Here is a 55,493-nt window from a genome sequence, read left to right on the forward strand (position 1 = left end):
ACATCATGATGACCGTCGAGGCCCCGAACTACCGTTCGCGCTGACCCGCACGGCGGGTCCGGGGGAGCCCCGGACGGGGCGGCGCCGACGACACGGTCGGCGCCGCCCCCGTGGCGCCTGGGCTAGGCTGGCCCGGTGACGAACCAGATTGAGATCGGCCGCGGCAAGCGCGGCCGCCGGGCCTTCTCCCTCGACGACGTGTCCGTGGTGCCCGCGCGGCGCACCCGGGATCCCCAGGACGTCAGCCTCACGTGGCGCATCGACGCCTACACGTTCGACATGCCCGTGATCGGTGCACCCATGGACTCCGTGATGAGCCCGGAGACCGCCATCGCGATGGGGCGGCTGGGCGGTCTCGGCGTCCTCAACCTCGAGGGCCTGTGGACCCGCCACGAGGACCCGCGCCCGCTGCTCGAGGAGATCGCCGCCCTCGAGGCCGGCCCGGCCGGGACCGAGGCCACCCGCAAGCTGCAGGAGGCCTACGCGGCCCCCATCCGCCCCGATCTGATCACCGAGCGCCTCGCGCAGATCCGCGAGGCCGGCGTCGTCGTCGCGGGCTCGCTGACCCCGCAGAACACGCAGGAGTTCTACCGCACCGTCGTGGCGGCGGGCGTGGACCTGTTCGTCATCCGCGGCACCACCGTCTCGGCCGAGCACGTCTCCTCCACCCAGGAGCCGCTGGACCTGAAGCAGTTCATCTACGAGCTGGACGTGCCCGTGATCGTGGGTGGGGCGGCCGGCTACACGCCGGCCCTGCACCTGATGCGCACCGGCGCGGCCGGCGTGCTCGTCGGCTTCGGCGGCGGCGCGTCCACCACCACGCGCCGCGCCATGGGCATCCGTGTGCCGATGGCCACGGCCATCTCGGACATCGCCGAGGCGCGCCGCGACTACATGGACGAGTCCGGCGGCCGCTACGTGCACGTGATCGCCGACGGCGGCGTCTCCACCTCGGGGGAGATCGTCAAGGCGATCGCCATGGGCGCGGACGCGGTCGTCCTGGGCGCCGCCCTGGCCCGCGCCACCGACGCCCCCGGCGGCGGCTGGCACTGGGGCCTCGAGGCCGCCCACCCGGAGCTGCCGCGCGGGCACCGCACCCACGTGGGCCAGGTGGCTCCGCTCGAGGAGGTCCTGTGGGGGCCCGGCCGCCACGCGGACGGCACGTCCAACCTGATGGGCGGCCTGAAGCGCGCCATGGCCACCTGCGGCTACACCGAGCTCAAGGACTTCCAGAAGGTGGAGGTCCTCGTGACCCCCACCCAGACCGTCTGATCCCCGCCGCCGCCTGGCGGCACCCCGACCGGAAGAGTTGATACGGCGTGCTGCGCACCGCCCTCAAGCCCGTCTGGCTGGCCACCCTGGTGCTGGCCCTCGTGGCGGCCGCGGTCTTCGTGGGGCTGTCCAAGTGGCAGTTCGAGTCCGCGGAGACGAACGCGCCGCCGCCGCGCACCCAGACCGAGAACGCCGTGCCGTTCCTGGAGCACGTGCGCCCCTACGAGGCCCTGCTGGGCTCGCAGGCCGACCAGGTCGTCACGGTCGAGGGGGAGTTCGTGCCCGGCACGGACGTCCTGGTCGGCCCGCGCCTGCTGAACGGCCGCGACGGCTACTGGACGGTCACGGCCCTGCGGGTGGCCGGCGCCCCGGACGGCGAGGTCGTCCCGGTGGTCCGCGGCTGGTCGGCCGACGCCGACGTCGTGGACCCCGCGCCCACCGGGCAGGTCACCGTCACCGGGCGCCTGCTGCCCCCGGACGGGCCCCTGCCGCGCGAGGCTGCGGCCGAGGACACCGCCGACCGGCTCCTGTACCGCAGCCTGGCCCCGGCCCAGCTGGTGAACGTGTGGGACGAGCCGTCCTACGCGGCGTTCGTCGCGGCGTTCGAGATGGTCGACGCCGCGGGCGCCGAGACGGGCGCGGCCGGCCCCGGCGGGCTCGAGCCGGTGTGGGTGGCCCCGCAGCCCGAGGAGACCCAGATCATCTGGCTCAACGTCTTCTACGCCGTGGAGTGGATGCTCTTCGCCGGCTTCGCCCTGTTCCTGTGGTGGCGGTTCGTCCGCGACGACCACGTCCGGGACGAGCACGAGCGCCGGCTCGACGAGGAGTGGGCCGCGCAGTGGCGCGCCGAGGAGCTCGAGCGGCGCCGGGCGGCCGCGCGCGAGGCCAAGGAGCGGGCCGTCGCGGCACAGTCCGCGGCGCACCCACGCCAGGACCACGACGACGACGGGGCCGCGCGCCCCGACCCCCGCGACCCGGGCCCCCGTGGGCCCCGAGAGGAGCAGAGCCGATGAGCACCCAGCACCCCGGCCCCCAGCCGGTGGACCCGGCGAGCCTGCCGGATCCCGAGGACATCACGGAGGCCGACCTGCCCGAGCCGCCCCCGCGGCCAGGCCGGGAGCATCGCCGTTTCGCCGGCACCCAGCAGCAGATCCGCTCCGCCACCCGCCTCTACGTGGTGTGCGCGTGGATCACCGGCATCATGCTCCTGCTGCTCGTGGCGGAGATGGTGCTGAAGTACGGCATGCACGTGGAGCTCTACGCGGGCGGCACCACCCTGGACGGAGAGGCCAACGGCCTGGGGCTGCACCCCACGGACAGCGTGACCGGGGGAGTGAACCTGTCCCTGTTCATCCTCATCGCCCACGGCTGGATGTACGTGGTGTACCTGCTCGCCTCGTTCCGCCTGTGGTCCCTGATGCGCTGGGAGCCGCTGCGCCTGCTGGCGATGGCCGGCGGCGGCGTCGTGCCGTTCCTGTCCTTCGTGGTGGAGAAGCGCATGACCCGCGTGGTCCGGGACGAGCTGCACCGCTTCCCGGACGCCGCGCGGCGCTACTGAGCGCCTCGACTATCCTGGACGGGTGACGCAGAATGCCCCCCACCCCGACACCCCCGCCCCGCTCAGCGACGTGATGCCCACGGTGCTGGTGCTGGACTTCGGCGCCCAGTACGCACAGCTCATCGCGCGTCGTGTGCGCGAGGCCAACGTCTACTCCGAGGTCGTGCCCGCCTCCACCCCGGCGGCGCAGATCCTGGAGCGCAAGCCCGCGGCGCTGATCCTCTCGGGCGGGCCGTCGTCGGTGTACGAGCCCGGCGCCCCGCAGCTGGATCCGGCGCTGCTCGAGGCCGGGGTGCCCGTGCTGGGCCTGTGCTACGGCTTCCAGTCGATTGCGCACGCCCTCGGCGGCACCGTGGCCAAGACCGGCACCCGGGAGTACGGCTCCACCTGCCTGGACTCGGTGGACGCCGACTCCGTGCTGTTCGCGGGCCAGGACCTCGAGCAGGTCGTGTGGATGTCCCACGGGGACGCCGTGACGCAGGCGCCCGAGGGCTTCGCCGTGACGGCCTCCACCGCGGGCGCCCCCGTCGCCGCGTTCGAGGACCGCGAGCGCCGCATCTTCGGCGTGCAGTGGCATCCCGAGGTGGGCCACTCCTCCCACGGTCAGCGGGTGCTCGAGCAGTTCCTGCACGTGGGTGCGGGCCTGGGCGCGGACTGGACGGCCAGCGGCGTGATCGAGGAGCAGGTCGAGCGCATCCGCGAGCAGATCGGGGACAAGCGGGCCATCTGCGGCCTGTCCGGCGGCGTGGACTCCGCCGTGGCCGCGGCCCTCGTGCAGCGCGCCATCGGCGACCGCCTCACCTGCGTCTACGTGGACCACGGCCTCATGCGCGAGGGCGAGTCCGCCGAGATCGAGCAGGCGTTCGGCGAGGCCCACGGCGGCGCCCGCCTCGTGATGGTGGACGCGCGCGAGGACTTCCTGTCCGCGCTGGCCGGCGTCACCGACCCCGAGGCCAAGCGCAAGATCATCGGCGAGCGGTTCATCCGCACCTTCGAGAAGGCGCAGGCGGACATCGTCCTCGAGTCCGAGCACGACCCGGACGCCACCGAGGTCCGCTTCCTCGTGCAGGGCACGCTCTACCCGGACGTCGTCGAGTCCGGCGGCGGGGACGGGGCGGCCAACATCAAGTCCCACCACAACGTGGGCGGCCTGCCGGACGACATCGAGTTCGAGCTGTGCGAGCCGCTGCGCGAGCTGTTCAAGGACGAGGTCCGCGCCGTGGGCGCCGAGCTCGGCCTGCCCGAGGGCATCGTGCACCGCCAGCCGTTCCCGGGCCCGGGTCTGGGCATCCGCATCATCGGCGAGGTCACCCAGGAGCGCCTGGATCTGCTGCGCCGCGCGGACGCGATCGTGCGCGCCGAGCTCACCGCGGCCGGGCTGGACCGCCAGATCTGGCAGTGCCCGGTGGTGCTGCTCGCGGACGTGCGCTCCGTGGGCGTGCAGGGTGACGGCCGCACCTACGGCCACCCGGTCGTCCTGCGCCCCGTCACCAGCGAGGACGCCATGACGGCGGACTGGGCGCGGATCCCGGACGACGTCCTGTCCCGCATCTCGAACCGCATCACCAACGAGGTCGACGGTGTCAACCGCGTCGTGCTCGACGTGACCAGCAAGCCGCCGGGCACCATCGAGTGGGAGTGAGCGGCGCGTCCGGCGCCGCATCCGGCCGCCCCTGACCGGGGCGGCCGTCCGCACGAAGACCGCCTGGACCCAGGCGACGGAGGAAGGACCGCACGCACGTGACCGAGCAGGAGTTCCCGCGCCTGGCCCGCGCCCGCGCCGCCGCACGCCCCGACGAGGGGCAGACCCGCCCCGACCCGGCCGCCTGGGTGTCCTCCCTGGGCTCGGGCGCCGAGAACGACACGATGCTGCGGTTCGCGCCCTCGGCGGCCAACAGCATCGACCTCACGGAGGCGAACTCCTCCGGCGTCTCGCAGCTGCTGCTGGGGCGGCGCACCCGCCTGTCCACCCTGCTGCCGGCCGGCCCGGAGCTGGACGCGGCGCACGAGGTCTCCCTCGGCCTGCGCGCCAAGGTCCGCGAGCTGGCGGAGGAACGCGGCATCGACGTCGGCGCGCTCGCCGTGGGCGTGGCCACGTGGACGGCCGAGGAGGACGGTCGGCGGGAGCGCCGCTCCGCCCCCGTGCTGCTGGCCCGCGTGGCCCTGACGGTGCGCCGCGGCGCCCGGGGCCGGGACGAGCTGGAGGTCCAGATCACCGAGCCGGCCCGCCTGAACCCGGCGCTCGTGCGGAACCTGCGCCGGCACCACGGCATCGCCCTGGACCCCGAGGCGTACCAGCAGGCCGCCTACGCCACGGCGCGCCTCGAGCCCGCCCCCGCGTTCGCCCGCCTGCGCGAGGAGACCGCCGCGATCGCGGACCTGCACATCCAGGATTGCCTGCTCGTCTCCACGTTCGCGGACCTCGGCGAGACCGCCTCCCTGCCCGCCTCCCTCGAGGATCTGCCGGTCGTGCAGGCCCTGTACGACGCCGGGACCGGCATGGTGCCCCGCCCGGCGGCGCTGCAGCCCACGGGCGCGCCCGCGGAGGATGACGTCGCCCCGGCGGACGAGCGCCTCGTCGTCGACGTCGACGCCGCCCAGGCACGCGTGCTCGAGCACGCCGCGGCGGGGGAGTCCCTCGTGGTGGCGGCCGCCCCCGGCACCGGGCAGACCCAGACCGCCGCCGCCCTGGCCGCGCGCCTGGCCTGGGAGGGTCGGCGCGTGCTGGTCGTGGCCGAGCGCTCCGCCGCCCTGGCCGACGTGCTCGACCGCCTCGAGGAGGCGGACCTGCGCTCGATCGCGCTGGACGTGCCCGCCAACGCGGACCCCGAGCTGCTCCGCCGCCAGCTCGTGCAGGCCGTCCTGCGCTCCGAGCGGGCCGTGGACCCCGACACCGCCCGGGACGAGGCCGCCCTGACCGAACGACGGCGCCGGCTGCAGGAGCACGTCGGCTCACTGCACCACGTCCGCCCCCGCTGGGGCTGCTCGCCGTTCCAGGCGATGCAGGCCCTGGCCGCCCTGACCGGGCTCGAGACGCCGCCGGCCACCACCGTGCGCCTCAAGCGCTCCGTGCTGGACTCCACCGTGAACCGGCAGGCCGTGGGCGAGCAGCTCGTGCGCGCCGGGGAGCTCGGCGCGTTCTCGGCCGCCGCCACCGAGAGCCGCTGGTTCGGCGCCCGCGTGCGCAACGTGCAGGAGACCGAGGCCGCCTCGGAGCTGGCCGACGAGCTGGCGGCCGCCCTGCACACCACCCGGCGCGCCGTGGACACCGCCGCCGCCCAGGCCGGCCTGCGCCCCGAGCGCACGGTGGCCGGCTGGGCGGAGCAGGCGGACCTCTACCGCCGTGTGGCCCGCACCCTCACCGAGTTCACCCCCGAGGTGTTCTCCCTCGACGTGCCCCAGCTGGTCGCGGCGACCGCCACCAGCTCGTGGCGGCGCCTCCACCTGGTCGAGATGTCCTCGGTGACCCGGTCCCGCCTGCGCCGCGCGGCGAAGGACGCGGTCCGCCCGGGCGTGCAGCCCACGGACCTGCACGGCGCCCTCGTGGACGCCGCCGCCGTCCTGGAGGACTGGAACCGCCACGCCGCCGAGCCGGGCACGCCCCCGCAGGTGCCGGACCAGGGCGAGCACGTGATGGGCCAGGTCGGCCAGGTGCGCGAGCGCCTGCGCCGGCTCGAGGGCGTCCTCGCCCCGGAGGCCGTGGCCGAGGCGCCCTTGGAGGAGCGGGACGTGGACGACCTCGTGGCCGCCGTCGACGGGCTCGTGGCGGACCGCGACACCCTGGCCACGCTGCCCGAGCGCACCCTCGTGCTGGACAGCCTGCGCGACCACGGCCTGGCGGAGCTGCTCGAGGACCTGCGCGACCGCGAGGTGCCCACCGAGGCCCTGACCGCCGAGCTCGAGTTGGCGTGGTGGCAGTCCGCGCTCGAGGCGATGATCTCCGGGGACGACTTCCTGGCCATGATGAGCGGCACGGACCTGGCGGAGGTCGAGCGCGGGTTCCGCGACCTGGACCGCGCCCATCTCGAGCGCGGCGGCGCCCGGCTCTCCGCCGCGCTGGCCGCGCGCTGGCGGGAGGCGCTGCGCACCTATCGCGCGGACGCGGCCGTGCTGCGCACCCTGCTCAAGCAGGGCAGCCCCACGGTCGAGTCCCTGGCCACGATCACCCCCGAGCTCCTGCAGCCGCTCGTGCCGGTGGTCACCACCTCGCCCATGGCCCTGTCCGAGTTCCCCCCGGAGTGGCGCGCCGACGTCGTCGTGCTGCTGGAGGCCGACGCGACCGCCCTGGCCACCGCGATGGGCGCGCTCACCCGCGCCCCCCAGGTGGTGGCCCTCGGCGACCCGGTCATCGGGCGCCCGCAGTCGTTCCAGGTGTCCGTGGACCCGACGGCGACCGCCGGGCCCCTGCGCCCGCTGCGCTCGGCCCACGACGCGCTGGACGAGGTGCTGCCCACCCTGCCGCTGCGCACCGTGCACCGCCCCCTCGAGCGGCGCCTCGTGCGCCTGCTCTCCGCGCTCGCCTATGACGGCGCCCTGGACGCGCTGCCCACCGCGGGCGAGGCCACCGGCCGGGATCGTGCCGTCACGGCCGAGTACCTGCCCGAGGGCACCGGCATCCCGATGACCGGCGGCGACGTGGTCGAGTCCACGAACGCCGAGGTCGCCCGCACCGTGGAGCGCGTGTTCGAGCACATCCGCGACCGGCCCGAGCAGTCCCTGGCCGTGGTCACGGTGTCCGAGCAGCACGCCCGCAGGGTGGCCGCCGCCGTGCAGGCCACGGCCGCGCAGGCGCCGTGGGCCCACGAGTTCCTCGCCCGCGGCCGCGGCGAGGACGCCGCCGACGCCGAGCCGTTCGTGATCGTGCCGGTCGTGCGCGCCGCCTCCGTGGTGCGTGACGCCGTGATCCTCACCCCCGGCTACGGCCGCACCCCGCACGGCCGCGTGGTGCACCACTTCGGCGCCTTCTCCGACCCGGACGGCGAGCGCATGGTCACGGTCGCGCTCACCCGGGCACGCCGCCGCCTGCACCTCATCTCCGCGCTGCGCGCCGCGGACCTGGACGAGGACCGGCTCGACGGCGGCGCCCTCTGGTTCCTGCGGCTGCTCGAGGCCTACCTCGGCGAGGACGCCGCGGATCCGGTGGGCATGGTGGGCGACCCGCTGCTGGCCGATCTGCGCGACCGTCTCGAGGAGCACGGCGCCCGCGTCCTGCCCCGCTACGCCGGCGTCATGGACCTGGCCGTGCTCGATCCGCGCGCGGACCGGGACGAGGCGCCCCGTCCGCTGGCCCTGGCCGGCGACGGCGGCGAGGTGTACCGCGCCCTCACGGTGCGGCAGCGCTCGCGGACCCTGCCCGAGGGGCTCGAGGCCCGCGGCTGGGAGCCCCGGACCCTGTGGGCGATCGACGTGTTCGCGGACCCGGAGTCCGTGGCCCGGGAGCTGGCCGACCGGCTGGGCGTGGAGCCGGCGGACGAGACGGACGAGACCGACGACGATGTCCGCTGACGGCGCGCCGCGCCGCCGCGGCCCGCGCCGGGCGGACGCCCCGGGCACCGGCCCGGCAGCCGCCGACGGCCGCGAGCCGCGCCTGCCGGGGATGCCCCGGCTGACCGGGCAGGCCGGGACGTCGCCGGCGACCGCGCCGACCGGACATGAGGCCGGGGTCGAGATCGGCGCGGCCGAGGCCGAGCACGACCGCTGGCTGCGCGAGCAGCGCCCGCCCCACTGGGGCTGAGCCGGCCCGATCCGGCCGGGTCAGTCCGCGGGGGCGGAGGACGAGGACGACGTCGAGGACGTCGAGGACCCGGCGGCCGAGTCCGAGGTCGATCCGCCGGCCGAGCCGGTGCCCCCGGTGCCGGAGCGCGAGTCGGTCCGGTAGAACCCGGAGCCCTTGAAGCTCACGCCGACCGAGCCGTACTGCTTGCGCAGGACGCCGCCGCACGCGGGGCACTCGGTGAGGGCGTCGTCGGTGAAGGCCTGGACGACGTCGAAGGCGTGGCCGCAGTCCTTGCAGCGGTAGGCGTAGGTGGGCATGCTCAGCTCCAGCTCGCTCGGGGCGCGCCGGGGCGCGCGGTTCTGGGGGGATCCGACCCCCGATGCTACTCCGCGCCGCGGGCCGGGCTCAGACCCAGCGCAGCCCGGCCGCGGTGACGACGCCGTCCACGGGCCGGTCCGTGGGCTCGGCAGGGATGGCGCCCGCCGGCAGCAGCTCGTCCTCGAACACGAGGGCCACGGTCGACACGCTCCGCGGCAGCTCGGCGAGGAAGCGGTCGTAGTAGCCCCCGCCCTGGCCCAGGCGCATCCCGTCCTCGGCCACCGCGAGCGCCGGCATGACCACCGCGGTCGCCGCCGCCAGCGCGTCGGTCCCGAGCCGTTCGCCCACGGGCTCGTCCACGGGGGCGTTCGCCGCGCGCGCCGTCGCGACGCCCGGGTGCCAGGAGGCCCAGCTCAGGCGTCGTTCCGGCTCGATCACGGGGACGAGCACCCGCGCCCCCGCGGCCAGCAGGCGGGTGCGCAGCCCACCGGTGTCCGGCTCGGTGGCCATCGGCAGCACGGTGGCCACCACCGGGGCGGTCCCGTCCGCGGTCGCCGCGGCCACGCGCGGACCCAGCCACGCCCACAGGTGCTCGACGGCGGCCGCGGACTCGGCGGCGCGGCGCGCGGGGGAGCGGTCGCGGCGGGCGGTGCGCAGGCGCGCACGCAGGGTGGCCTTGGCGTCCACGACGTCGTCGACGCCGGCGACGGGGCCCGTGGCGGCGGGCTCGGGCACGGGAGGGGGAGTGCGCATGTCCCCATGATGCCCGCCGCACCGGTGCCGCGCCCGGCCGCGCATAGGATCGACGCCATGTCCTGGCAGCGTTCCCCCTGGCCCGTGACCCTGCGGCACAGCACCCTCGCCCTGCGGCCGCTGCGGCGGCGGGACCGGGAGGCGTGGGAGGAGCAGCGGGCGCACAACCGGGAGTGGCTGACGCCGTGGGACGCCACGAGCCCCGTGCCGGGCGCGGGCCCGGCGTCGTTCGGGCAGATGGTCCGCTGGCACGGCCGCCAGGGCCGGGACGGCAGCGCCTACACGTGGGGCATGGCCCTCGACGACGACCGCCCGGACCGGGACCGCCTGGTGGGGCTGCTGTCCCTGGGCGGGATCCAGTACGGCTCGGTGCTCTCCGGCTCGATCGGCTACTGGATCGACCGTCGCGAGGCGGGTCGGGGGCTGACGCCGACGGCCGTGGCCATGGCGACGGACTGGGCGTTCCGCAGCGCCGGTCTGCACCGGGTCGAGGTCAACATCCGCCCGGAGAACGCGGCCAGCCTGCGGGTCGTGGCGAAGCTCGGCCTGCGCGACGAGGGCCTGCGGCGCGCGTACCTGCACGTGGACGGCGCCTGGCGGGACCACCGGACGTTCGCGGTGACCGCCGAGGAGGTCCCCGACGGCCTGCTGGCCCGGTGGCTGGCCTCGCGGCCGCGCCCCTGAGGGGCCGACGGGACACGCCGCGTGCGGACACGCCGCGATGGCCGGACCGGTCCGCCCCCGGCGCTAGGCTGACCGCATGGACGAGACCACCGCGCCGACGAGGGCCGTGCAGGCCGCGCTCGACGCGCTGGCCGACGCCCGGGTGAGCGCGTCGCTGGTCATCGTGGCCCTCGTGGCCTTCTTGGCCTGGCGGCTCGTGCTGCGCCGCCATCGTCTCGCGTCCGCCCCCGCCCGCCCGTCGATGCCGAGGTCCTTCATGCACCGTCTGCAGAGCTCGCCCGCCGTCCGTGCCCTGACCGCCCGGTTCTCGGGCCGCCTGAGCGCCGCCGCCGACGCGGCGCGCGCCGCCCGCGGCCGGACCGGCCTGCACATCCGGTGGGGGCGCACGGCGCTGTTCCTCGCCGCCCTCGTGGCCCTGCTCGTGTTCCTCGTGGCCGGTCTCGCCGCGGCGTTCGGCGCGGGCACGCTCGCCCTGGCCGGCTGGTCGCTCCTGTTCGCCGTGGCCGGGCTGGCCGGCCTGCGGGCCCTCGCGGTCCGCGACCGCACCCGTCGTGCCCGGCCCGCCGCCGTCGTCGTCCCGGAGCGCCCCGCCGCCCCGGCGGCCGAGGAGCGGCAGGCCCCGCCCGCGGACCCCGAGCGGGACCGCCGCGTGCTGGAGACCGTGCTGGCCTTCGAGACCGAGGCGCCGCGCCCGGCCGCCGCGCCCGCCGCACCCCGGGTCGAGCCCGTGGTGGTGACCGCCTCCGCCGCCGCCCCCGCAGCGGACCGCGCCGTGACCATCCCCGCGGTGCCGCGCCCCACCTACCTGGACGCCCCGGAGATGGCCCGCCCCCTGCCGGCGCCGCTCGAGACCCCCGCCCCCACCGGCGCGGACACCCGGCCCCAGGACGCCGCGCGCACGGCGGACGATCAGATCAGCGCCGCTGCCGAGCAGGACATCGCCGCCCTGGACCTGGACAACGTCCTGGCGCGGCGCCGGGCCTGCTGAGCCCCGCCGGGCGGCCGCGCCCGTGAGCATCGACCGAGCCGCCGCGCGCCAGGCCGTCCGCGCGTCGGGCGAGCGCTGGCTGCGCACCCGAGCCGACGCCCTGCACCTGCAGCGGGGGCGTCGGCTCGCGCGCGTCCTGGACCTGGACGTGATGACCGGACGCGCGGGCGACGCCCGCGTCCGCTCCCGCACCCTCGTCCTCGCCCGCGACCCCCGGCACCCCGCCGCCCCCGCCACGGCGTGCCCACCCGTCCCGGACGAGCGCGGGATCCTGGAGGACGGTACCCTGTGGTGGTGGGCCCCCGCCGACCCCGTCCTGCCGGGCCTCACGCTGACCGCCGACCCGGACGCGCTCGCGGCCCTGCTCGGCACGGCGCCGGGCCGGGCCCGCCTCACGTGGCGCGGCTACCGGCCGCGGGACCGGGCGGTCCTGGCCGTCGAGGCGACCGGCGACGACGGCGTCCTGGCCCGCACGTTCCTGAAGGTGCTCCCGCCCGCGCGCGCCGCACGGGTCGCCCGGCGGCAGGCCGCCGCGGGGGCGGCCGGGGTGCCGGTGCCCGCCGTCCGCGCGGCGCCGGAGCGCGGGGTGCTCCTGCTCGCGAGCGTGCCGGGCCTGCCCTGGCGGGCGCTGCTGGCCGGGCCCGAGGCCGCCGCGCTCGACCCCGCGCGGGTCGCCGCGCTGCTGGACCGGCTGCCGCCGGTGCCCGAGGAGCCTCCCGGCCCGGCGGGCCCCACGGCCGGGGCGGCCGGGGGCGCCGACGCGGACGACGGCGGACCCGCCGTCCTGCTCGAGCACGCCACGTGGGCCGCCGTCGTGCTGGACCCCGAGGCCCAGGACGAGGCCGCCGCCCGGGCGGACCGGATCCGCGCGGCGCTCGCGGCCGGGGACCCCGGCCCGCGCGTGCCCGTGCACGGCGACCTGCACCCGGGGAACCTGCACGTGGACGCCGCGGGGGAGCGGATCACCGGCGTGCTGGACGCCGACGACCTGGGCATGGGGCACCGCGTGGACGACTGGGCCGTCCTGATCGCCCATCTCGAGGCGGGCACCGTGGACCTCGGTGCCGGCGGCGCCGCGCTGCGCGCCGTGGCCGCACGGTTCCGGCGCCACGCCCGCAGCGAGGTCGACGAGGTGGCGCTGGCGGCCCGCGTCGCGACCGTGCTCGCCGCCCTCGCGGCGCAGCCGACCGCGCCCCGCGCCGTGCGGTCCGCCCGCCGGGCCGCCGCCGACGCCGCCCTGGCCCGCGTCGGCCTCTGACCCGCGACGGCGGCCACCACAGTCGGGCCGGGCCACCACCTCGAGCGGCGGTCAGTCCGCGCCGAGCCCCTCCCGGAGCGCGTCGAGCTCGTCCCGGACGCGCGCGGCGCCGTCGTGGTCCCCGAGGGTGGACAGGCACTGGTGCAGGCCCGTGAGCGCGCCGAGGCGCACGAGCGTGGAATCGGTGGAGTCGCACACCAGGCGGAAGAGCGTCGCGGCCTGCTCGGGGCTGCCGTCCTCGGCCACCACGTAGGCGGCGAAGAGCTCGGCCTGCGCGGCGCCCTCGCGGTCCCCGGCGGCGGTGAACAGGTCGGCGGCCTGCAGCGCGGTGGCGATCGCCTCCGGCCCCCGCTCGAGCGACCACAGGGCCCGGGCGCGGGTGTCCGTGTAGTCGGCCACCTGCCAGTCGGCGTCGGCGTCCCGCACGAGGGCGAGCGCCTCCTCGAGGAGGTCGAGGCCCTCCGCCTGGCCGGACTCGCACAGCAGGTACCCGTGCGCGTGCAGCGCGGCCGGCAGCACCGCCGGGTCCTCGTCCACCGCCTGGCGCGCGGCCGCGACCGCCCGCTCGAACAGGTCGAGGGCGGAGGGCCGGGTGCGTTCGTCGCGCTCGCGGTTCACGAGGGCGCCGGCGGCCAGGAGCGTGCGCGCGGCGTCCTCCCACTGGCCGTGGGCCTCGAACAGGCCGGCCGCCTCCCGCCACAGGGGCAGCGCGTTCTCGGCGCGGTCCTGGTCGTGGTGGGCGTGACCGAGGTCCACGAGGGCACGGGCCTGCTCGACGTCCCGGCCGTGGGTGGCCTCGCGGCGCACCAGCCGGGCGAGCAGGGGCTCGGCCTCGTCGGCGCGGCCGGCGAGCACGAGCTGGTGCGCCCACCAGTAGCTCAGGCTCGAGGCCTCCGGCGCCTCGGCCTTCTCCGCGTGCACGGAGGCCAGCTCCCACGCGGCCACGGCGACCTCCTCGTACCCGTCGAGGTCGCCGGCCACGCGCCCGGCCAGGGCCGCCGCGGAGGCGGCGCCGCGCCGCAGACCGACCGAGGCCATCCGCTCCGCCGCCTCGAGTGCCAGGTCGAGGGCGGCCGTCGGACGGTCCAGCTCGTGGGCGGCGATCGCCCGCACCGTGGTGGCGGAGGCCAGGACGGCCCGGGCGGCGGGCAGCGCGGTGACGACGGCGGCCGCCGCGTCCGCCTCGGCGTGCTCGCCCCGCCACAGGTGCAGGCGGGCGAGCAGCAGGTGCGCGCTGGACCACGAGCCGGTGGGCAGCAGGGCACCGGCCGCGCGCAGCCCGCCCAGGACGGCGATGACGCGGCGGGCCAGCTCGAGCGCGGCGTCCAGGTCCCCGGTGTGCACGCGGTGCACGGCCAGGGCCAGGGCGGCCTCGGGCAGGACGGTGTCCCCGGGGTCCTCGCCGGGAGCGCCCGGCTCGTCCTCCACGACGCCGGCCAGCACCGCCGCCTCGACCGTGTCCGGATCACGCACGAGGGCGGCACCGAGCTGGGATTCGAGCCCGGCCTGCCGGGGCCGGCCGAGGTGGCGCAGCAGCGCCGCCCGGGCCTCCACCCAGCGGGTCAGGGCGGCCTCGTCCCCGACCTGGCCCGCGGCGACCGCGAGCGCCCGCAGCAGGGCGAGGCGGACGTCGTCCTGGCCGGGCACGAGCGCGGCGAGGCCGGAGTCGGCGAGGCGGGCGGACTCCCGGGGCTCGTCGCGCAGCGCGGCCTCGAGGGAGAGCTCCCACCAGCCGCGGGCGTCCAGGGCGGTCGGGGCGTCGGGCGCCGCGGTGACGCGGGCCTGCCGGAGCAGGGCGTGCACCCGGTCCAGGGCGGCGTCGACGGCTGGCTCCACGGGGCCGCCGGAGGGGTCGTCCCGGCGGGGCGGGTCCTGCGGGGTGTCCACGGGCGCTGCTCCTTCCGGGGGTGGGACGGGTGGTCCTCCAGCCTAGGGCGCGGGTCGGTGGACCGTGCCGCTGTTCGCGGTGGGCGGTGCTCGTAGACTGGCCGGGCCCCGGCGTCGCCCGCCGCGGGCCGTCCCACTGCCGCCAGGAGTCCGCAGCCATGAGCACCACCCCCGCCGCCCCGGACGCCGCCGGAGCGCACCCCGCCGGCCCGTTCCAGACGCGCGCCGGCGCATACGCCCTGATCGTGGACGGCGGCCGCGTCCTGCTCAGCTCGTGGCAGGGGCCCGAGTTCCTGCAGTGGACGCTGCCCGGCGGCGGCATCGAGCTCGGCGAGAGCCCGGAGGAGGCGTGCCTGCGCGAGGTCTGGGAGGAGACCGGCCACACCGCCGAGCTCACGGGCCTGCTGGGCGTCACGACCGGGACGATCCCGGTGGAGAAGCGCCTGCGGGGCGAGCCGCTGCCCCTGCTCACCGTGCAGGTCCTCTACACCGCCCGCATCACGGGCGGCGTCCTGCGCCCTGAGGTCGGCGGATCCTCGACGGACGCGCGCTGGTTCGACCTCGCGGAGCTCAGCGAGCTGCGCACCGCCTCCTGGGTCACCGAGGCGCTCGCCCGTGCCGGGGTGGACACGTGAGCCGCCCCGCCCACCGCCGCCCGACGGCCCTCGCCGCCTCCGCCCTCGTGCTGTCGCTGGCCCTGGGGGCGTGCGCGCGGCAGGCGGACGCCCCGCCGACGCCCTCCGCGTCAGGCACACCGATCACGGTCGTGCACGGCGGCGAGGGCCTGGAGGGCGCCGTCGCGGCGGTCCTGGCCCGTCACCTGCGCCTGCACGGCCACGCCGTGGCGGACGAGGACGGCGTCGCCGTGGAGCAGCCGGCGTGGTCCGCCGCCGGCGGGGACACGGTCGCCGTCGTGGACACCCTGGCCCTGGCCGTCGCCGCCGACCCCGCAGTGGCGCTGCCGTCCCCGCCGCCGCCGACGTCGACGCCGTCGTCGACGCCGACCGGGACGGAGGCCGGCCCGTCCGCGGACGCCGTGCCCACCCCCTCGGCCACCGCCTCGACCGCCGCCCCGAGCCCCACCGCGCTGCCCGCCGGGGATCCCGCGGCCGACGCCCAGGCGGCCGGGCGCGTCCTGGAGACGCTGCTTGCCGAGGAGACGGCCGCAGCGGGGACACCGCAGGACGAGGCCCCGGCTGTGCTGTCCTCGTCGGCGGGCGTGCTGCGCCTGACCGCGGTCGTCACCCAGACCACCGCGGCCCGGCTCGAGCTCGAGTCGATCACGGACCTCAACGGCCGGTGCGAGTCGCTCACCGCCGTCGCACCCCCGCCCCTGACCGCCGCGGCGGATCCGGACGCGGCCACGGCCCTGCGCGCCCGCCTGGACCGGCTCGCCGGCTGTCGACCCGAGACCTGGCTGGCCGACACCGAGGACCCGAGCGCCGCCGTCGTCGCGGATGAGGCCCAGGTCGCGCTGCTGACCCGCACGGATCCGGAGATCGACGCGAACTCGCTCGTCCCGCTCGAGGACGACGGCCGCGTGCTCCCGGAGGGGCGGCTGACCGCCGTCGGCTCCGCCGCGACGCTGGATGACGACGCCGAGCGGCGCATCGCCGAGGTGATGTCCGCCCTCGACGGCGACGGTCTGCGGGAGCTCGAACGGCTCACCACGGGCGCCGACCCGCTTCCCCTCGCCGAGGCCGCGCAGTACTGGCTGGTGGACCATGGCCTGGAGGACGCGCCTGAGGACTGGTTCGTGCCCCGCGGCTCCTGGTTCTGAGCCCGCACGGATGCGGGGCGCCGGCCCGCGTCGCACGAGCGCGACTGTGATGCACACCGCCCGGGGGTGCCATGATGGAGGGCATGCCGACCCCGCGTCCCCGCCAGATCCGCCAGTCCGCCAAGCTGCTGAACGTCCGCTACGACGTGCGCGGCCCCATCCTGGAGGAGGCGCAGCGGATGGAGGCCGCGGGCCACCGGATCATGAAGCTGAACATCGGCAACCCGGCCCCGTTCGGCTTCGAGGCGCCGGACGCCGTCCTGGCGGCGATGCACCAGCACCTGCCGCACGCGCAGGGCTACTCGGACTCCAAGGGCATCTACTCGGCGCGCATCGCCGTCTCGCAGTACTACGAGTCCCGGGGCATCCGGGACATCGGCGTGGACGACGTGTTCATCGGCAACGGCGTCTCCGAGATGATCACCATGGTCCTCACGGCCCTGGTCGACGACGGCGACGAGATCCTCGTCCCCTCGCCCGACTACCCGCTGTGGACCGGCGCCACCACCCTGGCCGGGGGCCGAGCGGTGCACTACCGCTGCGTCGAGGAGGAGGGCTGGGAGCCCGACCTCGAGCACATCGAGTCCCTCGTCACGGAGCGCACCAAGGGCATCGTCCTGATCAACCCGAACAACCCCACCGGCGCGGTCTACTCCCGCGCCGTGCTGCAGGGCATCGTGGACGTCGCCCGCCGCCACAACCTCGTCCTCATGGCGGACGAGATCTACGAGAAGATCACCTACGACGGCGCCCGCCACATCAACGCCGCCGGCCTGTCCGACGACGTGCTCACCCTGACGTTCTCCGGCCTGTCCAAGGCGTACCGGGTGGCGGGCTACCGCTCCGGCTGGGTGGCCGTGTCCGGGCCGAAGCACCGGGCCGCCGACTTCCTCGAGGGCCTGACCCTGCTGGCCAACATGCGGATGTGCGCCAACGTGCCCGCGCAGCACGCCATCCAGGTGGCACTGGGCGGCTACCAGTCCATCGACGACCTCGTCCTGCCCGGCGGTCGGCTGCTCGAGCAGCGCAACCTCGCCCAGGACCGCCTGAACGCCATCCCCGGCGTGTCCGTGCAGCCGGCCCACGGCGCCCTCTACCTGTTCCCGCGGCTGGACCCGGAGGTCTACGCGATCGACGACGACGAGGCGTTCGTCATCGAGCTGCTGCGGGCGAAGAAGATCCTCGTCTCGCACGGCGGGGCGTTCAACTACCCGCACAGCGACCACTTCCGGCTCGTCACGCTGCCCAGCGTGAAGGACCTGGACGTGGCCCTGGACCGCCTCGAGGACTTCCTCGAGGACTGGAGGGAGCGCCATGGCTGACACCCCGGCCGCCGAGGCGGGCCGTCCCGCCCGTGCCACCGACGACGGCGTCTTCGACGGCCCCGCGCGGGAGCTGTTCGCCGCCCGCCGCGGGGACGAGGTCCGGGGCCCGGCCGACGTCGACGCCGCCGCGACGCCCGGCTACGGCGGGGACAAGGCGAAGGGCAAGAAGGACCTGGCCGCGCGCGGCGGGGCGCTCGCCGACCTGCAGGAACTGCTGTTCGCTCAGTCGGTGCGCCACGCGCCCGAGGGGGAGGCGCCGTCCCTGCTGGTCGTCCTGCAGGGCATGGACACCGCCGGCAAGGGCGGGATCATGCGCCACGTGATCGGGGCGATGGACCCGCAGGGCGTCCACGTGCACGCGTTCAAGGCGCCGACAGCGGAGGAGCGCGCCCACGACTTCCTGTGGCGCATCCGCCCGCACCTGCCCCGGCCCGGCCTCGTCTCCGCGTTCGACCGCTCGCACTACGAGGACGTGCTCGTGCATCGCGTGCGCGGGCTCTCCCCGCTGGCCGAGGTGGAGGAGCGATACGGGGCGATCTGCGAGTTCGAGGCGGCCGTGCGCGCCGCTGGGACGCGGATCGTCAAGGTGATGCTGCGGATCTCGCCGGAGGAGCAGGCCGAGCGCCTGCTGGCCCGCCTGGACGACCCCACGAAGCACTGGAAGTTCAGCGAGAGCGACCTCGACGACCGCGCGTACTGGGACCAGTACATGGACGCGTACCGGATCGCGATCGAGCGGACGGACACCGAGGACGCGCCGTGGTTCATCGTGCCGGCGGACCGCAAGTGGTTCGCGCGGCTGGCGGTGCAGCAGCTGATCATCGAGACCGTGCAGGGGATGGGGCTGGACTGGCCGAAGGCCGACTTCGACGTCGCGGCCGCCCGCCGTCGCCTGCTGGCGGGCTGAGCGCCGCCGTCGTCGCGGTGGGCGGGGAAGTGGTGGCCGGACCTTGCCAGGCCCGGGGCCGCAGTGAGTTGATGGGGAACACCGGTCGCCGCAGAGGCGTGCCGGATCCGATCCGAAAGGTGGACCCATGTCCGAGAACGCTGTCCAGAACGCCCCGCTGACCGGCAAGACCGTCGCGTTCCTCGCGACCAACGGCGTCGAGCAGGTCGAGCTGACCTCCCCGTGGGAGGCCGTGATCGCCGCCGGCGCGACCCCCGTGCTCGTCTCGCCGAAGTCCGGCACCATCACCGCGATGCAGTCCGACTGGGATCACGGCGAGTCCTTCGAGGTGAACACGACGGTGAAGGACGCCAAGGCCGAGGACTTCGACGGCCTCGTGATGCCGGGCGGCACCCTGAACGCGGACGCCCTGCGCATCAACAAGGACGCCCAGGCGTTCGTGCGTGCCTTCTTCGAGCAGCACAAGCCGGTGGCGGCCATCTGCCACGCCCCGTGGACCCTGATCGAGGCCGGCGTCGTGGAGGGCCGCCGCCTGACCAGCTACCCGTCCCTGAAGACTGACCTGAAGAACGCGGGCGCCCAGTGGGTGGACGAGGAGGTCGTCGTGGACAACGGGCTGACCACCTCGCGCTCCCCGGACGACCTCGACGCCTTCAACGCCAAGCTCGTGGAGGAGCTGAGCGAGGGCAAGCACGAGGACCAGACCGCCTGACCGACGTCGGGAGCGAGCCGCGTGGGGGCGGGGGCCGATGGCCCCCGCCCCCACCGTTTCTCGAACGAAAGCGTGGCGGAGGCCGCCGTTTCCCGAACGAAAGTGGGGGGCGGGGTCAGCTGGCGTCGGGGGCGGCTTCGCCGCGCACCTGGTCGAGGCGGACGCGGGCGCCGTCGAGCCAGGCCTGGCAGCGGTCGGCCAGGGCCTCGCCGCGCTCCCACAGGGCCAGGGACTCCTCCAGGCCGGCGCCCCCGGTCTCCAGCCGCCCCACGGTCTCCATCAGCTCGGCGCGCGCCTGCTCGTAGCTCATCTGGGCCACGTCCGAGACGTCCGCGGAGGTGAAGCCCTCCACGCCGCTCGGGCGGCCCGCGTCCTGCGTCTGCTCCATGCCCTGCTCACTCATGCCTGTCGTGTCCTCTCGTGGGATGGGGTCGGGGTGGGCCGATGCGTCGCGACGACGTCCGCGGCGATCCGTCCGGCCGCCACGAGGATGTCGAGCCGGTCGTCCGGGGCGACCTGGTCCGCGTCGCGCACGACCTGTCCGGCGTGCTGGACCACGGCGTAGCCGCGGTCCAGGGTGCGCTGCGGGGACAGGGCGCGGACGCGGGCGCGCAGCTGCGTGAGGGCGTCCTGCTCGCGGACGAGCCGGTGGCCCAGGGCGGACCGGCCGCGCTCGCGCCACCGGTCCGTCTCCTCCTGCCGGGTGTCCACCATCACGTGCGGACGGGCCAGCACGGGCCGGGAGCGCAGGGCCGCGAGCCCCTCGGCCTCGGCGCGCACGCGGCGCTCGACGGCCGCGGCCAGCCGCAGGCGCGCGTCGGCGAGCCCGGCGGCCTCCTGGGCCGCGTCCGGGACGATCCGCTTGGCCGCGTCCGTGGGGGTGGAGGCACGCAGGTCGGCGACGTCGTCGAGGACCGGGCGGTCCGCCTCGTGGCCGATCGCCGAGACGACGGGCGTGCGCGCCACCGCCACGGCGCGCACCAACGCCTCGTCCGAGAACGGCAGGATGACCTCCTCGAGCGCGCCGCCGCCGCGGGCGATGACGATGACGTCCACGGCCGGGTCGGCGTCGAGCTCGGCGAGCGCGGCGGCCACCTGCCGAGGGGCCTCGGCGCCCTGCACGGCGACCTCACGGATCTCGAACTCGGCGGCGGGCCAGCGCAGCAGGGAGTTGCGCAGCACGTCCTTCTTCGCGTCCGAGTCGCGGCCGGTGATGAGCCCGATCCGGTGGGGGAGCAGGGGCAGGGGCCGTTTGCGCGCGGGGGAGGTCAGCCCCTCCTCGGCGAGGGCCCGGCGCAGCAGCTCCACGCGGGCCAGCAGATCGCCGAGGCCGACCGGGCGCATCTCCTGCACGTTCATGGACAGGCGCCCGGCCTTGAGCCAGAAGTTCGGCTTCACGCGCGCCACCACGCGGGAGCCCTGCTGGACGGTCCCGTCCAGGGTCATGGCGACGTTCCGCCAGGCGGTGAGCGGCAGGGAGACCTCCTCCTCGAGGTCCCGCATGGTCATGTAGACGTTGCCGCGGTTGTTCTTGAACTCGATGAGCTGGCCCTCGATCCACGTGGCGGGGGCACGCTCGATGTGGGCCTTGAGGTTCTCGGAGAGCCGGCGCAGGGGCCACGGCCGCTCAGCGGAGGTCTCGCCCGCGCGGGCGGGTGCCGAGACGGGCACGTCCGTTGCCGCCGAGGCGCCCTCGGTCACGGGCTGGTCCATCCGGGTCCCTCCTGTCCGCGCCCGGTCCGCCCGGGCACGGGCCCACCGTACCGCCCTCGCCGGACGCGCAAGACGGTACCCCGGTGTCCCCCCGGGGCCGCCGCCCCGGTCGGGGCGCTCAGACCGGGGAACCTCCGGCCAGGATCGGTACGCTCGACGGGGTCTGAACGGAATGGAAAGGACCCCATGCGCACCACCCTCAGCCTCCTCGTCGCAGCCCTGGCTGGCCTGCTGGCGGTGTTCGCGACGGCCGGCGCCCTCGTCGACGAGGCGACGCACCGCCCGGAGCTGCTGCGCGGGGTGACGGAGCAGGTCGCCGTCGACCCCGAGGTCCGCGCCGCCGTGCCGGGGGTGATCGACGACGTCGTGCACGACGCCGTCCCGGAGCAGGTGCCGGGCCCGCTGGCCCAGGCGGCCGAGGACCTGCTGCGCCCGCTGGCCCAGCGCGTGGCGGACGACCCGCAGGTGGTGCAGGGCTGGTCCGACACCGCCGACGAGGCCCGGCGCGCCTGGCTCGCCCAGCTCGAGGACCCGCAGGGCGCGGACGAGCCCGGCTCGGGCGCGGACGTGACCATCCCGTTCGGTCCCGTCGCGCAGTCCGGGATCACCGCCGCCCTGGGCGACATCGAACGTGACCTGCGCGAGGGCCGGTTCGACCTGCCCGGGCAGGCGCTGCTGGAGAGGATCGTGGGCGCGGACGTCGGCGACTGGGCCGCGGACACCCTGCTGGCGCCCCTGTACGACCGCGCCGCGGATCTGCGGGACAGCACCGCGCTGCGCATGGACGCGCGCATCGACGCCCTGGCCGGCACGGACCGGGCCACCGTGCACCGCTGGGTGGACGCCTCCGCGCACTGGCGCTGGGCCGCCGCGGCCTCCGTGCTGGCGCTCGTGGGCGCCCTGCTGCTCGCCCCCCGAGGGCGGCGGGGCCTCGCCGTGGCCGTGGCGGGTGCGGTCGCCCTGGCCGGCGGACTGATCGGCGGCGCCCGCCTGGGTCCGGACGCGGTCCACCTCACGGCACCCGAGGGGGCCTCCCCGGGGTGGCCGCGTTCGTCCAGCAGATGGAGGAGGCCGCCCGCCCGGCGTTCGCGGCCGCCGTCGCCCCCTACCCCCAGACCCTGACCACCCTGGGCTGGATCGTGCTGGCCGCGGGCCTGCTGCTGGCCCTGGCCGAGCTCTGGGTCGCTCGGCGTGGCCGGGTCCGTGCCGCCCGGGCGGACGGTCCCCCCGCGGTGGGCCGCTCCCACACCGCCGCCGACGTCACGTCGCGCTGAGCCCGCGGCGAAGCCCGGGCCCGGTCTGCGTCCCGGCCGATAGCATGGAGGGCATGTCCGCTCCTTCCGTCTCCGCCCGCCCGTCCGCCGTCGGCCTCGGGATGCCGCAGGTCCCGCGCGTTCGTCGCTCCCGTGAGGAGGTGGAGGCGGCCGCGCCCGTGTCCGGTGAGAAGCGCGTGCTGCTGGCCGCCCCCCGTGGCTACTGCGCCGGCGTGGACCGCGCCGTCGTCGCCGTCGAGAAGGCCCTCGAGCACCACGGGGCCCCCGTGTACGTGCGCAAGGAGATCGTCCACAACCGGCACGTCGTGGACACCCTGACCGAGCGCGGCGTGGTGTTCGTCGACGAGCTGGACGAGGTGCCCGAGGGTGCCCTGACCGTGTTCTCCGCCCATGGCGTGTCCCCGGCCGTCGTCGAGGAGGCCGCCCAGCGCAGCCTGCGCACCATCGACGCCACGTGCCCGCTCGTGACCAAGGTGCACCGCGAGGCCGTGCGCTTCGCCAAGCAGGACAAGCGGATCCTGCTGATCGGCCACGACGGCCACGAGGAGGTCGAGGGAACGTTCGGCGAGGCGCCCGAGCACACCACGGTGATCAACGACGTCGCCGAGGCCCGCACCGTCCAGGTGGAGGACCCGGACAACCTGATCTGGCTCTCCCAGACCACGCTCTCCGTGGACGAGACCCTCGAGATCGTCTCCGTGCTGCGCGAGCGGTTCCCGAACCTGCAGGACCCGCCCTCGGACGACATCTGCTACGCCACCTCCAACCGACAGGCGGCCATCAAGTCGATCTCGCCGGAGTGCGACCTGGTGATCATCGTGGGCTCGGCGAACTCCTCGAACTCGGTGCGCCTCAAGGAGGTCGCCGCGGAGTACGGGGCCTCCCGCGCCGAGCGCGTGGACTTCGCCAACCAGGTGGACGAGTCCTGGTTCGAGGGCGTGGCCACCGTGGGCCTGTCCTCGGGCGCGTCCGTGCCCGAGGTGCTGGTCCAGGAGGTGCTCGCGCTGCTGGCCGAGTACGGCTACGGGCAGGTGGACGAGGTGGTGACCGCCGAGGAGGACATCATCTTCTCCCTGCCCAAGGAGCTGCGCGCCGAGATGAAGCGCGTGGGCGACGACGGGCGCGCCCTCGGCGGACGCCGCCGCGACGCCGAGGCCTGACCGCGCCCCTCGTCTCCTCGCTGAGGCCCGCAGACTCGCCGTCGCGACGCCGACGTAGCGGCGAGTCTGCGGGCCTCGGTGTGTCCGGGCCGGCGGGTGGTCAGGGACTCAGAGCCCGAAGACCCAGACGAGCAGGGTCATCGACGCGATGGAGATGAGCACGGCGGCGATGATGTTCAGCCACACGCCGCCCTTCACCATCTGGCCGATGGTCACGTAGCCGGAGCCGTACGCGATGGCGTTCGGCGGGGTGGCCACGGGCAGCATGAACGCGCAGGTCGCGGCGAGGGCGACGGGCGCGGCCAGCATGAGCGGGGCGACGCCGGTGCCCAGGGCCACGCCGGAGGCGACCGGCAGGAACGTGGCCGCGGTGGCCGTGTTCGAGGTCATCTCGGTCAGCAGCAGGATGCCGACGGCGGCGATCACCACGAGCACCCACACGGGGATGTCGCCGAAGCCCTTGACCTGCTCACCGAGCCACGTGGACAGGCCCGACTTGGAGAACTGACCGGACAGGGCCAGGCCGCCGCCGAACAGCAGGAGCACGCCCCACGGCAGCTCCTTCGCGGCCTCCCAGTCGAGCAGGCGCACGCCGCGCCCGGCCCCGCCGCCGGCCGGCAGGAGGAACAGGATGAGTCCGACGACCATGGCGATGGCCGCGTCCGAGAGCAGCGGGGACTCCAGGCCCAGGACGTACTCGGAGATCAGCGGCACGGTGATCCAGGCCAGCGCGGCGAGGATGAAGACGGCGAGGACCTTGGCCTCGGGGGCGCTCATGCGGCCGAGGCGGGCCAGCTCGGTGGCGATCAGGTCGCGGCCGCCGGGGACCTCGTCGATCTCGGGGCGGAACAGCACGCGGGTGAGCAGGAACCAGCACGCGAAGAGCAGCACGACGGCGATCGGCACGCCGACCAGCATCCACTGGCCGAAGCCGATCTCCACGCCGTGCTCGGCGGCCATGTGGCCCGCGAGCAGGGTGTTGGGCGGGGTGCCGATGATGGTGCCGAGCGAGCCGATGGACGCGGCGTAGGCGATGCCGAGCATGAGCGCGGTGCCGAAGTTCGTCTTCGTCAGGGAGCGGATCTCGGCCTGCGTGGGGGCCTCGCCGGGCGCGGATGCGGGCGCGGCGGGGCGGTCGGCCTGGTCCGCTGCCTCGTCCCCGGTCAGGGCGCCGTCCGTGCCGTAGCGCTGGACGAGCACGAGGATGGACACGCCGATGGGGAGCATCATCACGGCGGTGGCGGTGTTGGACACCCACATGGAGATGAACCCGGTGGCGATCATGAAGCCCAGGACGAGGTTCACGGTCCTGGCGCCCATGAACGTCAGGACGCCGAGCGCGATGCGCCGGTGCAGGTTCCAGCGCTGCATGGCCAGGGCGAGCATGAAGCCGCCCATGAACAGGAAGATGATGTTGTTGCCGTAGCTCGCGCCGACGGCGTCGAAGGTGATGCCGCCGTCGGACTCCTCGGCGGGCACGCCGAGCGGGAAGACCACGAGCGGCAGCAGGGCGGTGGCGGGGATGGGCAGGGCCTCGGTCATCCACCACACGGCCATGAGCACGGCGGTGGCGGCGACGAGGCGGGGCCAGACGCCGAGGTCGCCCGGCATCAGCAGGAACAGGGCGACGGCGAGCAGGGGGCCGGCCACGAGGCCGATGATGCGCTTGACGTTCTCGCCGCCGGGCAGCGGCTCGTCACGCATGCCCGGGGAGAGCTCGTGTTCGAACTCCTGGGCGGCCGCCCGGGGGTTGAAGCGGGAGACGTGCTCGTTGACGTTGCTCGGCGGGGGGTCGATCGGGACTCCACGGGGCCTCCTCATCAAGTCAGGCCCTCGGCGCGGCCTGGCAATTCTCTGTGAGTTTCACGGTAGCAAGTGGCCCGGGACACGGAAAGACGACGTCGGGGCCGCGACGGCCCACCCGCCCGGCCCTGCTCACGCCTCCCGCGCCGACTCCGCCCGACGACGGCGCAGCTCGTCCTCCTCCACGCCCGCGACCAGTTCCGGGGCGGCCAGGGGCCGGGGCGCGGACTCGAGCGTGCGGATGTCCGGCGTGGGGGCCAGGCCCGGGTCGGCGTCGCGGAGGCGCCGGGCGGCGGGGAGCACGCGCGACTCGACGTTGCCGACGAGCTGGTTGTAGCGGTCCACGGCGGTCTTGAGGGATCCGCCCATGCGGTCCAGGTGGGTGCCGAGCGTGCCGAGGCGCTCGTAGAGGTCCTTCGCGCTGGCCACCACGGTGTGGGCGTTCTCGGCCAGGGTGTCCTGCCGCCAGGCATAGGCCACGGACTTCAGGGCGGTCAGGAGGGAGACGGGGGCGACGAGCGCGACGTTCCGGGAGAACGCGTGGTCCAGCAGCCCGGGGTCCGCGTCCAGGGCCGCGGCCAGGAGTGACTCGGCGGGCAGGAAGCACAGGACCAGCTCGGGGGAGTGCTCGAGGCCGGCCCAGTAGGACTTCGCGGAGAGCTGGTCCACGTGGCGGCGCACGGCCGCGGCGTGCTGGGCGGCCAGCGCCTGACGCCGCTCGTACGCCTCCTCGCCGGGCTCATCCGCGAGGGCCTCGGCGGCCAGCGCGTCCCCGATGGGGGCCTTGGCGTCCACGGCCATGGCCTTGCCGCCGGGCAGGGACACCACGAGGTCCGGGCGGAGGCGCTCGCCGTCCCTGCCGGACAGCGTGGCCTGCTCCGTGAAGTCCACGTGGTGGAGCATGCCCGCCGCCTCGACGACCCGCCGCAGCTGCGCCTCGCCCCAGTGGCCCCGCGCGGAGGTGGACTTGAGGGTGGCCATGAGCGACGTGGTCTGGTTCAGCAGGTCCCGGTCCGTGGCCGCGGCGGCGCGGAGCTGCTCCCCGAGCCGGCCGAACTGGGACGCCCGGTCCCGTTCCAGCACGCTCACCTGCTCCTGGAGCGCCGCCAGCCGCTGGCCCAGCGGGGCGAGCGTGGACATCACCTGGGACTCCGCGCGTTGGCGTTCGGCGTCCTCGGCGCGCGCGGCCGTGAGCGCGCGCTGCTCCGCCCGGGCGGCCGCGAGCTCCTCTCGCGTCCCCTGGTGCTCGGTGCGCAGCGCGGCCAGCTCGGCCTGGGCCCGGCGGGCCTCCTCACCGCCGCCGGCCGCCCGGCGCCACATGAGCCACGCGCCCACCAGGGCACCCAGCACAAGTCCGAGGATGAGGGCGAGCAGCAGGCTGAGGATCTCCATGACCCCACCCTCGCAGGCCGCACGGACACGGTAGGCCGCGGCGCGCCGTCGTCGTGGTGGGCGGCTCAGCCGAAGAGCGGGTTGGGGCCGTTGGCCACGACCTGCGGGTCGCCGTCGACGCGGGCGGCGATGCCCGCCGCGGCCACACCGGGCAGATAGGGGAAGACCATGCGGGTCGAGGCCAGGGCGGCGGCGTCGAAGGCCTCCACCGCGACGGCCGGGCGGGGCCCGTCCGCCGTCTCGATCTCGCCGTCGAACACGGCCACCGCCCGCGTGGGGCGCGGGCTGATCTTCGCGACCGTGGCGGCCGCCTGCTCGGGCTCGAGGTCCGGGTGCTCCCACATGCCGCGCTGGCCGTCGGCGGCGACGGCGAGGATCGTCGGGGCGAACACGGGCTGCCGGCCGAGCGTGTCGAACACGTGCTCCACCGCGAGGCTGATCAGCGGCAGCAGCTCGCCGCCGGGAGGCGTGGGGGTCGGTCCGGTGGGCGTCGGGGTGCTCATGGGGCCGAGGCTACCGGCCCTGTCCGACGGCGCCCACCCGCGCCTAGCGTGAACCCATGCAGCTCACCATCGCCCCCGGGGACATCACGGCCACGCACGCGGACGCCGTCGTCAACGCCGCCAACTCCACCCTGCTCGGCGGCGGAGGCGTGGACGGCGCCATCCACCGGCGCGGCGGCCCCGAGATCCTGGCCGAGTGCCGCCGCCTGCGCGAGACCGACCTGCCGGAGGGGCTGCCCGCCGGGCAGGCCGTCGCGACGACGGCGGGGCGCCTGCCCGCGCGCTGGGTCATCCACACGGTGGGCCCGGTGTGGGCCAAGACGATCGACAAGTCCGACACCCTCGCCTCGTGCTACCGCGAGTCCCTGAAGGTGGCGGCCGGGCTCGGCGCCCGGACGGTCGCGTTCCCGGCGATCTCCGCGGGGATCTACGGCTGGCCCATGGAGGACGCGGCGCGGATCGCCGTCGAGACCTGCCACGCGATGGCGGACGAGGTGGGCGGCACCGTGGAAGAGGTGCTGTTCGTGCCCTACGGCGACACGGCGGAGGCCGCGTTCCGGACCGTCCTGGACAGGGTTGAGCGGGACTGACTCAACTCCGTGGAATACCCCGTGGGGGGACGGCGTTGCACAGGACAGTCGCCGCTCAACCGGAGCGGCCCGCCCTGCATGAGGAGTGATCGACCATGGCTCGTCCCATTGATCCGTTCCGCGAGATGGAGCGCCTGATGACCGGCTTCGCCCGCACCTCCGGCGCCGCCTCCATGCCCATGAACCTCTACCGCGAGGGCGACGTGTTCGTCGCCGAGGTGGAGCTGCCGGGCGTGGACCCGAGCTCGATCGACGTGGACGTCGAGGAGCGCACGCTCACCGTCCGCGCCGAGCGCAAGGAGGCCCCCGCCGGGGAGGACCGTCGCTGGCTCACCAAGGAGCGTCCGGCCGGCACCTTCGCCCGCCAGCTCAACCTCGGCCAGGGCCTGGCCCTGGACAAGATCGAGGCCGACTACAGCGACGGCGTGCTGCTGCTGACCATCCCGGTGGCCGAGCAGGCCAAGCCGCGCAAGATCCAGGTCAAGCACACCGGCTCCGCCGCCCAGGTGGAGGGCGAGGCCGTAGAGGGTGAGGCCGTGGAGGGCTCCGCCGCCGAGGCCTCCGGCGAGTGATCGCCCTCTGACGGAGCCGTGGCCGGCGTGACCGGCGCGCGGCCCGTTCCCCGAACGCAGATGCGGCGGGCCCCAGCGGGGGCCCGCCGCATCTGCGTGGTGGTCAGGAGCGGTCGGCCAGGATCAGCTGCGCAGCCTTCTCACCGATCATGAAGCACGTGATGTTGGGGTTCACGGTCACGTGCTCGGGCATCACGGAGTCGTCGGCGACGCGCAGCCCCGTCACGCCCTTGACGCGCAGGCGGGCGTCGAGCGGGCTCATGGCGTCGGCGTCGGCGTCGGCGCCCATGCGCACCGAGCCCACCGGGTGATACACGGTGTTGTGGGTGCGGCGCACGTCGTCGGCGATCTGCTCATCCGTCTGCGCCTGCTCGCCCGGGGCGAGCTCCCGGCCGACCCACTCCGCCATGGCCGGCTGGGAGACGATCTCCCGGGCCAGTCGGATGCCGGCCACCGCGACGGCCATGTCATGGCCCTCCGGGTCGGTGAAGTAGCGCGGGTCCACGGCCGGCTTGTCCCGGTAGTCGTTGGAGCGCAGGCGCACGGTGCCGCGGACCTCGGCGTCGGGCGGACCCGGTGGCCCTGCGGTCTCGGCTGTCGCCCACTGTTCGGCAGACACAGGTGTGCGTCCTCTCATCGGGGTCAGGGCGACCCGACCACCCTCCAGATCGGTCATCTGGGCGGGGCTGCGTGCTGGGCGGTGCGAGTCTCTGGGTTCCGTGGGGGCTGGGGCTGGCGGGCCCCGTGGCCGCTGGGCCTCTGGGTTCCGTGGGCGGAAAAGCGAAGGTTTTTGCCCCCGGACGCGAAAACCCTGCCGGTTCTGCCCCCGGAACGGGGGAGAGCGCGCTTTCTGCCCACGGAGCGGGCGGGGCTGCTGGTTCTGCCCATGGAATGGGGCCGGTGCGGGACGCGTCCGCCTCGGCGGGCCCGCCGGTAGACTGCCGGACTGTGGCTTTGACTATCGGATTCGTGGGACTGCCCAACGTGGGCAAGTCGACCCTGTTCAACGCGCTGACGCGCCAGACCGTGCTCGCGGCGAACTACCCGTTCGCGACGATCGAGCCGAACGTGGGCGTGGTGAACCTGCCGGACGAGCGTCTGCCGCAGCTGGCCGAGATCTTCGGCTCCGAGCGCATCCTGCCGGCGACGGTGTCCTTCGTGGACATCGCCGGCATCGTCAAGGGCGCCTCTGAGGGGGAGGGCCTGGGCAACCAGTTCCTGGCGAACATCCGCGAGGCCCACGCGATCGCCCAGGTGGTGCGCGCGTTCGACGACGGCGACGTCGTCCACGTGGACGGCAAGGTGGACCCGGCCTCGGACATGGAGACCATCAACACCGAGCTGATCATCGCGGACATGCAGACCGTGGAGAAGGCGATCCCGCGCGTCGAGAAGGAGGTCAAGGGCAAGAAGAAGGAGCCCGCCGACCTCGAGGCGCTCAAGGCCGCGCTCGCGGTGCTGGAGCGGGGCGAGACGATCTTCGCGGCGAAGGACAAGGACAAGCTGGACATGGACCGGCTGCGGGAGCTGAGCCTGCTCACCGCCAAGCCGTTCATCTACGTGTTCAACTCGGACGAGGGTGTGCTGGGGGATGAGGCCAAGCAGCAGGAGCTGCGCGATCTGGTGGCCCCCGCCGAAGCCGTGTTCCTGGACGCCAAGCTCGAGTCCGACCTCGTGGAGCTCTCCGAGGAGGAGGCCGCCGAGATGCTGGAGATGGCCGGGCAGGACGAGTCCGGGCTGGACCAGCTGGCCCGCGTGGGCTTCTCCACTCTCGGCCTGCAGACGTACCTGACGGCGGGGCCGAAGGAGACGCGAGCGTGGACGATTCCGGTCGGCGCGACGGCGCCCGAGGCCGCCGGCGTGATCCACACCGACTTCCAGCGGGGTTTCATCAAGGCGGAGATCGTGTCCTTCGAAGACCTGATCGCTGCCGGCTCTATGGCGGAGGCCAAGGCCGCCGGCAAGGTGCGCATGGAGGGCAAGGACTACGTGATGAAGGACGGCGACGTGGTGGAGTTCCGCTTCAACGTGTGAGCCCTTCGCGGTCGTTGAGCGAGCGTAGCGAGGCGAACGCGCTTATATCGGCCGGATTGCTGCGCTACATGTGGCCTTCTGTGCGCGCGTAGAGATATCTTGAGCAAGTGCCAACTATCCTGCCTGAGCGGACGATCGATTCGCTCTTCGCCTTCGAAGTGCTCGCGGCGTTGCCAACGGCAAAGGTCTACTCGCCAGCTAACAATGCTGGGCCAGGAACGCCAGACCACGTGGTCACAGTTTCATCTGGATCGATCGTGTTCGAGCTCAAGACGTTGTCTTCTGGTACTGCCACGGGGGCTCCGTGGTACGTGGACGTGCCCCGCACCCAGTTGAGCAGCTACGTAGGAACGGCGGCGAATGTCACCTACGTGTTGCCTGCTGAGCCCGCGAATCGGTTCATGCCATGGCTGCGTGCCTGTACTACAGATCCTGACTCCAGGGGACGGTGCCAAGCGTGCTACGCGAGTTCGACAGCAGGTGACGCGGCATCCCGGCGACGTTGGTCCGGGATACTCCCGAGGTGGCAGTCGGAACCGCCCGAAGTGCAACTTCAACCGTGGTTCAATCACTGGGCATGGTGCCTGCCAGCGTCAATGCTTGATGCACATCTCAGGGCTAAGGGCACGACGCCGGGCACGGCTAGGTCCTGGCATGTTTCGGCGCAGGATGCAGCGTTGGGCAGCCTCCCCGGCGCAGTTCGGCTCTGTCATCTTCTTCAGGGCCTTACTGCCTTGAGCGCGTCGACGCCTCCTGGTCCTGGCGGTGTCGATGGCGACAGCGGCGACGGGCCATCACCGGAAACCGATCTCCCTGATTTCGGGGATGGGCGCGTTGAAAACGCTGACGGCAACAACAGCCCATCTGATGGCACGAGTCGAATCGACCTCGAGGTGTTCCAGTGTCCTGAGGACACTGAACTGATCCAGGCCGAGGAATCGCATCTCGTTGTCGTGTCGGCGTAAGGCTGTCATCGAGCCGCGAGGAGCGCGCACCAACGTCTCCAACCAGCCGCCCTGCCTGCGCGGCCGCGGGATCGTCGTCGCAGGGCCGAAGGGTCAGCAGATCCGTTACAAGACCGCAGCTCCTCACATCGCCGCCGCGCTCACCGCTCTGGTTGACGTCACCCTTGCCGTCGACCAGAGCGTGCCGTGCATCGGCCTCCGGCGTACGGTCCCGGGCTGCTGCGACATCGAAGGAGCCATGCGATGAGCGACGAGTGCTGCGGTAATGACGAGTCAAGCCGACCGAAGGAAGGGGTCCGTCGTGCGCGCCTGGAGTAGATCGGTGTCGTGCCAGAGGTTGGCAGCTGTGGCGACGTCGTGGAGTTCCGCTTCAATGTTTAAGAAACGGCATGTCAGACCGTACTTTTGAGAGCATCACGACTTCTGCTTCTCCCTGATTGCGACGTGAGCGGGGGACAGCTGTGGAACCGGCTCTCATCAGGTGTTTTGCTCGACGGGGTGCGGTGCGCGGATGTTCGGGTCAGTGCTCGGCCGCCGGAAAAGCTGCCGGGTCGAGCGGGCAGATCTGCGTCCTGCCGTCGCTCAGAGCGTCCCGTGCCTGACTCAAAAAGTCGGCTTGTCTCAAAACGGAAGTCCTCACTCAAGTGGGTCCCTCCGCCAGCGTTTGGGTGATCTCGTCCCACTGGGAGCTCGCGATCAATTGGTTGTGCCGGCGCAAGGCGGTCTGCCATGACCCGAACTCTGCTGGGAGCTCGCGCCACGTGATGCCAGTGCGGGTCTTGTAGAAAGCCGCGTTGACGATCGTGCGTACGTCAGTGCGTGGCCGCCCGCGGCGAGGGCCTTCTTCAGTGCGAACGATGTGCTTGATCCAGCTCCCTTGTTCATCTGTGAGTTGTTGATAGTCGGGCTGGAGGCCCTCGGTGACACTGCTGTCGGCATCAACTTTCGCCTGGTCATCGATTCGCACGGCTTTGACCACGCCGCGGATGACGGCGCATTCGGTGCATGGGACGATTGGCTCTCCTGGATGGCGTCAGAGCGTGCCTGAAGCTGACTATGGCGGGGCCGATGTCACTTCGGAACTTGCTCGCTGGCATGATTGGGATCGTGGCCTTGGAAGACGAACCCGTCCTCATCGATGCGCTCGTTGAGTGGCTAATGCCGCCTGATCTCGTGGCGCGACCCAAGGCCGAGCAGCTTGCCGTCGGCACCGCGCTGCTCCACCGGCTGAAGGGAGCTCTCGCCAACGATCCAGAATCACTCACCCGTCAGATGTCCCGGCGGCAGGTCAGCCCGGAGCTCCCGCAACTCATCGGTGAGGTTGTCATGGCGGCGGCCTGGGCCGAGGATGCCGCTGGTACCTTCCTGCAGGCGATCTCGGGCGACTGGGATACGCGGGCAAGAGGTTACGACGACACCAGCTCACGTCTCGTCAAAGCCCTCCGAGACACGGCCCCGAAAGCGCTCGTCGACCGCTTGGAGGTAGCGCTTGAGCTCCGCCACTTCGTCGTTCATGGCGTGTGGGTCAACGGCGCGTTCGTCAAGAACCCGGACACGGGCGAGCCGTTCGACTTCGTGTCCATGAAGCGCGGGTACCGGACAGCGGCCCCGGCGAGGGACACTAAGGCCTTCATGAAGTCGGCCCTGAAATGGCTCTCCCGCGAGTTTTGGGAAATTGAAGACGAGCTCGAGACGCTCCATTCCGAGGTGCTCTTCGGCAATGGTATGCCTGAGTAGGCGGCCCCAAGGTGCTGCTGCCGGCAGTGGCTCATCCTGTTTATGCCGCGCGGAGCCCGTGTGCACCGTAGTCTGTTGGCATGAAGACGCTTAAGGTCGAGCTGACCAATTGCCACGGTATCCGATCGTTTGACGCGACGCTGGACTTTGGAGACCGCAACGCAGTGGGTATCTACGCGCCCAACGGCACGATGAAGACCTCCTTCGCCCGGACGTTTAAGGACTTCGCCACGGGCAAGGAGACGACCGACCGAGTCTTCCCTGACCGGGAGTCCTCTCGCTTGATCACGGACGAGAACGGCCAGTCGCCAGACCCCCGCAGCGTCGCCGTTGTCCTGTCCTACGACGAGGAGCTCGGCCCGACGGAGTCGACCTCGACACTGCTCGTGAACCCTGAGCTTAGGAAGGAGTACGAAGAGCTCCAGGTGGAGCTCCTCGATGCCCGCGATGCCTTGGTCAAGGAGTTGAAGGCTCAGTCGGGTGCGAAACAGGACGTAATCTCGACGATCTCGAGGGTCTTCACGCAGAGCGATGACAAGTTCTACGATGCTCTCGTCCGCATTGCCTACGAGGTCGAGCAGCTCGAGGACACTCGGTTTGCCGACCTGCCCCACGATGTGCTCTTCAACGACAAGGTGGCCACCGCGCTCAAGGGTGCTGACGTCCAAGCCCAGCTGGCAGCGTATGTGACCCGGCTGAACCAGCTTCTCGACGAGTCCACGTTCTTCAACCGGAGTTCGTTCACGTACTACAACGCTGCGAACGTTACGAAGAGCCTCGGTGTCAACGGCTTCTTCACCGCTCAGCATTCGCTTCTACTGCACGGCGAGGACGAGCCCCGCCAGATCACGAGCGACGCTGACCTGCAGGCGCTGATCACCGAAGAGAAGAAGCGTATTAGCGATGATGATGCGCTACGCAAGAAGATGGAAGGTGTCGAGCGCGCCGTCCAGCGCAATGAGGACACGCGAAAGTTCTTCGAGTTCATCGCGAATCGCGAAGACCTCCTCCCGGAGTTCGCCAACGTCCAGACCTTCCATCAGAACGTCTGGATGTCCTATCTCAAGGCGCACGAGGAGGCGTACCTGCGCGTCGTGACGTGCTACAAAGACACCGAGAAGCGCCGTAAGGCTATCGAACAGCAGGCGGCTACCGAAAGCACCCAGTGGGACAAGGTCATTAAGATCTTCAACGAGCGCTTTTTCGTGCCGTTCACTCTACGCGCGGAGAACAAGCACCAAGTGGCCCTCGGCCAGGACTCCATGCTAAAGCTCGTCTTCGAGTTTAATGACGGCCAGGAGTCCGCCAGCGTCGAGCGGGATGACCTTCTGTCAGTGCTCAGCAACGGCGAGAAGAAGGCGCTTTACATCCTCAACGTCCTCTTCGAGATGGAAGCACGCAAGGCGACGGGTCGGGAGACGGTCTTCATCATTGATGACCTCGCCGACTCGTTCGACTACAAAAACAAATACGCCATCATCCAATACCTCAAGGAGATGGCTGATCACGCAAACTTCAAGCTGATCCTCCTCACGCACAACTTCGATTTCTTCCGCACGCTTCTTAGTCGAGGTGTCGTTGGCTACAACAGGTGCTTTATGGCGCAGAAGGGCGAGGGGAAGGTCTCGCTGAACCAAGCCAGCCACGTGAAGAACCCATTCATCTATGGTTTCAAGAAGAACTTCTTTGGCAACGGCATGCAGCGTATTGCTTCGGTGCCGTTCGTGCGCAACATCCTCGAATACACCAGGGGTGAGGATGACCCCGACTACCTGAAGCTGACCTCGCTGTTGCATTGGAAGGCAGAATCGGCGAGCATCGACAACGCCGAGCTTGACCGGATTTTCAACGAGACCTTCCAGTCGAGCAAAAAGAAGAAGTGGAATGCTGGCACTAAGCCGGTTATCGACTTGCTGCTCGAGCAGGCAGAGGAGGCGCTCATCGCAGACGAGGCCATCAACTTCGAGAACAAGGTCGTGTTGTCCATCGCCACCCGCATTGTCGCGGAGCAGCATATGGTGGCCGTCCTTGACGACCCGACGTTCACGGATGGGATCACTGGGAACCAGACCCAGGCGCTCTTCCAGGCGTACAAGGGCCGGGGCCACGGAACCGACGAGTCACGCCGCATACTCGACGACGTCGTGCTCATGACGCCGGAGAACATCCACGTGAACTCGTTCATGTACGAGCCGATCATTGATCTCTCAGACGCGGCCCTGCGTGAGCTCTTCACTCGGGTGAAGAGCCTCTAGGGCGTGTCTGACAATCGTTTGGACCACGCGATCACCGCGTTCAGCACCACGGCGGCCCGGTAGACGGTGGAGTACTTGTCATACCGGGTTGCCAGCCCGCGCCACTGCTTGAGTTGGGCGTACTGGCGCTGGATGACGTTGCGGCCCTTGTAGGCGGCCGCGTCGAGGCCCACGGGCCTACCACCGCGGGGGCCGCGGCGTCTGCGATGGCCCTGCTGGTCGGCCGGCTCGGGGATGACCGCCTTGATCCGGCGGGCACGCAGGTGGGCGCGGATCGCCCGTGATGAGTACGCCTTGTCGCCCAGGAGCGCGTCCGGGCGGGTCCGGGGCCGGCCCACCGGGCGGGCCACGTGCAGCTGCCCCAGCAGGGGCAGCAGCATGGGCGAGTCTCCTGCTTGGCCGGCGGTGATCAGGCTGACCAGCGGCAGCCCGGCCCCGTCCACGAGCTGATGGATCTTCGTGCTCAGCCCGCCGCGAGAACGTCCGATGCCGTGATCGGCCGGCTCTTCACGCGGATTCTTGTAGTTCGATCCATCCCCCTGTGTGGCGGGTGGTGTTCGTGGCGTGCTGGTGAGCGCGGGCGATCGTGGAGTCCACCGAGACCGACCAGTCCACCAAGCCCTGCGCGTCAGCGGCGGCGGTCAGCTTTGTCAGCACCGTGTCCCAGGTGCCCTCGGCCGCCATCCGGCGGTGCCAGGTCCACACGGTCTGCCAGGGCCCGTAGACCTCGGGCAGATCCCTCCAGGCAATCCCGCACCGGTACCGGTTGATGATTGCCTCCACCATCGTGCGGGCATCCGAGAACGGCCGGCCCTGCCGACCGGTCCGGGTCGGGAGCATCGGGGCGATCAGTTCCCATTGGGCATCGGAGAGCATCTGGAAACGAGACATGCCTTTCAGGGTGTCAGCCGGCCCCTGGACTCATTGTCAGACACGCCCTAAGTCCGAGGTGCTCTGTCCCTCCTGGCTCACAACTATGGAACGCCGCAGGGGAGTCGGCTCGCCTTGAGTCACGTGATGGGCGACGGACGCGGTGACCCTCGGCCTTCCTGGCCCGCCGCACTCAGGGCCCCTTCAGCTCAGAACAGCGGCCAAGGCACGGTCGGCGTCAGCCCGCTCGGGGCAGGGCAGATTCCGTCGTCGAACAACTGGGTAAGCGTTCGGCAAGGGCGCCGATCTCGTCGGCACTGAGCAACTCCCCGAGCCTTCGCCCCAGCTCGCCGTCGAGCTCCGCGACTACCCGGCCGACGCCGTCGCGCTCCTCCTCGCTCAGCGCCTCGCCCAGCCATCCCCACAGCACGGTCCGCAGCTTGTCCTGCACGTGGAACGTGAGCCCGTGGTCCACCCCGTACCGGTGACCGCCGGGCATGGCGAGGATGTGGGCGCCCTTGCGGTCGGCGTTGTTGACGATCACGTCGAACACCGCCATGCGGCGCAGCGCCACCGAGTCCTCGTGGGCTAGGACGAGCCTCCGCCCGTCCTCACCCTCCTCACCGTGTGAGCCCGGCGGGGGAGCAGGCCATCACCAGCCGCCCGACGTCGCGGGCGGTCGCGGTCAGGTCCTCTGCTGTACGGCGGATCGCTGTCGCCAGGTCCTGGGGCCCGCGGCCAATGGGCACGATCGCGGTGATGCCCTCGTCGTAGAGGGTGTCCGCGTCCTGCCCCACGGAGCCGGTGAGGACGATCACCGGGATCGCACGGCCGGCTGCGCGCACGGCCTGGGCCACGCCGACCGGCACTTTCCCGGCCAGGGACTGGCCGTCGATGCGCCCCTCCCCGGTGATGACGAGGTCAGCGGTCTTCACGAGGTCGTGGAAACCCGCCGTCTCGAGGACGACGTCGATACCCGGCTTCAAGGTGGCCCCGATGAAGGCGTGCAGGCCACCGGCGAGACCCCCCGCCGCTCCCGAACCGGGGAGCGCATCGATCACGACCCCGAGGTCTCGCTCGATGATGCCCGCGAGATGGACCAGTCCGGTGTCCAGGCTCGCCACTGATGCAGGATCCGCCCCCTTCTGGGGGCCGAACACGTGGGCTGCACCCTGCGACCCCGTGAGGGGGTTGCTGATGTCACACATCACCTCCACGTCGACGTCGCGGAGCCGGTCTCGTGCCGGGGTGGAGTCGATCCGCGCAATCCGGGTGAGGGTGTCGCCGGTCGGGACGAACTCCTCACCTGCGGCGTCGAGGAACCGGACGCCGAGGGCCGCGGCAGCGCCCGTGCCGCCGTCCGTCGTCGCGCTCCCGCCGGCCCCGACGATGACTCTGCGCGCGCCAGCGGACACCGCGTCGAGGATCTGCTCGCCGACCCCGAACGTCGTGGCCCGCCCCGTGTCCTCGCGTCCGGAGGCGAGAGGAAGGCCGGCACATGAGGCTGTCTCCACCACCGCCACGTCCGGCTCGACCAGTCCGTAGTGGACGGGCACGCGTTCGCCGTAGAACACCCCGCAGACGGTCGCGGATCGCAAGGCGCCCCCTGCGGCAGCCACGAAGGCCTCGACGGTGCCCTCCCCGCCGTCGGCGATGGGCACCACGAGAACCTCGGTGTCGGTGACCGACGCGAGACCCGTCGCGATCGCGGAGCCCGCCTCCCGCGACGACAGGGCCCCCTTGAACGAGTCCGGGATGACGATGATGCGCTGCACGCGTGGATCTCCTGAGTCAGGTGACGGGGTCAGACGAGGACGAGGCCGAGGATCCAGATGAACACGATGGAGGTGAGTCCCATCAGGAGCGTGACCATCGTCTGGGTGCGGTAACCCTGCGAGGGCGTCATGCCGCTGAAGTTGGTGACCACCCAGAAGTACGAGTCGTTGGCGTGGGAGACGGTCATGGCGCCGGCTGCAATGGCCATGACCACGAGCGCGCTGGCCACCGGGGTCTCGAAGCCCAGTGCGGGCATCATCGGGAAGACCATGGCCGACGTGGTCGTGAGGGCCACGGTGGAGGAGCCCTGCGCGGTCTTCAGGACGGCGGAGACGAGGAAGGGGAAGAACAGTCCGATGACCGACAACGGCGCAGCGTTGCTCTCGATGAAGGTGACGAGGTCGGTGGCGGCGATGACGCGCCCCAGCACACCGCCGGCCGCCGTGATGAACAGAATGGGGCCGACGACCCGGAGGGTCTCCTCTGTCAGGTCGTAGAACGTCTCGCCACGGCGCACGCTGAACAGCACGCCGACTGCGCAGAGGGTGCCGACGGCGAGCGCGATCATCGGCGTGCCGAGGAATCGGGCGAAGTCACCCGCGGGGCCGGTCCACTTCTGGACGGATGCGAGCGAGCCGAGAGCCATGAGCAGGATGGGGGCGATGATGGGCGCGAAGGACGCAGCGGTCCCAGGCATCCGCCCGTAGGACCGGCGAAGCGCGTCGTAGGCCGCCTCCAGCTCATCCGTATCCTCCGTGCCGGTCTCCTCAGGGGAGGTCACCCGCTTGCCGATGTAGAGGGCGTACAGGTACGCGACGAGGAGTGCGGGGATCGAGACGAGGACGCCGAGGCCGATCACCAACAGAAGGTGGTCGCCGATGCCGAGGTTCTGGGCCGCTGCGATGGGCCCCGGGGTCGGCGGGATGAAGACGTGCGAGGTGTACAGGCCTGCCGCCAGGGCCACGGTCATCGCCACGGGTGACGCCCCGGTACGACGGGCCAGGGCCTTGCGGATGGGGTTGAGAATGACGAATCCGGAGTCGCAGAACACGGGGATGGAGACCACCCAGCCCATGAGCTGCATGGCCAGGACGGGGTAGCGCTTGCCGACGACCCTCACGAGCGCATCGGCGATCCTGAAGGCGCCGCCGGTGCGCTCCAAGATGAGTCCGATGAGCGTGCCCAGGATGATGACGATGCCGATCGAGGTGAAGATCCCGGAGAATCCCTCCCCGATCACGTCGGCGATGCCCTTGACGGGCGCTTCCCCTTCGGCGCCGGTCGACTTCACCAGCGGTATCCCACCGATGATCCCCAAGGCGAAGGCGACGGCCATGATCGAGAGGAAGGGGTGGATCTTCCATCTGGAGATCATGACGATCATCAGGGCGACGGCGAGGATGAAGACGAGCAGAAACGGTATTCCAGTCATCGGAAGTCCTTTGTGCGGCAGGGGATTCTAGCCAGACTAGGGCGTGTCTCCCTTATGCGCGTAGCCAGGTGAAGATGGCGCAGAGGGTGACGGCGGCGCGGTAGGTGATCGCTAGCTTGTCGTAACGAGTGGCCAAGCCGCGCCATTGCTTGGCTAGGGCATGTCCCGAGCCACCCTCTACCGACGCATCCGCGCCATACCTGCTGCAAATTAGCGCTCTTGGCGCTGCCCCATCGTCTGCAAGCGACAACAGGGGAGGGGGAGCCATCCAGACTTGTGTCATATGACGCCCCATCACCGGAAGGACCACCGGACGGGGCCGACGGGACGCGGCCCAAGGGATGTCAACGTTCGTCCACGTGAGCTGCTGGCGTGTCCGGTGGGGGGTTCGGTCAGCGGGACAGCGGGGTGGGCACGGTGGCTGAGGTCTCCTGAGATCGAACGGCCCCGAGGCTTTCGTCTTGCGGGGCCGTCCCGGGGTGGTGGCGTGCCGTTCAGTAGCGGGCGGTGGTGCCCATCATGTTCCAGGGGCTGTAGTCGACAGCGGTCACGGCCACGCCCATTTGCGGGTTGCGGGCGTGGGCGATCTGGCCGTCGCCGATGTACATGGCCACGTGGTAGATCCCGGAGGCCGAGCCGTTGTTGGACCAGAAGACCAGGTCACCGACCTGGAGGTCGTCCAGGGAGACGTATTGGCTAGCGGCCGCATACTTGGGCCTTGGAGTTCAGAGGCAGCTCAATGTCGGCCTGCGCGAACGCGTTCTGAATGAAGCCGGAGCAGTCGTAGCCGGTCGGGCCATTTCCACCCCAGACGTAACCGACGCCCGGATCGGCAGCCTTGGCCGTAGCCCACTGCACGGCCGCCCCCCAACCAGTACTACTGGAGGAAGCGGTGGAGTAAGAGGCCCGCTGGATATCCTGGGCCGGCTCACTGCTGGTCGCGGACGAGTGCGTGTGAACCCTGGAAGAGCGGGACGTCTCGGCGGCGGTACCGCCCTCCCACGTACAGGAATTAGCAGTGGAGCCGCTGGGCGCGGAGTAGGCGCCCTCGTTGGCTGCGGCCGGGCCCATGCCGGCCACCGTGGCTCCCACCACGGTGGTCAGGCCTATCGCACCCATGGTGAGGGAACGGCGGTACTGGGAACGGCGGGCTTGTGCTTCAGCCTCGATGCGGGCACGGCGGGTGGGGGTAGGACATGGGTTACCTCGGTAGACATTGGCGTACATTTTCTGGACTTTTTCCACGGCCTCCTAATTCCGCGTCGAGCAAGTTATCACTTAGTCGAAATGGTCCGTGGCCAGAACGTTATGCAACAATGCGGATTCGTGATCTGGCCGCAACTTGCCGGAGTGCCAAGTTCCGAGCCGATTCAGGGTTGAGCCGGGCCCGGAAAGGCCGTCATTTCGAGCCTAGCTGTAGGAGGGCATGACGTTGTTGACTCGTGCCGGGGCCAACGAGGCCGGCGGGGCGTCCCCGCAGGAGGTATGAGGCCGATGGTAGTTGTAGTGGTTCACCCACACCGCCAGGGCCTCACGCCGAGCCTGCTCTGAGGTGTAGGGGCGGGCGTAGATGACCTCATCGACCATCAGCCGGTTGTACCTCTCCACCTTCCCGTTATGGCGCGGGGTGTAGGGCCGGATCCGGTGATGCCGGCCCCCGAGCGAGACCACCTTCGCGGTGAAGTCCGCAGCCCGGTAGTTGTTTCCGTTGTCCGTGATCACCCGGTCCACGGTGATGCCGTGGGCGGCGAAGAACGCCCTCGCCCGGCAGTAGAAGCTCACGGTCGTGGCCGCCCGCTCGTCCTCCAACGCTTCGGTGTAGGCCAGCCGGGTGAACCCGTCGATCGCCGAGTGCAGGTAGGTGTAGCCGACCCGCCGGCCTGCACCACGCTTGGAAGCACGGCCTGCTTCACTTTCACGTCCGTGGGTGCGCCAACCGCCCCCGTCTGGGATCTTCCCGATCTTCTTCACATCCAGGTGCACCATGTGCCCCGGCCCTCTCGCGGTGATCTTCTGGGGTCGTTGGCGCAGGTCTTCTCCGGCCGGGGTCAGGTCCCGTAGGCGGGAGATCCCGAGTCGGTGCAGCCACCGTCCCACGGTACGAAGACACACCCGGTGGCCCTCGGAGACGAGGTGGTGATGGATGCGCCGTGCGGACCACTTGCGCTCCCGCCGCAGGGCGTGGATCTGGGCCACCAGGACCGGATCGAGCTGGGCAGGTGAACGGTGCGGCCGGCTGGGCAGGTCCTGAAGGCCGGCTTCTCCCTGGGCGCGGTAGCGGGCCACCCAGGTGGCCACCGTGGGCCGGCTCACCCGGAACTCGGCGGCCACGTGGGACTGCGGGATCCCGTCGTGCAGGTGGCGGTGGACCATCCTGAGTCGGCCGGTGGGGGTCAGGGGTGCGTTAGCGTGAGTCATGAGTGGGTCTTCTCGGGCAGGTGGGTGGTGTAGGAACTTCCATCCTGCGGGAGAGGCCCACTCGTCTCATCTCAGCCCGTACCCCGTGGCAAGAACCTCATGACCCACAACACCTAGCCGCCCGCTCGAACGGCTCGGGCGGAGCCCGTGGCCGGCTGGGATCTTTACGGAATCTTCAAAGTTGAGCCCCTTTTCCGGGCCGGGCGGGGGGTCTATGGTCGGTTGCATGGCGGGCCGGTTCCAGCCGGTTCGTTTTCCGAACCGCACCGATGAAGGAGTAAGCCATGACCCATCACGTGAGCTCGATGCTGGAGACCTACCCGAAAGACTTGGGGGACATCGACCGGCAGAAGCTGGCCGAGTGCATCGAGGCCTGTTTCGAGTGCGCTCAGACCTGTACGGCCTGCGCGGACGCGTGCCTGGCCGAGGACATGGTCGCAGAACTGAGGCAGTGCATCCGGTTCAATTTGGATTGCGCCGACATCTGCGCCACCACCGGGGCGGTGCTGTCCAGGCAGACCGGCAACAACGTCGAGACCACTCGTGCCCTGCTGGAGGCCTGCCGGACCGCCTGCAAGACGTGCGGGGACGAGTGCGCCTCCCACGCTGAAATGCACGAGCACTGCAAGATCTGCGCTGAGGCTTGCCGGCGCTGCGAGCGGGCCTGCGCCGAGTTGCTCGCCTCCCTGGGCTGAGCGCAGTCCAGGCCCATGCCGTAATGCCAGTCAGGGCCAGCAGGCGTGGAACATGTGCTGCTGTCCCTGACTGGCCCGGCGGTAAAAGAACATCCCCGCAGGAGGAGAACTCGACGTGTCAAAGACAGGGCGCTTCACTTGTGCATGGCTGCATCCAGTTCCGTCCCGCTGTGGTCAGCGCAGCAGGACGGGTCGGGCGTCGATGCGGGTGCGGAAGAGGGTGTAGGGCTTGACCCGTTCATCCTGCCCCTGCCGGTAGTCGGCCTGGCGGTGGAGCTGGTTCGCGGTGATGTAGAGGTAGCCGTCGGCCGCGACCGAGAGCGTGTCCGGCCACAGCAACCGAGGGTCGCTGACCACGGTCTCCCACGCCCCGACGGTGTCGACCCGACGCCGCAGCACCGCGTTGTGCTCGTAGTTCGTCGCATACACGTTGCCCTGTGCGTCGGACTCCAGGCCGTCGCCGGCCCCGCCCTTGTCGCCTTCATCACGCACGGTCGCGGCCACCGCCGCCTCATCCAGGGCTCGGTCCACCAGCGCGTCGGTAGCCACACTGTAGAGCCGCCGGGATGCCAGCGGGCAGTAGTAGAGGCGGGCGCCGTCGGCGCCGATGGCGATTCCGTCCGCGCCCATCGCGATCGCCGGCGCCACGGTCCCGTCCTCCTGGCGGGCGACCATCGGGCGGCCCTCGACAACCGGCATGAAGTCTGTGAGCGGCTCGGCCTTCGTGGAGGGGTGCTCGTGCAGCCGCCGCCAGCTCTGACCGGTGGCCAGGTCCACCACCACCAGCGCGTTGGGTCCCTGGTCGGAGGAGTCGGTGAGGTAGGCGACGCCCTCGGCTCCGCGGCGCAGGTCGAAGCGCACGTCGTTGAGGTAGCTGGTGGGCAACGCGACATCCTGGGGGAACAGGATGGTCTTGACCACTGTGTCGCTGGTCAGGTCGACGCAGACGAGCTTGGGCCCGCCGTAGGTCGTGGGCTTGAATAGCGGGCTTCCGGTGTCCAGGATCCACAGCCGATCGGCAGGGTCCACCACCACGCTCTGCACCGAGACCAGGGTGTTCGCCAGGTCGTCGGAATCGGTGCGATTGATGGCCTCGTTCGGGTAGGCCACCGCCTCGCCGTCGCGAATTTCGGCCACCGTGAAGGCGACGTCATCGCCCCACTTCGGGTAATTGACGAAGATCCGCCCCCGGTGCGAGACCGTGACGCCGGTGAGCATGGCGCCGTGGAAATGGGCCACTTCCTCCAGCTCGCCCACCGGCTGCTCCGCGGGCAGGCCTTCCGATCGATTCTCCATCACATCGCTCCTGTCAGTCGGGCTCGTGCTCGGAACGGTACACCGGGTTCTCGGCCGCCGGGGCGGGAGCCTTCGGGCAGGACCAGTTCTGCCCGGCAGTCCCAGTGGGTTGCGGTGTGCGGTGCCCAGGACCCCGGTGCATGGAGAGCCCCCGTCCAAGTCACGTAAGGGGAGTGGTGCGCCGGTCAGCTGGTCCGGGCCACGGCGCTGAGCAGGGTGACCGCGACCGCGTCGATCTCGTGCGCTTCCACGCCGCCGACCTGGTTGAGCACCCGCAGCCGCGCCAGGGCGCTGTCTCCGATCGCCAGGACACCGTCTGATGAGACCAGCCCGACGTTGAAGTGTTCGGCCCACTCATCCCAGACGCCGCGGCTTTCGCACGCGAAAGCAACGAGTCGCGGGTCGTCGTGGGCATGTCGGAAGATCCGCGACTCGCCTCCGGACTGACCCGTCCCGGGCAGACCAGCCTCGTACAAACGCACCGGCACGCCCTGCTCCCGCAGCGCGTACGCCGTCGACAGACCAACGATCCCACCCCCGATCGCTGCTACCTCGGGTGAACGCGTCGTGGCAACGCCGTCGTCAGTTCCTGTCATCGCGGTTCCTCGATCTGTTGGTGATGAGCGATACGCCGCAGGAGAAGGGCCGCTGCCACGACGTCAGCGGGCTGTGTAAGCCCGCAGTCACCGCGCACAGCGACCCCTTCCTCTCTGGGCTAGGGCGTGTCTCCCTTATGCGCGTAGCCAGGTGAAGATGGCGCAGAGGGTGACGGCGGCGCGGTAGGTGATCGCTAGCTTGTCGTAACGAATGGCCAAGCCGCGCCATTGCTTGGCTAGGGCGAAGTGGCGTTCCACGACGTTGCGCCCGCGGTAGGCCTGGGCGTCGAAGGCCGGCGGCCGCCCGCCGCGGCTGCCGCGACGGGCTCGGGCCGCGATCTGGTCCCGTTTCTCCGGAATTACCGCGGTGATTCGGCGGCGGCGCAGCTCGTTGCGAATCACTCCGGTGGCATAGGCCCGGTCGGCGATCACCGCCTCCGGGCGGGCTCGGGCGGCGCCGGCGCCGAGTCGGGGAATCTGGATTTCGGCCAGCACCTGCGCCAGCACGGCCTCGTCGTTGCGCTGCCCGCCGGTGACGATCGCGGCCAGCGGCCGGCCGCGGCCATCGACGGCGTGGTGAATCTTGGTCGTCAGCCCGCCGCGGGAACGCCCGATGCCGTGCCCGGGCGGCTCAACCTCATCCAGCGGCAGTTTCTTGTGATTCGCCCCGGCCCCCTGTGTCCTGGTCCGGACGAGTGGTGTTCGTGGCGTGCTGATGGGCCCGGGCGATGGTCGCATCGACCGAGACGGCCCAGTCAATCATCCCGGCCGCATCGGCCTCGGCCAGCACGTGGGTCAGCACCCGATCCCAGGTCCCATCCGCGGCGTAGCGGCGGTGGCGCTTCCACACCGTCTGCCAGGGCCCGAACTGCTCCCGGGGCAGATCCCGCCACGGGACCCCGGTCCGATACCGGTAGGCGATGCCCTCCACCACCCTGCGGTGCTCCCCGAAGGGATGCCCACGCCGGCCCTGATTCGAGGGCAGCAACGGCTCGATCCGCTCCCACTGCTCGTCCGTGAACACCTGATACCGCGACCCTGTCGACCTCACCCGACCAGCCTGCCGCGAGCCTCACCACCGATAAGGGAGACACGCCCTAGGGCAGATGGGACTTCAACGGCGATGTTGTGGCGAACAGGGTTCGGCCGTCTCGATGGTCCTCAGGACAATAGAACGGCCCGCGGGGGCCTGCGTCAGGAGAGCGGGTGTGGACATCTTCGGGAAGCCCAAGGCGCTCCTGGGAGAGCAGGGGACGCCGTCGCCGCGCCCACGGACCACGAGGGCAAGGAGATCTGCATCCCGCACGGCACCCCTCGAGTTCGACAGCCCCAACTGGTACCATAAGCAAGTACCACATCGCACCCGAGGAGGCCAGCATGTCCATCAGCGCCAGTGAAGCCCGCAAGACCCTGTTCCCGCTCATCGAGCGAGTGAATGCGGACCGCGACGCCGTAGAGATCGTCTCCCGCAAGGGGAATGCCGTCCTCATGCCCGCGGACGAGTACGCCGCCTGGCAGGAGACCGCCTACCTGTTCCGCTCCCCGGCCAACGCCCGCCGGCTGCTGGACGCCTACGAGCGCGCCCGCGCAGGGAGCGTCGAGGAGCACGCTCTGGACCGCATGGACGGGGACGCCTGAGTGCGCCTCGTGTGGGACCGCTCGGCCTGGGAGGACTACACGCACTGGCAGACCACGGACCGCAAGGTCCTCAAGCGGATCAACACCCTCATCGACGCCGCCCTGCGTGATCCCTTCGACGGGATCGGCAAGCCCGAGCAGCTGAAGTACGGCGCGCCCGGGGCATGGTCCCGACGCATCACGGAGGAGCACAGGCTCGTCTACCTCGTCGACGGCGAGGACCTGATCATCCTCCAGGCGAGGTATCACTACTGACATGCGCTTCACCCAGGCCGAGCTCCAGCAGTTCCGCGACCGCACCGTCCCCGACCTGTTGCCGGACCCGCTGCGGCTGCTGTTCATCGGCATCAACCCCGGCCTGTGGAGCGCCGCCACCGGTGCGCACTTCGCCCGCCGCGGCAACCGCTTCTACCCGGCCCTGCACCGCGCCGGGCTCACCCGACACCTGATCGACGCCTCCGACGGCTACAAGGCCGAGGACCTCGCCGAGCTGCACGCCCGCGGCATCGGGATCTCCAACCTCGTCCCGCGGGCCTCCGCCCGCGCCGACGAGCTCACCGCGGAGGAGCTCGCCGCCGCCCCCGCCCGCCTGGACGCGCTCGTGGCAGCGCATGCGCCGGCCGTCGTCGCTGTGTTGGGGGTGACGGCCTACCGGCAGGCGTTCGGACGCCCGAAGGCGGTGCTGGGGGAGCAGCAGACGCCGTGGCCGGGCACGCGGCTGTTCGTGGCGCCGAACCCCAGCGGGCTCAACGCTCACGCCACCCTGGACTCGCTCGCCGCGGACTACCGTGCGGCCGGTGCCGCGGCGGGGCTCGTGGACTGAGTGCGCCCGCTGTCCCTGCGGCCGCGCTGACGCCTCAGGCCCGTCAGAAGAGCGGCCAGGGCACGGCCGGCGTCAGCCCGCTCGGGGCCGGGAAGATCCCGCCGTCGAGCAACCGGGCACAGCGTTCGGCAAGGGCGTCGACTTCCTCGGCACCCAGCAGCTCCGCCAGCCCCCACCCCAGCTCACCGTCGAGCCCGTGGAGAACCCGGGCGACGCCGTCGCGCTCCTCCTCGCTCAGCGCCTCGCCCAGCCACCCCCACAGCACGGTGCGCAGCTTGTCTTCCACATGGAACGTGAGCCCGTGGTCCACCCCGTACCGGTGCCCGCCGGGCATGGCGAGAATGTGGGCGCCCTTGCGGTCGGCGTTGTTGACGATCACGTCGAACACCGCCATGCGGCGCAGCGCCGCCGAGTCCTCATGGGCCAGGGCCAGCCGGTTCCCGTCCTCGTCCTCGCCCTCCAGGATCGTGAGCCATCCCGAGGCCGGTACCTCGTCCGCCGGGAACAGGCCCACGGCGTCCTGCCCAGGATCCTGCTCCTGCCAGAGCTGCACCATGCCCTCGCCGAAGGGGCCGTCGCGCAGCCACGTGCGCGGCACGATATCCCACCCCAGTGCCTCGGACACCAGGTGCGCGGCCACCTCGCGGCGGGCCAGGGTTGCGGCGGGGAAGTCCCAGAGCGGGGCCTCGCCGGCCACCGGCTTGTAGACCACCGGGGTGTCACCGATCGCGCCGAGGAACGTGGCGTTGGACGCCGTCGTGATGCGGCCGGTGAGCGTCAGCTCCCCGGACATCAGCTCGCCGGCGGGCACGTCCGCGGCGCTCATCAGGAGTCGGGGAGAGTGCAGTCGTGGCCGTCGGGGTCGATGGGCTGGCCGCAGTCCGAGCAGATCGGGCGCCCGGCGTCCACGACCTCCCGGGTGCGGCGGGCGAACGCCCGGGCGGCACCGACGGGCATCCGCACGCGCACGGCCTCGGCGTCCGCCTCGAGCGCCGGGGCGGCGTCGTCGTCGGTCAGCGGGTGCGCGTCGATGAGCACCTGCGCGGTGGTGGGGTCCCAGCCCAGGCCGATGGCCCCCACCCGGAACCACTCCTGCACCGGGTCCAGCGGATCGTTGTCCACGAGTTCCACGGGCGTGCTGGCCGGGACGCTGTGCGGATTGCCCTCCAACGCCATCAGATCGTCGAGGATCTCGTCGAGCATCTCCGCCATCAGGGCCGACTGCTGCTTCTCCAGGGCCAGGCTCACCAGCCGGGGCCCGGTGCGCACCTGCAGGTAGAACGTGCGGGCTCCGGGACGCCCGAGCGTCCCGATCACGACCCGATCCGGCCAGTCGAACTCATGGGCGGGGGCAGGTGCATCACTCATGCCACGATCCTAGGCGTCCGCTCGTCCACCGCGCCGGGGCCGGTGCCCGCGCCGCCGCCCACCGGGGCGTCGTCGGACGGGCCGAGGGCCGAGAGCCAGGACAGGTCCCCGGCGTCGGTATTGGTCGCCCAGACCCGCGGGCGGCTCGGCCCGTAGCTCACGATGGACACGGAGGCGGGTCCCACCTCGATCCGCTGGAACAGATCCAGGTGCGTGCCGAGCGCGTCGGCCAGGATCGACTTGATGACGTCCCCGTGGCTCACCGCCACCCACACCGCCCCGGGCCCGTGCTCGGCCTCGACGGCGGCGTCGTGCCGGCGGATCGCCGCCACCGCGCGGGCCTGCATGCCCGCCATGGACTCCCCGCCGGGGAAGACGACGGCGGACGGCTGGGTCTGCACCGTCGCCCACAGGGGCTCGGTGGCCAGGTCGCTGAGCGCGCGCCCCTGCCACTGGCCGTAGTCGCACTCGGTGAGGTCGTCGTCGACCAGCGAGGGCACCGTCCGCGGCTGGCGATCGAGGAGGGCGTGGGCCGTCTGCGCGCACCGCTCCAGGGGACTGGCCACCACCGCGGCCACGGGCACGGCCGCGACCCGATCCCCGGTGCGGGCCGCCTGCTCCCGTCCGTGGTCGTCCAGGCTGACCCCGGGGGTGCGGCCCGCCAGCAGTCCGGTCGCGTTGGCCGTGGTGCGGCCGTGCCGCACGAGAAGTACCGTCGCCATGGCCTCAGCGTAGCGAGGGGATGCCCGCCTCTCGCGGACAAAGCCTCGCGGCCATGACGCAAAGGGTCAGTGACGCAACGCGAGCACGCCTATGCCCGGCAAGGCTGACGCCCGTCTGCAGGCCTCGAACGCCCGGAGCAGGCCCTCGAGGCCTAGGACGGCGCCCTGCTGCTGGTCACCCACGACCGCCGCATGCTCGAGGCCGTCCGCCTAGACCGCCGCTGATACCCTCCCCCGGTGGTCAACCTCCTGCTCTCGGTGACGTTCGCGTGCGGCGTGGCGATCGCCGGGCTCCACGTGGTGAACCGGCGGTTCATCGCGCCGATGTACGACGTCGTCCTCAACCTGGCCGCGTTCCTCGCCGCCGTCGCCTCCTCCGTGCTCCTGGGGCACGTGCTGCCCGCGGTGTTCGCCGCGCTGGCCGTGCTCGCCTGGCTGATCCTGGCCGTCCGCACGGTGCGCGCCCGCCGCGCGGGGCATAAGTCTGCCGGCCAGCGCCCCGCCGGCGCCGGCCTCTAGGCTGGCGCCATGTCCTTCCTGATCCCTTCCGTCCCCGTCTCCTGCGGCTGCCTCCTCTTCGACGAGGCCGGCCGCCTGCTCGTGCTCAAGCCCACCTACAAGAAGGGGTGGACCATCCCCGGCGGGATCATGGAGGACGACGGCGAGACCCCCTGGGACGGCTGCCGCCGCGAGGTCCGGGAGGAGACGGGGCTGGAGGTGACCGCCGGGCGGCTCGTCGCCGTCGACACGCGGCCCAGCAAGGCCGACGGCCGGATCGGCCTGCGCTTCCTCTTCCGCGCCGTCCACCCGCTCACTGCCGCGGACGTCGCCGCCATCCGCCTGCAGGAGGACGAGGCCTCCGAGCATCGCTTCGTGACGTGCCAGGAGGCCCGGAAGCTCCTGCGCCCGGCGATCGCCCGCCGCGTCGACGCCGCCTGGGACGCCGCGCACTGCGTCTACCTGGAGGACGGGCGTCCCGCCGCGGGGGTGGATCAGCCGGCGGGCTGAGGCCCGGCCCCCGGCCGGACGAGCGGTGCCCGGCGGCGTCCCCGTCCCGGATGAGGGCCGCTGCCTGATCTGCGGGCGTGATCGTGGCGGCGCGGTCAGGAGGGTGGACGCGGGACGAGACGGTGCGCCCAGGCAACGGCGGGACGGTCCCACGGACGGTGCGGCCGTGTTCTCCGCCTCCGTGATCGACGACGCCACAGGCGTCAACATGGGCATCGGCTTCCTCGGCGTCGCCCTCGCCTTCGGCCTGACCGTGGTGGCCATGGCCTACGCCGTAGGCCACATCTCCGGCGGTCACTTCAACCCGGCCGTCACGCTGGGTGCGGCGCTCGCGGGTCGTCTGCCGTGGAAGCTCACTGTGCCGTACTGGATCGCCCAGCTCGTGGGCGGCGTGGCGGCCGGCGGCGTGCTGCTGGCGATCGCCTCCAGTCGTCCGGGCTACTCGCTTGCGGAGAACGGCCTGGCCACCAACGGCTATGGCGAACTCTCGCCCGCGGGCTACTCGATGGGCGCGGTGTTCCTGACCGAGGTGCTGCTGACCGCCGTGTTCCTCTACGTCATCCTCGGCGCCACGGACCGCCGTGCTCCGTCCGGCTTCGCGCCGCTGGCCATCGGCCTGACCCTCACGCTGATCCACCTGATCTCCATCCCCGTGTCGAACACCTCCGTGAACCCCGCTCGCTCCTTCGGCGTGGCCCTGTTCGCGGGCGGGGACGCCCTCGGCCAGGTCTGGCTGTTCTTCGTGGCCCCGTTGTTGGGCGCCGCGGTCGCCGGTCTCAGCTACCGCTTCGTCTTCCCCAACACCTCCCGGGTGACCGAGGAGCTGCCCGAGCCCGCCGCCGACGGGACGCGGGACGCCGTCTGATCCCTGTCATTCGGGCCCTGCCCTCACCGCCCCGTCTCTTCCCGCACCTCCTTGGAACGCAGCAGGCGCGGCGCCGTCGTCAGCGCCAGCCCGCCGAGGATGTTCAGGGGGATCACCCACCACACCCAACTGAGCCACTCGAGCCACCCCACGCCGTGCGCTCCGGACAGGATGGCTCCGATGATGAGGATCGAGTCCATCACCGAATGGAAGAGCGAACCGCCGGCGAGGACGATGGCTCCGGCGACGGACGCGACGATCATCGCCGTCGGGCTGTCCGTCCCGGCCTGCATCCGCGTCACGAGGGTGATCGCCACCCCGGCCAGGACCGCCAGGGCGGCGCCCTGCCAGCTGAAGCCGATGTCCAGGAAGTGGTGGGCGCTCTCGGCCAGGGTGCCGTGCAGGTCGGGGAACCCCGCCACCACGAGGGCGATCATCACGGTGCCGCCGAGGAGGTTCATAACGAGGGTCACCGCCCACAGACGCAGCAGCTCCATCCACGTGCCTCGGCCGGCGGCGATCGCGGTGATCGGGTAGTAGAACCCCTCCGTGAAGAGCTCGGAGTGGGCGAGGAACAGGCTGACCAGGCCGATGGAGAACGCGAGTCCGGCCAGAAGGTGGCTGCCCGTCTCGTGGAGCGTGAGCAGGTACGCGAGCAGGCCGATCGTGATCTCGACGCCGCCCAGGAACCCGGTGGTCGTCAGGACGGTGAGGGACCGATGCAGGCGTTCCGCGCCCTCGTCTGCCGCCGCCCTGTGGGCCGCCGGCCTGCCGGAGACGGACTGACCGGCATCGCTCCCTTCACGGTCATGTCCGTGGCACACTGGGCCGATGATGCATGACGAACGGCCCACGGGTCGGCTGGGCCTCGCCCTGGGCGGCGGAGGAGCGCGCGGGCTGTGCCACATCGGGGTCTGGCGGGTGCTCGAGGAGCTCGACATCCGCCCGGACGTGCTCGCGGGAACGAGCATGGGCGGCCTCCTCGGCGCGCTCATAGCCGCCGGTCATGACGCCGCCTCGCTCGAGAAGATCGAGCGGAGCGTGGACTGGCCGCGGCTCATCAACTGGGGCCTGACCGGCGGCATCCTCTCCAGCGAGAGGCTGCGGGCCTGGCTCCGCGAGCTGCTCCCGGACACCTTCGAGGAGCTGCAGATTCCCCTGGTGCTCACCGCGGCCGACGTCGTCGAGGGCCAGACCCGCTACCTGCACACCGGGGACCTCATCACCGCGATCCAGGCGACCACCGCCTACCCCGGCGCGCTGGAGCCGGTGACCGTGGGGGACTCCGTGCTGGTGGACGGCGGCATCCTCAACCAGATCCCGGTGGACGGGGTGCGCTTCCTGGGCGCGCAGCGGGTGATCGCCGTCGATGCCACCACGCTCGAGCCCCTGGAGCGGCCGGAGCCCGGGGCGCGCACCCGCACCCGCCGTTCGCCCGCCACGTCGCTGCGCCAGGCCATGCGGGCGATTGACGTCATGCAGGCCCAGCTCACCACCGTCCGGCTCTCGCTCTACCGGCCGGACGTGCTCATCAGCCCGCCGATCGAGGGGATGACGGTCGCGGACTTCCGCAGCTCCGGCGTCGCCATCGCGGCGGGAGAGGAGGCGACGCGCGCCCGGGCCGAGAAGCTCGTGGAGCTCAGTCGCGGCAGAATGGCCTGACGCCCGCCGCACTTCCGTCAGGAGCACCATGACCGCCACCCTTGTCGCCTCCGGCCTCGCCGGCGGCCACGGCCACCGCACGCTCTTCGAGGATCTGGACCTCACGGTCGCGCCCGGGGACGTCGTCGGCGTCGTGGGGGCCAACGGCGCGGGCAAGTCCACCCTGCTGCGCATCCTCGGCGGGGACCTCGCGCCGCAGGCCGGCACGGTCAGCCTGGCCCCGGCCGACGCGTTCGTGGGCTGGCTGCCGCAGGAGCACGAGCGGGTGCCGGGGGAGACGGTCGCCGGGTACATCGCCCGCCGCACCGGGTGCGCCGCCGCGCAGACCGAGATGGACGAGGCCGCCGAGGCCCTGGCGGACCCGGACGTCGCCGACGCCGCCGCGGACCGCTACAACACCGCCCTCACCCGCTGGCTGGCCTCCGGCGCCGCGGACCTGGAGGAGCGCATCCCCGCCGTCCTGGCCGACCTCGGCCTGGACCTCTCCGCCTCCCCGGAACAGGTCCTCATGACCTCCCTCTCCGGTGGGCAGGCCGCCCGCGTCGGCCTCGCCGCGCTGCTGCTGTCCCGCTTCGACGTCGTGCTCCTGGACGAGCCCACCAACGACCTGGACCTCGACGGCCTGACCCGCCTGGAGGCCTTCGTGCAGGAGCTGCGCGGCGGCGTCGTGCTGGTGAGCCACGACCGCGAGTTCCTGGCCCGCTGCGTCACCCGCGTCCTGGAGCTCGACCTCGCCCAGCGCACCAACCGCGTCTACGGCGGCGGCTATGAGGCCTACCTCGAGGAGCGGGCCACCCTGCGCCGCCAGGCCCGGGAGAAGTACGAGGAGTTCGCCGAGCAGAAGCAGGACCTCGTCTCCCGCGCCCGCACCCAGCGGGAGTGGTCCAGCCAGGGCGTGCGCAACGCGGTGAAGAAGTCCCCGGACAACGACAAGCTGCGCCGCAGGGCCAACAGTGAGTCGAGCGAGAAGCAGGCCCAGAAGGTCCGGCAGATGGAGAGCCGCATCGCGCGCCTGGAGGAGGTGGAGGAGCCGCGCAAGGAGTGGAGGCTGGAGTTCACCATCGGTGCGGCGCCGCGCTCCAGCTCGGTGGTCGCCACCCTCAACGACGCCGTCTTCCGGCAGGGCGGCTTCACGCTCGGCCCGGTGTCCCGCCAGGTGAACGCGGGGGAGCGGATCGGCATCACCGGGCCCAACGGGGCCGGCAAGTCCACCCTGCTGCGCGGGCTGCTGGGCCGCCAGGCCCCGGACGAGGGCACGGCCGCCCTGGGTTCCAGCGTGCAGATCGGGGAGATCGACCAGGCGCGCTCGCTGCTGGCCGGGACCGTCCCGCTCGCCGCGGCCGTCGAGGCGCTCGTGCCCGAGATGGCCTCCGGGGAGGTGCGCACCCTGCTGGCCAAGTTCGGCCTCAAGGCCGACCACGTGAACCGCCCCGTGGACGAGCTCTCGCCCGGCGAGCGCACCCGGGCATCCCTGGCCCTGCTCCAGGCCCGCGGGGTGAACGTCCTGGTGCTCGACGAGCCCACCAACCACCTGGACCTGGAGGCCATCGAGCAGCTCGAACAGGCCCTGGAGACCTATGAGGGCGCCCTGCTGCTCGTCACCCACGACCGCCGCATGCTGGACACCGTCCGCACCGACCGTCGCTGGCAGGTCCAGGACGGGCGGGTGACGGAGCGCTGACGACCCGGGCACCGTCACCCTTGCCCGAGATTCGGTTGTGTACGACCATGAGAGTTCAGTCCCCACCGACGAAAGGGCCCCAGACATGTCCCGCATCCTGATGATCCTCACCTCGCACGACCAGCTGGGCGACACCGGCCGCAAGACCGGGTTCTGGCTCGAGGAGTTCGCCTCGCCCTACTATGTCTTCACGGACGCCGGCCACGAGGTCACCCTCGCCTCGCCCCGCGGCGGCCAGCCGCCCATCGACCCGACGAGCTCGAAGCCGGAGATGCAGACCGAGGCCACCCGCCGGTTCGACCAGGACGAGGAGGCCAAGGCCGCCCTGGCCCACACCACGCCCCTGGCGCAGGTGGACGTGGACGGGTTCGACGCCGTCTTCTACCCGGGCGGTCACGGCCCGCTGTGGGACCTGGTGTCCGACGCCGACTCCACGCGGATCATCCTCGACAGCGACGCGGCCGGGCGCCCGCTCGGCCTCGTCTGCCACGCGCCCGGGATCCTGCACCCGATCACCGCCGCCGACGGCACCCCGTTCGTGCGCGGCCGTCAGGTCACCGGGTTCACCAACGGCGAGGAGGAGGCCGCCCAGCTGACGGACGTCGTCCCGTTCCTCGTCGAGGACGCGCTGATCGCCGCCGGAGCGGACTACCGCAAGGGCCCGGACGGGGAGAGCTTCGTGGTCACGGACGGCACCCTGGTGACCGGCCAGAACCCGGCCTCCTCCGGCGACGCCGCCCGCCGCCTCCTGGACCTGCTCGCGCGCTGACCCCCCGCCGAGCCCGCCGCTTCGACCCCGAGGAGACCACCATGAGCACCCCCACCCACACGCGCGAGATCCACCTCGCCTCCCGCCCCCACGGCGCCCCGACGCCGGAGAACTTCCGCCTCACGGAGGTCGAGCTCCCCGAGCTCGCCGAGGGCCAGGTCCTCGTGCGCAACACCGTGATGTCCGTGGACCCGTACATGCGCGGCCGCATGAACGACGTCGAGTCCTACGTGCCTCCGTTCCAACTCGACGCCCCCTCGACGGCGGCGCGGTGGGCACCGTGATCGCCTCGCGCCACGCGGACGTGCCGGAGGGCACGTCCGTGCTCCACGGCCGCGGCTGGCGCGAGCACGCCGTCCTCGACGGCGACACCGTCCAGGTCGTGGACACCTCCCAGTTCTCGGACAGCACCTACCTGGGCGTGCTGGGCATGACGGGTCTGACCGCCTACACCGGCCTCGTGCACGTGGCCGAGATGCAGGAGGGCGACGCCGTCTTCATCTCGGGCGCCGCGGGGGCCGTCGGCTCGGTCGCCGGCCAGATCGCCCGCCTGCTGGGCGCCTCGCGCGTGGTCGGCTCGGCGGGCACGCCCGAGAAGGTGGCGCGGGTGAAGGAGCTGGGCTTCGACGCCGCGTTCGACTACCACGACGGCTCGCCCACCGATCTGCTGGCCGAGGCGGCGCCGGAGGGCATCGACGTCTACTTCGACAACGTGGGC

At 72.1% G+C, this 55,493-nt stretch carries 54 protein-coding genes and 6 pseudogenes (2 of these 60 running past the window's edge); 36 read left to right on the forward strand and 24 right to left on the reverse strand.

The features are described 5' to 3' along the window. The 7 genes from guaB to POD19_RS06565 form a co-directional block, all read left to right on the forward strand. Positions 1–44, forward strand: partial view of an IMP dehydrogenase gene (guaB, locus tag POD19_RS06535; RefSeq protein ID WP_070709887.1) — the 3' portion only. Its footprint begins 1,501 nt before the window's first position; 44 of the gene's 1,545 nt are visible here — the last part of the coding sequence; its start codon lies beyond the left edge, outside the window; its stop codon occupies positions 42–44. A 91-nt stretch (positions 45–135) separates the two neighbouring features. Next, the gene (locus tag POD19_RS06540) at positions 136–1,272 is read left to right on the forward strand and encodes a GuaB3 family IMP dehydrogenase-related protein (RefSeq protein ID WP_002857600.1); all 1,137 of its coding nucleotides are present in this window, start codon (positions 136–138) and stop codon (positions 1,270–1,272) included. A gap of 47 nt (positions 1,273–1,319) precedes the next feature. Next, positions 1,320–2,285 carry an SURF1 family protein gene (locus tag POD19_RS06545; RefSeq protein ID WP_070709487.1) on the forward strand — a complete coding sequence of 322 codons (966 nt, stop codon included), beginning with the start codon at positions 1,320–1,322 and terminating at the stop codon, positions 2,283–2,285. After that, a complete protein-coding gene (locus tag POD19_RS06550) occupies positions 2,282–2,830 on the forward strand; it encodes a DUF3817 domain-containing protein (protein WP_036340922.1) in 549 nt (182 codons plus the stop codon). Before POD19_RS06545 ends, POD19_RS06550 begins: the two co-directional genes overlap by 4 nt. Before the next feature lie 22 nt (positions 2,831–2,852). Further along, complete coding sequence (gene guaA / locus POD19_RS06555) at positions 2,853–4,472, forward strand: glutamine-hydrolyzing GMP synthase (RefSeq protein ID WP_165381386.1); 1,620 nt, start codon at positions 2,853–2,855, stop codon at positions 4,470–4,472. A 98-nt stretch (positions 4,473–4,570) separates the two neighbouring features. Further along, a complete protein-coding gene (locus POD19_RS06560) occupies positions 4,571–8,335 on the forward strand; it encodes a DUF4011 domain-containing protein (protein WP_101965832.1) in 3,765 nt (1,254 codons plus the stop codon). After that, positions 8,325–8,564, forward strand: a complete 240-nt coding sequence (locus POD19_RS06565) for a hypothetical protein (RefSeq protein ID WP_101965831.1) — start codon at positions 8,325–8,327, stop codon at positions 8,562–8,564. Before POD19_RS06560 ends, POD19_RS06565 begins: the two co-directional genes overlap by 11 nt. A 20-nt stretch (positions 8,565–8,584) precedes the next feature. Here POD19_RS06565 and POD19_RS06570 read toward each other — a convergent pair whose 3' ends face one another. Together POD19_RS06570 and POD19_RS06575 are read right to left on the reverse strand one after the other, a co-directional pair. Continuing rightward, positions 8,585–8,863 carry an FmdB family zinc ribbon protein gene (locus POD19_RS06570; RefSeq protein WP_041104378.1) on the reverse strand — a complete coding sequence of 93 codons (279 nt, stop codon included), beginning with the start codon at positions 8,861–8,863 and terminating at the stop codon, positions 8,585–8,587. 88 nt (positions 8,864–8,951) lie between these two features. Further along, a complete protein-coding gene (locus tag POD19_RS06575; protein ID WP_242679336.1) occupies positions 8,952–9,617 on the reverse strand; it encodes a 5-formyltetrahydrofolate cyclo-ligase in 666 nt (221 codons plus the stop codon). Between the two features lie 57 nt (positions 9,618–9,674). Here POD19_RS06575 and POD19_RS06580 point away from each other — a divergent pair, with 57 nt between their 5' ends. The 3 genes from POD19_RS06580 to POD19_RS06590 all read left to right on the forward strand — a co-directional run bounded on the left by POD19_RS06580 (position 9,675) and on the right by POD19_RS06590 (position 12,547). Further along, positions 9,675–10,301 (forward strand): GNAT family N-acetyltransferase, encoded by a 627-nt coding sequence (locus tag POD19_RS06580; RefSeq protein WP_036317850.1) that lies wholly within the window; start codon positions 9,675–9,677, stop codon positions 10,299–10,301. 76 nt (positions 10,302–10,377) lie between these two features. Continuing rightward, on the forward strand, positions 10,378–11,289 hold the full coding sequence (locus POD19_RS06585; protein WP_101965829.1) for a hypothetical protein: 912 nt from the start codon (positions 10,378–10,380) through the stop codon (positions 11,287–11,289). A 22-nt stretch (positions 11,290–11,311) separates the two neighbouring features. Then, positions 11,312–12,547: a phosphotransferase gene (locus tag POD19_RS06590; RefSeq protein ID WP_101965828.1), complete on the forward strand. Its 1,236-nt coding sequence runs from the start codon at positions 11,312–11,314 to the stop codon at positions 12,545–12,547. A 51-nt stretch (positions 12,548–12,598) separates the two neighbouring features. Here the strand turns inward: POD19_RS06590 and POD19_RS06595 are convergent, their stop codons facing one another. Beyond that, positions 12,599–14,434 (reverse strand): hypothetical protein, encoded by a 1,836-nt coding sequence (locus POD19_RS06595; RefSeq protein ID WP_102708501.1) that lies wholly within the window; start codon positions 14,432–14,434, stop codon positions 12,599–12,601. Positions 14,435–14,592: 158 nt separating this feature from the next. On the opposite strand from POD19_RS06595, the gene POD19_RS06600 reads away from it, so the two are divergent. From POD19_RS06600 to POD19_RS06620, 5 genes are all read left to right on the forward strand, one after another. Continuing rightward, entirely contained in the window at positions 14,593–15,069 is a 477-nt protein-coding gene (locus POD19_RS06600; protein WP_036316610.1) for an NUDIX hydrolase, read from the forward strand. Further along, a complete protein-coding gene (locus POD19_RS06605) occupies positions 15,066–16,214 on the forward strand; it encodes a glycine betaine ABC transporter substrate-binding protein (RefSeq protein WP_144819115.1) in 1,149 nt (382 codons plus the stop codon). The genes POD19_RS06600 and POD19_RS06605 overlap by 4 nt, the downstream gene beginning before the upstream one ends. 83 nt (positions 16,215–16,297) lie before the next feature. Further along, on the forward strand, positions 16,298–17,536 hold the full coding sequence (locus POD19_RS06610) for a pyridoxal phosphate-dependent aminotransferase (RefSeq protein WP_070708759.1): 1,239 nt from the start codon (positions 16,298–16,300) through the stop codon (positions 17,534–17,536). Next, entirely contained in the window at positions 17,529–18,446 is a 918-nt protein-coding gene (locus POD19_RS06615; protein WP_129867340.1) for a PPK2 family polyphosphate kinase, read from the forward strand. The genes POD19_RS06610 and POD19_RS06615 overlap by 8 nt, the downstream gene beginning before the upstream one ends. Before the next feature lie 127 nt (positions 18,447–18,573). Then, entirely contained in the window at positions 18,574–19,158 is a 585-nt protein-coding gene (locus POD19_RS06620; RefSeq protein WP_100058491.1) for a type 1 glutamine amidotransferase domain-containing protein, read from the forward strand. A 115-nt stretch (positions 19,159–19,273) separates the two neighbouring features. On the opposite strand, the gene POD19_RS06625 is transcribed toward POD19_RS06620, so the two are convergent. Then, a complete protein-coding gene (locus POD19_RS06625) occupies positions 19,274–19,561 on the reverse strand; it encodes an exodeoxyribonuclease VII small subunit (protein WP_129867339.1) in 288 nt (95 codons plus the stop codon). Further along, positions 19,558–20,871 carry an exodeoxyribonuclease VII large subunit gene (gene xseA / locus POD19_RS06630; RefSeq protein ID WP_144819113.1) on the reverse strand — a complete coding sequence of 438 codons (1,314 nt, stop codon included), beginning with the start codon at positions 20,869–20,871 and terminating at the stop codon, positions 19,558–19,560. The genes POD19_RS06625 and xseA overlap by 4 nt, the downstream gene beginning before the upstream one ends. Positions 20,872–21,057: 186 nt before the next feature. Between xseA and POD19_RS06635 the strand changes: the two genes are divergently transcribed. From POD19_RS06635 to POD19_RS06645, 3 genes are read left to right on the forward strand one after another with little or no spacing between them, the layout of a single operon-like run. After that, positions 21,058–21,993: a hypothetical protein gene (locus tag POD19_RS06635; RefSeq protein ID WP_340309386.1), complete on the forward strand. Its 936-nt coding sequence runs from the start codon at positions 21,058–21,060 to the stop codon at positions 21,991–21,993. Continuing rightward, complete coding sequence (locus tag POD19_RS06640; protein ID WP_340309387.1) at positions 21,912–22,145, forward strand: hypothetical protein; 234 nt, start codon at positions 21,912–21,914, stop codon at positions 22,143–22,145. Before POD19_RS06635 ends, POD19_RS06640 begins: the two co-directional genes overlap by 82 nt. Positions 22,146–22,198: 53 nt before the next feature. After that, positions 22,199–23,305: a 4-hydroxy-3-methylbut-2-enyl diphosphate reductase gene (locus tag POD19_RS06645; protein WP_144819109.1), complete on the forward strand. Its 1,107-nt coding sequence runs from the start codon at positions 22,199–22,201 to the stop codon at positions 23,303–23,305. A gap of 108 nt (positions 23,306–23,413) precedes the next feature. Here the strand turns inward: POD19_RS06645 and POD19_RS06650 are convergent, their stop codons facing one another. From POD19_RS06650 to POD19_RS06660, 3 genes are all read right to left on the reverse strand, one after another. After that, on the reverse strand, positions 23,414–25,126 hold the full coding sequence (locus tag POD19_RS06650; RefSeq protein ID WP_340309388.1) for an SLC13 family permease: 1,713 nt from the start codon (positions 25,124–25,126) through the stop codon (positions 23,414–23,416). 114 nt (positions 25,127–25,240) lie between these two features. Further along, positions 25,241–26,500, reverse strand: coding sequence for a DNA recombination protein RmuC (gene rmuC / locus POD19_RS06655; protein ID WP_136940217.1), 1,260 nt, complete (start codon positions 26,498–26,500; stop codon positions 25,241–25,243). A gap of 65 nt (positions 26,501–26,565) precedes the next feature. After that, entirely contained in the window at positions 26,566–27,003 is a 438-nt protein-coding gene (locus POD19_RS06660) for a hypothetical protein (RefSeq protein WP_095694819.1), read from the reverse strand. Positions 27,004–27,059: 56 nt separating this feature from the next. Between POD19_RS06660 and POD19_RS06665 the strand changes: the two genes are divergently transcribed. Beyond that, positions 27,060–27,593, forward strand: coding sequence for an O-acetyl-ADP-ribose deacetylase (locus POD19_RS06665; protein WP_144819105.1), 534 nt, complete (start codon positions 27,060–27,062; stop codon positions 27,591–27,593). 95 nt (positions 27,594–27,688) lie between these two features. Next, the gene (locus tag POD19_RS06670; protein WP_061867069.1) at positions 27,689–28,165 is read left to right on the forward strand and encodes an Hsp20/alpha crystallin family protein; all 477 of its coding nucleotides are present in this window, start codon (positions 27,689–27,691) and stop codon (positions 28,163–28,165) included. Between the two features lie 103 nt (positions 28,166–28,268). Here POD19_RS06670 and POD19_RS06675 read toward each other — a convergent pair. After that, positions 28,269–28,727, reverse strand: a pseudogene (locus POD19_RS06675) (GMC oxidoreductase); the annotation flags it as partial. Positions 28,728–29,113: 386 nt separating this feature from the next. Between POD19_RS06675 and ychF the strand changes: the two are divergent. Continuing rightward, complete coding sequence (ychF, locus tag POD19_RS06680) at positions 29,114–30,199, forward strand: redox-regulated ATPase YchF (RefSeq protein WP_100058129.1); 1,086 nt, start codon at positions 29,114–29,116, stop codon at positions 30,197–30,199. A 990-nt stretch (positions 30,200–31,189) separates the two neighbouring features. Next, positions 31,190–31,411: pseudogene (locus tag POD19_RS06685) on the forward strand (Cd(II)/Pb(II)-sensing metalloregulatory transcriptional regulator CmtR); the annotation flags it as partial. Positions 31,412–31,804: 393 nt separating this feature from the next. Here POD19_RS06685 and POD19_RS06690 read toward each other — a convergent pair. Further along, positions 31,805–32,143, reverse strand: a complete 339-nt coding sequence (locus tag POD19_RS06690) for a transposase (RefSeq protein ID WP_240739683.1) — start codon at positions 32,141–32,143, stop codon at positions 31,805–31,807. Between the two features lie 128 nt (positions 32,144–32,271). Between POD19_RS06690 and POD19_RS06695 the strand changes: the two genes are divergently transcribed. After that, positions 32,272–32,901, forward strand: coding sequence for a hypothetical protein (locus tag POD19_RS06695; protein WP_129866848.1), 630 nt, complete (start codon positions 32,272–32,274; stop codon positions 32,899–32,901). Between the two features lie 80 nt (positions 32,902–32,981). Then, complete coding sequence (locus tag POD19_RS06700; protein ID WP_100057280.1) at positions 32,982–35,156, forward strand: phage infection protein; 2,175 nt, start codon at positions 32,982–32,984, stop codon at positions 35,154–35,156. On the opposite strand, the gene POD19_RS06705 is transcribed toward POD19_RS06700, so the two are convergent. From POD19_RS06705 to POD19_RS06735, 7 genes and pseudogenes are all read right to left on the reverse strand, one after another. Further along, positions 35,153–36,047 (reverse strand): IS5 family transposase gene (locus POD19_RS06705; protein ID WP_119217896.1). Its coding sequence is split into 2 segments (ribosomal slippage): positions 35,153–35,689 and positions 35,691–36,047, totalling 894 coding nucleotides; the frame shifts between segments, so codons are not numbered across the junction. The two genes, POD19_RS06700 and POD19_RS06705, sit on opposite strands and share 4 nt — an antisense overlap. A 188-nt stretch (positions 36,048–36,235) precedes the next feature. Beyond that, positions 36,236–36,645: pseudogene (locus POD19_RS06710) on the reverse strand (SCO1664 family protein); the annotation flags it as partial. 1 nt (position 36,646) lies between these two features. Continuing rightward, positions 36,647–37,801, reverse strand: coding sequence for a glycerate kinase family protein (locus POD19_RS06715; protein ID WP_100057283.1), 1,155 nt, complete (start codon positions 37,799–37,801; stop codon positions 36,647–36,649). A gap of 29 nt (positions 37,802–37,830) precedes the next feature. Further along, positions 37,831–39,234 (reverse strand): GntP family permease, encoded by a 1,404-nt coding sequence (locus POD19_RS06720; RefSeq protein ID WP_100057284.1) that lies wholly within the window; start codon positions 39,232–39,234, stop codon positions 37,831–37,833. Positions 39,235–39,728: 494 nt separating this feature from the next. Beyond that, a pseudogene (locus POD19_RS06725) lies at positions 39,729–39,932 on the reverse strand (C40 family peptidase); the annotation flags it as partial. Then, positions 39,931–40,461 (reverse strand): NlpC/P60 family protein, encoded by a 531-nt coding sequence (locus tag POD19_RS06730; protein WP_100057286.1) that lies wholly within the window; start codon positions 40,459–40,461, stop codon positions 39,931–39,933. The pseudogene POD19_RS06725 and the gene POD19_RS06730, both read right to left, overlap by 2 nt. A 183-nt stretch (positions 40,462–40,644) precedes the next feature. Next, positions 40,645–41,652: an IS481 family transposase gene (locus POD19_RS06735; protein WP_269295472.1), complete on the reverse strand. Its 1,008-nt coding sequence runs from the start codon at positions 41,650–41,652 to the stop codon at positions 40,645–40,647. 284 nt (positions 41,653–41,936) lie between these two features. Here POD19_RS06735 and POD19_RS06740 point away from each other — a divergent pair, with 284 nt between their 5' ends. Beyond that, positions 41,937–42,347, forward strand: a complete 411-nt coding sequence (locus POD19_RS06740; protein ID WP_002855901.1) for a four-helix bundle copper-binding protein — start codon at positions 41,937–41,939, stop codon at positions 42,345–42,347. 174 nt (positions 42,348–42,521) lie between these two features. Here POD19_RS06740 and POD19_RS06745 read toward each other — a convergent pair whose 3' ends face one another. From POD19_RS06745 to POD19_RS06755, 3 genes are all read right to left on the reverse strand, one after another. After that, on the reverse strand, positions 42,522–43,604 hold the full coding sequence (locus tag POD19_RS06745) for a major royal jelly family protein (protein ID WP_236601339.1): 1,083 nt from the start codon (positions 43,602–43,604) through the stop codon (positions 42,522–42,524). Between the two features lie 224 nt (positions 43,605–43,828). After that, positions 43,829–44,239 carry an FAD-dependent oxidoreductase gene (locus POD19_RS06750; protein ID WP_070708869.1) on the reverse strand — a complete coding sequence of 137 codons (411 nt, stop codon included), beginning with the start codon at positions 44,237–44,239 and terminating at the stop codon, positions 43,829–43,831. 135 nt (positions 44,240–44,374) lie between these two features. Next, a protein-coding gene (locus POD19_RS06755; RefSeq protein ID WP_222114840.1) for an IS5 family transposase occupies positions 44,375–45,290 on the reverse strand; the annotation gives its coding sequence in 2 pieces (ribosomal slippage) (positions 44,375–44,914 and positions 44,916–45,290; 915 coding nt in all). Between the two features lie 326 nt (positions 45,291–45,616). Here POD19_RS06755 and POD19_RS06760 point away from each other — a divergent pair. The 3 genes from POD19_RS06760 to POD19_RS06770 are packed head-to-tail and all read left to right on the forward strand — an operon-like array spanning position 45,617 to position 46,700. Further along, positions 45,617–45,877 (forward strand): type II toxin-antitoxin system Phd/YefM family antitoxin, encoded by a 261-nt coding sequence (locus POD19_RS06760; protein ID WP_036340860.1) that lies wholly within the window; start codon positions 45,617–45,619, stop codon positions 45,875–45,877. Continuing rightward, the gene (locus POD19_RS06765; protein ID WP_041103932.1) at positions 45,878–46,132 is read left to right on the forward strand and encodes a Txe/YoeB family addiction module toxin; all 255 of its coding nucleotides are present in this window, start codon (positions 45,878–45,880) and stop codon (positions 46,130–46,132) included. 1 nt (position 46,133) lies between these two features. Next, positions 46,134–46,700 (forward strand): mismatch-specific DNA-glycosylase, encoded by a 567-nt coding sequence (locus POD19_RS06770; RefSeq protein WP_041103934.1) that lies wholly within the window; start codon positions 46,134–46,136, stop codon positions 46,698–46,700. A 43-nt stretch (positions 46,701–46,743) separates the two neighbouring features. Here the strand turns inward: POD19_RS06770 and POD19_RS06775 are convergent, their stop codons facing one another. From POD19_RS06775 to POD19_RS06785, 3 genes are read right to left on the reverse strand one after another with little or no spacing between them, the layout of a single operon-like run. Beyond that, positions 46,744–47,526 (reverse strand): SCO1664 family protein, encoded by a 783-nt coding sequence (locus POD19_RS06775; protein WP_144818646.1) that lies wholly within the window; start codon positions 47,524–47,526, stop codon positions 46,744–46,746. After that, positions 47,526–48,068 carry a DUF3090 domain-containing protein gene (locus tag POD19_RS06780; RefSeq protein WP_036340843.1) on the reverse strand — a complete coding sequence of 181 codons (543 nt, stop codon included), beginning with the start codon at positions 48,066–48,068 and terminating at the stop codon, positions 47,526–47,528. The genes POD19_RS06775 and POD19_RS06780 overlap by 1 nt, the downstream gene beginning before the upstream one ends. Continuing rightward, complete coding sequence (locus tag POD19_RS06785; protein ID WP_169577815.1) at positions 48,065–48,790, reverse strand: histidine phosphatase family protein; 726 nt, start codon at positions 48,788–48,790, stop codon at positions 48,065–48,067. The genes POD19_RS06780 and POD19_RS06785 overlap by 4 nt, the downstream gene beginning before the upstream one ends. A gap of 123 nt (positions 48,791–48,913) precedes the next feature. Between POD19_RS06785 and POD19_RS13025 the strand changes: the two are divergent. From POD19_RS13025 to aqpZ, 4 genes and pseudogenes are all read left to right on the forward strand, one after another. Then, positions 48,914–49,015, forward strand: a pseudogene (locus POD19_RS13025) (ATP-binding cassette domain-containing protein); the annotation flags it as partial. Between the two features lie 12 nt (positions 49,016–49,027). Next, entirely contained in the window at positions 49,028–49,309 is a 282-nt protein-coding gene (locus tag POD19_RS06790) for a hypothetical protein (protein WP_231119487.1), read from the forward strand. Between the two features lie 9 nt (positions 49,310–49,318). Then, positions 49,319–49,798: an NUDIX domain-containing protein gene (locus tag POD19_RS06795; RefSeq protein WP_102708427.1), complete on the forward strand. Its 480-nt coding sequence runs from the start codon at positions 49,319–49,321 to the stop codon at positions 49,796–49,798. 166 nt (positions 49,799–49,964) lie between these two features. Next, complete coding sequence (gene aqpZ, locus POD19_RS06800) at positions 49,965–50,663, forward strand: aquaporin Z (protein ID WP_136940223.1); 699 nt, start codon at positions 49,965–49,967, stop codon at positions 50,661–50,663. A gap of 23 nt (positions 50,664–50,686) precedes the next feature. Here the strand turns inward: aqpZ and POD19_RS06805 are convergent, their stop codons facing one another. Further along, positions 50,687–51,487, reverse strand: a complete 801-nt coding sequence (locus tag POD19_RS06805; protein WP_078025878.1) for a formate/nitrite transporter family protein — start codon at positions 51,485–51,487, stop codon at positions 50,687–50,689. 7 nt (positions 51,488–51,494) lie between these two features. On the opposite strand from POD19_RS06805, the gene POD19_RS06810 reads away from it, so the two are divergent. From POD19_RS06810 to POD19_RS06825, 4 genes and pseudogenes are all read left to right on the forward strand, one after another. Beyond that, entirely contained in the window at positions 51,495–52,325 is an 831-nt protein-coding gene (locus POD19_RS06810; protein WP_010080497.1) for a patatin-like phospholipase family protein, read from the forward strand. A gap of 28 nt (positions 52,326–52,353) precedes the next feature. Beyond that, complete coding sequence (locus POD19_RS06815) at positions 52,354–54,006, forward strand: ABC-F family ATP-binding cassette domain-containing protein (protein WP_144818648.1); 1,653 nt, start codon at positions 52,354–52,356, stop codon at positions 54,004–54,006. An 85-nt stretch (positions 54,007–54,091) separates the two neighbouring features. Further along, the gene (locus POD19_RS06820; protein WP_036316400.1) at positions 54,092–54,775 is read left to right on the forward strand and encodes a type 1 glutamine amidotransferase domain-containing protein; all 684 of its coding nucleotides are present in this window, start codon (positions 54,092–54,094) and stop codon (positions 54,773–54,775) included. 41 nt (positions 54,776–54,816) lie between these two features. Then, positions 54,817–55,493: pseudogene (locus POD19_RS06825) on the forward strand (NADP-dependent oxidoreductase); it runs 333 nt beyond the window's last position.

It is taken from the genome of Micrococcus sp. GPGPB33 (assembly GCF_037853785.1).
GTDB classification, from domain to species: Bacteria; Actinomycetota; Actinomycetes; order Actinomycetales; family Micrococcaceae; genus Micrococcus; species Micrococcus luteus.

Bases quoted from the DNA above. Each gene is read 5' to 3' on its own strand.
- POD19_RS06550 (WP_036340922.1), top strand. From the start codon at position 2,282: ATGAGCACCCAGCACCCCGGCCCCCAGCCGGTGGACCCGGCGAGCCTG.
- POD19_RS06565 (WP_101965831.1), top strand. From the start codon at position 8,325: ATGTCCGCTGACGGCGCGCCGCGCCGCCGCGGCCCGCGCCGGGCGGAC.
- POD19_RS06570 (WP_041104378.1), bottom strand. From the start codon at position 8,863: ATGCCCACCTACGCCTACCGCTGCAAGGACTGCGGCCACGCCTTCGAC.
- POD19_RS06575 (WP_242679336.1), bottom strand. From the start codon at position 9,617: ATGCGCACTCCCCCTCCCGTGCCCGAGCCCGCCGCCACGGGCCCCGTC.
- POD19_RS06580 (WP_036317850.1), top strand. From the start codon at position 9,675: ATGTCCTGGCAGCGTTCCCCCTGGCCCGTGACCCTGCGGCACAGCACC.
- POD19_RS06585 (WP_101965829.1), top strand. From the start codon at position 10,378: ATGGACGAGACCACCGCGCCGACGAGGGCCGTGCAGGCCGCGCTCGAC.
- POD19_RS06600 (WP_036316610.1), top strand. From the start codon at position 14,593: ATGAGCACCACCCCCGCCGCCCCGGACGCCGCCGGAGCGCACCCCGCC.
- POD19_RS06610 (WP_070708759.1), top strand. From the start codon at position 16,298: ATGCCGACCCCGCGTCCCCGCCAGATCCGCCAGTCCGCCAAGCTGCTG.
- POD19_RS06615 (WP_129867340.1), top strand. From the start codon at position 17,529: ATGGCTGACACCCCGGCCGCCGAGGCGGGCCGTCCCGCCCGTGCCACC.
- POD19_RS06620 (WP_100058491.1), top strand. From the start codon at position 18,574: ATGTCCGAGAACGCTGTCCAGAACGCCCCGCTGACCGGCAAGACCGTC.
- POD19_RS06625 (WP_129867339.1), bottom strand. From the start codon at position 19,561: ATGAGTGAGCAGGGCATGGAGCAGACGCAGGACGCGGGCCGCCCGAGC.
- xseA (WP_144819113.1), bottom strand. From the start codon at position 20,871: ATGGACCAGCCCGTGACCGAGGGCGCCTCGGCGGCAACGGACGTGCCC.
- POD19_RS06635 (WP_340309386.1), top strand. From the start codon at position 21,058: ATGCGCACCACCCTCAGCCTCCTCGTCGCAGCCCTGGCTGGCCTGCTG.
- POD19_RS06645 (WP_144819109.1), top strand. From the start codon at position 22,199: ATGTCCGCTCCTTCCGTCTCCGCCCGCCCGTCCGCCGTCGGCCTCGGG.
- POD19_RS06650 (WP_340309388.1), bottom strand. From the start codon at position 25,126: ATGAGGAGGCCCCGTGGAGTCCCGATCGACCCCCCGCCGAGCAACGTC.
- rmuC (WP_136940217.1), bottom strand. From the start codon at position 26,500: ATGGAGATCCTCAGCCTGCTGCTCGCCCTCATCCTCGGACTTGTGCTG.
- POD19_RS06660 (WP_095694819.1), bottom strand. From the start codon at position 27,003: ATGAGCACCCCGACGCCCACCGGACCGACCCCCACGCCTCCCGGCGGC.
- POD19_RS06665 (WP_144819105.1), top strand. From the start codon at position 27,060: ATGCAGCTCACCATCGCCCCCGGGGACATCACGGCCACGCACGCGGAC.
- POD19_RS06670 (WP_061867069.1), top strand. From the start codon at position 27,689: ATGGCTCGTCCCATTGATCCGTTCCGCGAGATGGAGCGCCTGATGACC.
- POD19_RS06700 (WP_100057280.1), top strand. From the start codon at position 32,982: ATGAAGACGCTTAAGGTCGAGCTGACCAATTGCCACGGTATCCGATCG.
- POD19_RS06720 (WP_100057284.1), bottom strand. From the start codon at position 39,234: ATGACTGGAATACCGTTTCTGCTCGTCTTCATCCTCGCCGTCGCCCTG.
- POD19_RS06730 (WP_100057286.1), bottom strand. From the start codon at position 40,461: ATGTACGCCAATGTCTACCGAGGTAACCCATGTCCTACCCCCACCCGC.
- POD19_RS06735 (WP_269295472.1), bottom strand. From the start codon at position 41,652: ATGACTCACGCTAACGCACCCCTGACCCCCACCGGCCGACTCAGGATG.
- POD19_RS06740 (WP_002855901.1), top strand. From the start codon at position 41,937: ATGACCCATCACGTGAGCTCGATGCTGGAGACCTACCCGAAAGACTTG.
- POD19_RS06750 (WP_070708869.1), bottom strand. From the start codon at position 44,239: ATGACAGGAACTGACGACGGCGTTGCCACGACGCGTTCACCCGAGGTA.
- POD19_RS06760 (WP_036340860.1), top strand. From the start codon at position 45,617: ATGTCCATCAGCGCCAGTGAAGCCCGCAAGACCCTGTTCCCGCTCATC.
- POD19_RS06770 (WP_041103934.1), top strand. From the start codon at position 46,134: ATGCGCTTCACCCAGGCCGAGCTCCAGCAGTTCCGCGACCGCACCGTC.
- POD19_RS06775 (WP_144818646.1), bottom strand. From the start codon at position 47,526: ATGAGCGCCGCGGACGTGCCCGCCGGCGAGCTGATGTCCGGGGAGCTG.
- POD19_RS06780 (WP_036340843.1), bottom strand. From the start codon at position 48,068: ATGAGTGATGCACCTGCCCCCGCCCATGAGTTCGACTGGCCGGATCGG.
- POD19_RS06785 (WP_169577815.1), bottom strand. From the start codon at position 48,790: ATGGCGACGGTACTTCTCGTGCGGCACGGCCGCACCACGGCCAACGCG.
- POD19_RS06795 (WP_102708427.1), top strand. From the start codon at position 49,319: ATGTCCTTCCTGATCCCTTCCGTCCCCGTCTCCTGCGGCTGCCTCCTC.
- POD19_RS06810 (WP_010080497.1), top strand. From the start codon at position 51,495: ATGATGCATGACGAACGGCCCACGGGTCGGCTGGGCCTCGCCCTGGGC.
- POD19_RS06815 (WP_144818648.1), top strand. From the start codon at position 52,354: ATGACCGCCACCCTTGTCGCCTCCGGCCTCGCCGGCGGCCACGGCCAC.
- POD19_RS06820 (WP_036316400.1), top strand. From the start codon at position 54,092: ATGTCCCGCATCCTGATGATCCTCACCTCGCACGACCAGCTGGGCGAC.